46 protein-coding genes and 1 pseudogene (1 of these 47 running past the window's edge) are annotated in these 57,671 nt (G+C 64.6%); 34 read left to right on the top strand and 13 right to left on the bottom strand.

Annotation, left to right across the window (positions count from 1 at the left end):
- The 4 genes from nfrB to PSEMO_RS16925 all read left to right on the top strand — a co-directional run.
- Positions 1 to 878, top strand: the final stretch of a protein-coding gene (gene nfrB, locus PSEMO_RS16940) for a cyclic di-3',5'-guanylate-activated glycosyltransferase NfrB (RefSeq protein WP_075804146.1). 1,297 nt of this gene lie to the left of the window's left edge; only the last 878 of its 2,175 coding nucleotides appear in the window; its start codon lies beyond the left edge, outside the window; the stop codon is at positions 876 to 878.
- Positions 875 to 4,003 (top strand): NfrA family protein, encoded by a 3,129-nt coding sequence (locus PSEMO_RS16935; RefSeq protein WP_075804145.1) that lies wholly within the window; start codon positions 875 to 877, stop codon positions 4,001 to 4,003. The genes nfrB and PSEMO_RS16935 overlap by 4 nt, the downstream gene beginning before the upstream one ends.
- Positions 4,003 to 4,836 (top strand): DUF4434 domain-containing protein, encoded by an 834-nt coding sequence (locus PSEMO_RS16930; RefSeq protein WP_075804144.1) that lies wholly within the window; start codon positions 4,003 to 4,005, stop codon positions 4,834 to 4,836. The genes PSEMO_RS16935 and PSEMO_RS16930 overlap by 1 nt, the downstream gene beginning before the upstream one ends.
- A gap of 129 nt (positions 4,837 to 4,965) precedes the next feature.
- A complete protein-coding gene (locus tag PSEMO_RS16925) occupies positions 4,966 to 6,057 on the top strand; it encodes a GGDEF domain-containing protein (RefSeq protein ID WP_075804143.1) in 1,092 nt (363 codons plus the stop codon).
- A gap of 12 nt (positions 6,058 to 6,069) precedes the next feature.
- Here the strand turns inward: PSEMO_RS16925 and paaX are convergent, their stop codons facing one another.
- Both paaX and paaY read right to left on the bottom strand, forming a co-directional pair.
- Positions 6,070 to 6,993, bottom strand: a complete 924-nt coding sequence (gene paaX, locus PSEMO_RS16920; protein WP_075804142.1) for a phenylacetic acid degradation operon negative regulatory protein PaaX — start codon at positions 6,991 to 6,993, stop codon at positions 6,070 to 6,072.
- A gap of 76 nt (positions 6,994 to 7,069) precedes the next feature.
- Entirely contained in the window at positions 7,070 to 7,669 is a 600-nt protein-coding gene (gene paaY, locus PSEMO_RS16915; protein WP_075804141.1) for a phenylacetic acid degradation protein PaaY, read from the bottom strand.
- 240 nt (positions 7,670 to 7,909) lie between these two features.
- On the opposite strand from paaY, the gene paaF reads away from it, so the two are divergent.
- The 6 genes from paaF to paaK all read left to right on the top strand — a co-directional run bounded on the left by paaF (position 7,910) and on the right by paaK (position 14,054).
- Positions 7,910 to 8,680 carry a 2,3-dehydroadipyl-CoA hydratase PaaF gene (paaF, locus tag PSEMO_RS16910; RefSeq protein WP_075804140.1) on the top strand — a complete coding sequence of 257 codons (771 nt, stop codon included), beginning with the start codon at positions 7,910 to 7,912 and terminating at the stop codon, positions 8,678 to 8,680.
- Positions 8,681 to 8,706: 26 nt separating this feature from the next.
- Positions 8,707 to 9,498, top strand: a complete 792-nt coding sequence (paaG, locus tag PSEMO_RS16905) for a 2-(1,2-epoxy-1,2-dihydrophenyl)acetyl-CoA isomerase PaaG (protein WP_075804139.1) — start codon at positions 8,707 to 8,709, stop codon at positions 9,496 to 9,498.
- 4 nt (positions 9,499 to 9,502) lie between these two features.
- On the top strand, positions 9,503 to 11,020 hold the full coding sequence (gene paaH, locus PSEMO_RS16900; protein WP_075804138.1) for a 3-hydroxyacyl-CoA dehydrogenase PaaH: 1,518 nt from the start codon (positions 9,503 to 9,505) through the stop codon (positions 11,018 to 11,020).
- A complete protein-coding gene (gene paaI / locus PSEMO_RS16895; protein ID WP_075804137.1) occupies positions 11,013 to 11,453 on the top strand; it encodes a hydroxyphenylacetyl-CoA thioesterase PaaI in 441 nt (146 codons plus the stop codon). Before paaH ends, paaI begins: the two co-directional genes overlap by 8 nt.
- Positions 11,450 to 12,661, top strand: a complete 1,212-nt coding sequence (pcaF, locus tag PSEMO_RS16890; protein ID WP_075804136.1) for a 3-oxoadipyl-CoA thiolase — start codon at positions 11,450 to 11,452, stop codon at positions 12,659 to 12,661. Before paaI ends, pcaF begins: the two co-directional genes overlap by 4 nt.
- Before the next feature lie 73 nt (positions 12,662 to 12,734).
- The gene (paaK, locus tag PSEMO_RS16885) at positions 12,735 to 14,054 is read left to right on the top strand and encodes a phenylacetate--CoA ligase PaaK (RefSeq protein ID WP_075804163.1); all 1,320 of its coding nucleotides are present in this window, start codon (positions 12,735 to 12,737) and stop codon (positions 14,052 to 14,054) included.
- 132 nt (positions 14,055 to 14,186) lie between these two features.
- Here the strand turns inward: paaK and PSEMO_RS16880 are convergent, their stop codons facing one another.
- A complete protein-coding gene (locus PSEMO_RS16880; RefSeq protein ID WP_075804135.1) occupies positions 14,187 to 14,762 on the bottom strand; it encodes a TetR/AcrR family transcriptional regulator in 576 nt (191 codons plus the stop codon).
- 3 nt (positions 14,763 to 14,765) lie between these two features.
- The gene (locus PSEMO_RS16875) at positions 14,766 to 15,341 is read right to left on the bottom strand and encodes an NAD(P)H-dependent oxidoreductase (protein ID WP_075804134.1); all 576 of its coding nucleotides are present in this window, start codon (positions 15,339 to 15,341) and stop codon (positions 14,766 to 14,768) included.
- A 201-nt stretch (positions 15,342 to 15,542) separates the two neighbouring features.
- Here PSEMO_RS16875 and paaA point away from each other — a divergent pair, with 201 nt between their 5' ends.
- The 9 genes and pseudogenes from paaA (at position 15,543) to paaZ (ending at position 24,685) form a co-directional block, all read left to right on the top strand.
- On the top strand, positions 15,543 to 16,532 hold the full coding sequence (gene paaA / locus PSEMO_RS16870) for a 1,2-phenylacetyl-CoA epoxidase subunit PaaA (RefSeq protein WP_075804133.1): 990 nt from the start codon (positions 15,543 to 15,545) through the stop codon (positions 16,530 to 16,532).
- 23 nt (positions 16,533 to 16,555) lie between these two features.
- Positions 16,556 to 16,837: a 1,2-phenylacetyl-CoA epoxidase subunit PaaB gene (gene paaB / locus PSEMO_RS16865; protein ID WP_075804132.1), complete on the top strand. Its 282-nt coding sequence runs from the start codon at positions 16,556 to 16,558 to the stop codon at positions 16,835 to 16,837.
- Entirely contained in the window at positions 16,837 to 17,592 is a 756-nt protein-coding gene (paaC, locus tag PSEMO_RS16860; RefSeq protein WP_075804131.1) for a 1,2-phenylacetyl-CoA epoxidase subunit PaaC, read from the top strand. Before paaB ends, paaC begins: the two co-directional genes overlap by 1 nt.
- On the top strand, positions 17,579 to 18,112 hold the full coding sequence (gene paaD, locus PSEMO_RS16855; RefSeq protein ID WP_075804130.1) for a 1,2-phenylacetyl-CoA epoxidase subunit PaaD: 534 nt from the start codon (positions 17,579 to 17,581) through the stop codon (positions 18,110 to 18,112). Before paaC ends, paaD begins: the two co-directional genes overlap by 14 nt.
- Before the next feature lie 20 nt (positions 18,113 to 18,132).
- Positions 18,133 to 19,209, top strand: coding sequence for a 1,2-phenylacetyl-CoA epoxidase subunit PaaE (gene paaE, locus PSEMO_RS16850; protein WP_075804129.1), 1,077 nt, complete (start codon positions 18,133 to 18,135; stop codon positions 19,207 to 19,209).
- 262 nt (positions 19,210 to 19,471) lie between these two features.
- Positions 19,472 to 19,780, top strand: coding sequence for a DUF485 domain-containing protein (locus PSEMO_RS16845; RefSeq protein ID WP_075804128.1), 309 nt, complete (start codon positions 19,472 to 19,474; stop codon positions 19,778 to 19,780).
- Positions 19,771 to 21,339 (top strand): annotated as a pseudogene (locus PSEMO_RS16840) (cation acetate symporter); the annotation flags it as partial. The gene PSEMO_RS16845 and the pseudogene PSEMO_RS16840, both read left to right, overlap by 10 nt.
- Positions 21,340 to 21,370: 31 nt before the next feature.
- Positions 21,371 to 22,597, top strand: coding sequence for an OprD family porin (locus PSEMO_RS16835; protein ID WP_075804126.1), 1,227 nt, complete (start codon positions 21,371 to 21,373; stop codon positions 22,595 to 22,597).
- Between the two features lie 33 nt (positions 22,598 to 22,630).
- The gene (gene paaZ / locus PSEMO_RS16830) at positions 22,631 to 24,685 is read left to right on the top strand and encodes a phenylacetic acid degradation bifunctional protein PaaZ (protein ID WP_075804125.1); all 2,055 of its coding nucleotides are present in this window, start codon (positions 22,631 to 22,633) and stop codon (positions 24,683 to 24,685) included.
- A gap of 60 nt (positions 24,686 to 24,745) precedes the next feature.
- Here paaZ and PSEMO_RS32975 read toward each other — a convergent pair whose 3' ends face one another.
- A complete protein-coding gene (locus tag PSEMO_RS32975; protein ID WP_144443587.1) occupies positions 24,746 to 25,003 on the bottom strand; it encodes a hypothetical protein in 258 nt (85 codons plus the stop codon).
- A gap of 324 nt (positions 25,004 to 25,327) precedes the next feature.
- Between PSEMO_RS32975 and PSEMO_RS16825 the strand changes: the two genes are divergently transcribed.
- From PSEMO_RS16825 to PSEMO_RS33525, 3 genes are all read left to right on the top strand, one after another.
- Positions 25,328 to 27,571, top strand: coding sequence for a TonB-dependent receptor (locus tag PSEMO_RS16825; protein ID WP_075804124.1), 2,244 nt, complete (start codon positions 25,328 to 25,330; stop codon positions 27,569 to 27,571).
- 64 nt (positions 27,572 to 27,635) lie between these two features.
- Positions 27,636 to 30,107 (top strand): TonB-dependent receptor plug domain-containing protein, encoded by a 2,472-nt coding sequence (locus tag PSEMO_RS16820; RefSeq protein ID WP_075804123.1) that lies wholly within the window; start codon positions 27,636 to 27,638, stop codon positions 30,105 to 30,107.
- A 116-nt stretch (positions 30,108 to 30,223) separates the two neighbouring features.
- A complete protein-coding gene (locus PSEMO_RS33525; RefSeq protein WP_178392012.1) occupies positions 30,224 to 30,400 on the top strand; it encodes a hypothetical protein in 177 nt (58 codons plus the stop codon).
- A gap of 929 nt (positions 30,401 to 31,329) precedes the next feature.
- On the opposite strand, the gene PSEMO_RS16810 is transcribed toward PSEMO_RS33525, so the two are convergent.
- The 3 genes from PSEMO_RS16810 to PSEMO_RS16800 form a co-directional block, all read right to left on the bottom strand.
- Positions 31,330 to 31,782, bottom strand: a complete 453-nt coding sequence (locus PSEMO_RS16810) for a hypothetical protein (protein WP_075804121.1) — start codon at positions 31,780 to 31,782, stop codon at positions 31,330 to 31,332.
- 174 nt (positions 31,783 to 31,956) lie between these two features.
- A complete protein-coding gene (nfuA, locus tag PSEMO_RS16805) occupies positions 31,957 to 32,541 on the bottom strand; it encodes a Fe-S biogenesis protein NfuA (protein ID WP_075804120.1) in 585 nt (194 codons plus the stop codon).
- A 171-nt stretch (positions 32,542 to 32,712) separates the two neighbouring features.
- Positions 32,713 to 35,013, bottom strand: coding sequence for a fatty acid cis/trans isomerase (locus tag PSEMO_RS16800; RefSeq protein ID WP_075804119.1), 2,301 nt, complete (start codon positions 35,011 to 35,013; stop codon positions 32,713 to 32,715).
- Between the two features lie 159 nt (positions 35,014 to 35,172).
- Here PSEMO_RS16800 and metH point away from each other — a divergent pair, with 159 nt between their 5' ends.
- From metH to PSEMO_RS16780, 4 genes are all read left to right on the top strand, one after another.
- Positions 35,173 to 38,880, top strand: coding sequence for a methionine synthase (gene metH, locus PSEMO_RS16795; RefSeq protein WP_075804118.1), 3,708 nt, complete (start codon positions 35,173 to 35,175; stop codon positions 38,878 to 38,880).
- Positions 38,881 to 39,056: 176 nt separating this feature from the next.
- Positions 39,057 to 39,272, top strand: a complete 216-nt coding sequence (locus tag PSEMO_RS16790; RefSeq protein WP_075804117.1) for a DUF2970 domain-containing protein — start codon at positions 39,057 to 39,059, stop codon at positions 39,270 to 39,272.
- A 468-nt stretch (positions 39,273 to 39,740) separates the two neighbouring features.
- Complete coding sequence (locus PSEMO_RS16785) at positions 39,741 to 41,399, top strand: nitrite/sulfite reductase (protein ID WP_075804116.1); 1,659 nt, start codon at positions 39,741 to 39,743, stop codon at positions 41,397 to 41,399.
- On the top strand, positions 41,383 to 41,877 hold the full coding sequence (locus PSEMO_RS16780; protein WP_075804115.1) for a DUF934 domain-containing protein: 495 nt from the start codon (positions 41,383 to 41,385) through the stop codon (positions 41,875 to 41,877). Before PSEMO_RS16785 ends, PSEMO_RS16780 begins: the two co-directional genes overlap by 17 nt.
- A gap of 150 nt (positions 41,878 to 42,027) precedes the next feature.
- On the opposite strand, the gene sohB is transcribed toward PSEMO_RS16780, so the two are convergent.
- Positions 42,028 to 43,047 (bottom strand): protease SohB, encoded by a 1,020-nt coding sequence (gene sohB / locus PSEMO_RS16775; RefSeq protein ID WP_075804114.1) that lies wholly within the window; start codon positions 43,045 to 43,047, stop codon positions 42,028 to 42,030.
- A 198-nt stretch (positions 43,048 to 43,245) separates the two neighbouring features.
- On the opposite strand from sohB, the gene PSEMO_RS16770 reads away from it, so the two are divergent.
- The 5 genes from PSEMO_RS16770 (at position 43,246) to PSEMO_RS16750 (ending at position 47,342) form a co-directional block, all read left to right on the top strand.
- On the top strand, positions 43,246 to 43,956 hold the full coding sequence (locus tag PSEMO_RS16770; RefSeq protein WP_075804113.1) for a histidine phosphatase family protein: 711 nt from the start codon (positions 43,246 to 43,248) through the stop codon (positions 43,954 to 43,956).
- A 53-nt stretch (positions 43,957 to 44,009) separates the two neighbouring features.
- Positions 44,010 to 44,327 carry an SCP2 sterol-binding domain-containing protein gene (locus PSEMO_RS16765; RefSeq protein WP_009406999.1) on the top strand — a complete coding sequence of 106 codons (318 nt, stop codon included), beginning with the start codon at positions 44,010 to 44,012 and terminating at the stop codon, positions 44,325 to 44,327.
- Between the two features lie 186 nt (positions 44,328 to 44,513).
- A complete protein-coding gene (locus tag PSEMO_RS16760; protein ID WP_075804112.1) occupies positions 44,514 to 45,581 on the top strand; it encodes a phosphotransferase family protein in 1,068 nt (355 codons plus the stop codon).
- Between the two features lie 20 nt (positions 45,582 to 45,601).
- Positions 45,602 to 46,369, top strand: coding sequence for an SDR family oxidoreductase (locus PSEMO_RS16755; protein WP_075804111.1), 768 nt, complete (start codon positions 45,602 to 45,604; stop codon positions 46,367 to 46,369).
- 193 nt (positions 46,370 to 46,562) lie between these two features.
- On the top strand, positions 46,563 to 47,342 hold the full coding sequence (locus PSEMO_RS16750; RefSeq protein WP_075804110.1) for a TSUP family transporter: 780 nt from the start codon (positions 46,563 to 46,565) through the stop codon (positions 47,340 to 47,342).
- On the opposite strand, the gene nudC is transcribed toward PSEMO_RS16750, so the two are convergent.
- Both nudC and PSEMO_RS16740 read right to left on the bottom strand, forming a co-directional pair.
- Positions 47,310 to 48,140 (bottom strand): NAD(+) diphosphatase, encoded by an 831-nt coding sequence (nudC, locus tag PSEMO_RS16745; protein ID WP_075804109.1) that lies wholly within the window; start codon positions 48,138 to 48,140, stop codon positions 47,310 to 47,312. The two genes, PSEMO_RS16750 and nudC, sit on opposite strands and share 33 nt — an antisense overlap.
- 30 nt (positions 48,141 to 48,170) lie before the next feature.
- The gene (locus PSEMO_RS16740) at positions 48,171 to 48,983 is read right to left on the bottom strand and encodes a crotonase/enoyl-CoA hydratase family protein (protein ID WP_075804108.1); all 813 of its coding nucleotides are present in this window, start codon (positions 48,981 to 48,983) and stop codon (positions 48,171 to 48,173) included.
- 151 nt (positions 48,984 to 49,134) lie between these two features.
- On the opposite strand from PSEMO_RS16740, the gene nhaB reads away from it, so the two are divergent.
- Complete coding sequence (nhaB, locus tag PSEMO_RS16735) at positions 49,135 to 50,637, top strand: sodium/proton antiporter NhaB (protein WP_075804107.1); 1,503 nt, start codon at positions 49,135 to 49,137, stop codon at positions 50,635 to 50,637.
- Positions 50,638 to 50,730: 93 nt separating this feature from the next.
- Here nhaB and PSEMO_RS16730 read toward each other — a convergent pair whose 3' ends face one another.
- Together PSEMO_RS16730 and PSEMO_RS16725 are read right to left on the bottom strand one after the other, a co-directional pair.
- A complete protein-coding gene (locus PSEMO_RS16730) occupies positions 50,731 to 53,199 on the bottom strand; it encodes a UvrD-helicase domain-containing protein (RefSeq protein WP_075804106.1) in 2,469 nt (822 codons plus the stop codon).
- Positions 53,200 to 53,320: 121 nt separating this feature from the next.
- Positions 53,321 to 54,391 carry a sigma-54 interaction domain-containing protein gene (locus PSEMO_RS16725; protein WP_075804105.1) on the bottom strand — a complete coding sequence of 357 codons (1,071 nt, stop codon included), beginning with the start codon at positions 54,389 to 54,391 and terminating at the stop codon, positions 53,321 to 53,323.
- A 297-nt stretch (positions 54,392 to 54,688) separates the two neighbouring features.
- On the opposite strand from PSEMO_RS16725, the gene PSEMO_RS16720 reads away from it, so the two are divergent.
- Together PSEMO_RS16720 and PSEMO_RS16715 are read left to right on the top strand one after the other, a co-directional pair.
- A complete protein-coding gene (locus PSEMO_RS16720; RefSeq protein WP_075804104.1) occupies positions 54,689 to 56,947 on the top strand; it encodes a TonB-dependent receptor in 2,259 nt (752 codons plus the stop codon).
- Between the two features lie 9 nt (positions 56,948 to 56,956).
- Positions 56,957 to 57,671: alkaline phosphatase D family protein (locus PSEMO_RS16715; protein ID WP_256721150.1), on the top strand; the 715-nt coding region annotated here is incomplete at its 3' end.

Raw genomic sequence — 57,671 nt, 5'->3', positions numbered from 1 at the left:
TCTTCGAAGGGCTGCTCTCGGCGCCGCGGATGATGTGGAGCAACTTCGTCAACTTCTTCGCCAATATCCGTGCCCTGCGCCAGGTCCTGGAAATGGGCGACTCACGGCGGGTGGCCTGGGACAAGACCACCCATGAATTCCCGGCCCTCGCTGCGCCGGCACGGACCCCGCTGGGCCGGCGCCTGATCGAGAAAGGCCTGATCAGCGAAGAGCAACTGCAAGCCGCGATCACCGCCCCGGAGCGCCGCCGCCTTGGCCGCGAACTGCTGGTGCACGGCCTGATCAGCAGCGAGCAACTGGCGGAAACCCTCGCCGAACAGTTGGACCTGCCCTGGGCGCACCTGGACCCGTTCCGCATCGACCCGCACCTGATCGCCCAGTTGCCGCGCAAGATTGCCATGCACTACGGCGTACTGCCGGTGGAAGAACACGGCCAGACCCTGATCCTGGCCAGCGAGAGCCCGGTCAGCCAGGTTTCCCTCGGCGCCATCGCCCGTCAGCTGAAGCGCCCGGTCAGTTGCCGCCTGGCGCCCCAGGGGCGGGTCACCCTCGGCCTGCGCTACCACTACCCCAGCCCGTGGCAGAAGGAGGAAACCCGGCAGATGCTGGAAATCCTGGAACGGCACAAGGACGATGCCGAGCTGATCGAACGGGTCAGCCATCACCAGGTGCTGCTCGGCACCCTCCTGCAAACCCGCGGCATGGTGCCGGCCACCCTGTTCAACCAGGTGATGATTGACTTCGACCCGGAACAGGCCAGCCTCGGCGACTACCTGATCGAACGCGGGATCATCAGCGAGCAGATCCTCAAGGAAGCCCTGGCCGAACAGGCGAGCGAACAGCAAGCGGCCTTCAACATCGTCCGGGAGGTGGCATGAAGCAGCCCGTTCCATTGCTCCTGACCTGCCTGCTGGCCTGCAGCGCCAGTGTCGCCGCGCCGATGAGCGATTTCGAGCGTTTCCGCAGTTTCCCCTACATGGACCGCAGCTACCGCGAAGCGAAGAACGACAACTGGCCCGAGGTGGAGCGCCTGACCCGCTACCTGCTGGACAAGGTGCCGAACAACGACGAGGCGCGCAGCCTGCTGATCCAGGCCCTGGCCCACCAGAAGCGCTATGACGAGGCCGAACGGATGGCCGCCGCCCAGGGCAAGGACAGCGACCAGTTACTGGAACTGCGCCTGATCCGCATCGAGGAAAACCCGCCCGAGGCTGCGGTGGTCGAAGGCTGGATGAACGACAGCCAGATCAATCAGCGCATCCGCCTGCGCCAGGCCTACAGCCTGAGCCTGGGCAAGCACTATGGCCCGCAGAAGGCCCTGGACTGGCTGAACCAGCTGCGTCCGGCCGGCGACGACAATATCCTCCGTCAATCCCGGGCCAACTGGGCCGAGCAGGTCGGCGACTGGGACGAAACCGTGCAACAACTCGCCCCGATGGCGGCCAGGGGGCAACTCGAGGCCGATGACTGGCAGCGCCTGGCCAACGCCTATGTGCAGCGGCTCGACGAGGCGCCCCTGGAACAACTGCTGCAACAAGCGCCTTCGCCGCAGGCCGCGCACAAGACCCGCCTGGCCATGGTCGATCGCGCCTTCGCCGAGGGTCACGAGCAACAGGCCCGACGCTGGCTGCAAAGCCTGCCGGAGGCCGACCGCAGCCTGCCGCAGTATCGCCAGCAACTGCTCGAACTGGCCCGGCAAGGCGACGACGGTGCGCTGGTGCGCGAACTCAGCAACGACCTGAACAAACCCTGCCTGGAAACCGCCGAATGGCTGTCGCGCAACGATCCGCCCCATGCCCTGGAACAGTTGCGCCAGTGCCGTGCCGAGGACGACCCGAAAACCTGGCTGATCCTCGCCCAGCGCCTGCACGCCGATGACCTGTTGCAAAACCAGCGCCTGCCCCAGCCCTGGGACAGCCAGCGCCAGCAGCGCCTGCTGGAGGTCTGGCGCGAGCAAGGCAAGACGAAACAGGTCATGGACTGGCTCGCCGCCCAGCCGCAGACCCCGGCGATTCTCCAGCAACGCGCCGAGTTGCTCGGCAAGGGGCGTGATGCCAGCGCCGCCTGGGAAAGCCTCTATCGCCAGACCGGCAGCCTGGATGCGCTGAACCAGGCCACCTACCTGATGCTCAACGCCGGGCGCAAGCGCGAAGCGCTGGGCCTGCTGGAACAGGCTTATGAGCGCCATCAAGGCCGTCTTTCCACCCCGCTGCTGCAACGCCTGGCCGGGCTCTACAGCCAGGCCGATACACCACTGGACAGCCGCCGCGCCGTCGCCCTGATTCCCCGGGTCGATGCCGCCAGCCGTGGCCTGCTGCTGGGGCGCCTGGCCGAGAGCGGCCAGTGCGACGCCGTGCGTGCGGCGATTCCCGGCGAACCGAAGGAGCCGGGCCAACTGCGTGCCCTGGGCCGCTGCGCCATGCCCGATCATCCCGGCGAAGCAGTGGTCTACTACCAGGCCGCCGAGCGCCTTGGCGACCGCGGCAGCCGCCTGCCCCTGGCCTATGCCCTCGAAGCCGGCGGTGATGCCGCCGGCGCCCAGCGGATCTTCGACAGCCTGACGCCTGCCGAATGGACCGACAACGCCCGGCTGACCGCCGCGCAAAGCGCCCTGAACGCCGGCAACCCCGAACGTGCCGAACAGCACTGGAGCCGTGCCGCCCACCCCGCCGCCGATGACTGGGCACTGGGTGCGACCATCGCCGAACGCCGCGGCAACCTGGCGCAATCCCTCGAGCGGCGCCGCCAGGCCCTGCAGCACCAGCCCCGCGCCGAACACTACTACGACGCCTCGATCACCGCGCAGAAAGCCGGCGACATGGCCCAAAGCACCGCCTGGCTGGCCGAAGCCGTGCGCCTGGCCCCGGACCATCCGCGCTACCGCGCCGACTACGGCATGCGCCTGGCCGGCAGCGACGACAAGGCCGTGCGCCGCCAGTCCATCCCCTACCTGGAGCAGGCCACCCGCAGCTTCCCCGAGGACTATCGCCTCGGCGAGACCCTGGCCTGGCGCTACGACGAAGTGGAAAACAGCGCCGCCGCCCGCAAGGAGCTGCGCCGGGTGCTGGATGTGGAGCAGGACCTGGTAGACGGCGACGACGAATACGGCAGCCTGGAAGCGCGCAAATTCCGCCAGCGCCGCGCCCATGAGACCCTGTCGCGGCGCGACACCGTGACCCTGACCAGTACCTGGTCACCGGCCGGCGTCTCGACCAACGACAACTTCCGCAGCGGCGACACGGCACAGCGCCGGGCGCAATCGCAAAACGTGCAAATGGCCATGTGGGACCATGCCCTTGGCGACGAACCGAGCCGCAACGGCAGCACCTTCTCGGTCTACGGCCGCGTGCTGTTCGGCGGCACCGGGCGCAGCGACTACGCGCAGAGCATGGGCACCGGCGTCGGCCTGCGCTGGAAGCCGCTGGGCGACGCCAACCTCAACCTGTACAGCGAGCTGTATCACCAGCGCCAGATCGACGACAGCCACTACGACGGCCTCAGCCTCGGCCAGCTGTTCAGCCCGTCCAAGGTCGGGCGCAACTGGCGCGACCTGCGCAGCCACGCCGACAGCAGCAACGACCTGCTGCTGCGGGCCACCGCCTCGTTCTTCGACCAGGGCGACTACCGCGCCGATTGGCGGGTCGACGAGGACGACTGGAACGAACGCTTCCTCTACCTTGACGCCGCCTGGTGGACCCGCGCCGGCGATCACCAGTGGCTGTCGCGCTACCAGCAGGGCCACACCTGGAAGCTCGACACCCGTTCGCCGCAGACCGTCATGCCCTACGGCTTCCTCGAGTTCGGCAGCCAGGACCCGGGCAACGACTGGCGCCAGGACCTGCGCGCCGGTATCGGCCTGCGCTGGCAATGGTGGTTCGATGACGACAAGTACAACGCCTACCGTGGTTCGCTGAAAGTACGTACCGAGTACCAGCAGGGCCTGGGCGGCAACCTGTATGAACGCGCCAATGGCGTGTTGCTGGGCGTGGAGCTGACCTTCTGATGCGCCGGATCCTGATCCTCCTCCTGCTGGTGTGCCTGCCGGTCGTCGCCGACCAGCGGGTGATCTATCAACCCCAGAGCCGCGATGCCGTGCTCGGTGTCGGGCAATGGCGCCAGCTGTGGCAAGACACTGTGCGCAATGGCGGCAAGACGTTGATCGTGCAATGGACCCGCTATGGCGACGAACGCTTCGGCGGGGCCGAGGGCTGGCTCGCAGCCAGCCTGAAGGAGGCCCATGCCCAAGGGCTGGAGCTGGTGGTCGGCCTGTACCTGGACAGTGCCTATTACACCCGGATCAGCGAACTGGATGCTGGCGGGCTGGCGGCCTACTGGAAATCACAGCTGGGTGACTCCCTGGCCCAGCAGCGCGAAGTGCGCCGCTGGGGCCTGCCGGTGGCGGGCTGGTACCTGCCGATGGAGCTGGATGACCTGCATTTCCAGACGGCGGAGCGGCGTGATGCGCTGTTTGTCCAGTTGCAGGAATTCAATCGCAAGCTGGATGCGCCGTTGCACCTGAGTGCGTTCAGCACCGGCAAGCTGGCCCCCGGCGTGCAGGCTGCCTGGTTCGCGGGGCTGGCGGGACTGAATCTCAAGCTGTGGTGGCAGGACGGCAACGGCACCGGGCGTTTGCCGGCGCTGGTGCGCGACAGTTATGCCAAGGCCCTGCCCTGCCAAGTGGGGATCATTCGCGAGGCGTTTCGCCAGGTCAGTGCCGAGGGGCAGCCGTTTCGTGCGGTGCCGCAGCAGCCGTTGATGCAGGACGGCTGTCATGAGCAAGCGGTGTTTGCCTTGAATTACCGGCCTTGGGCCAAGATCCTGCCCAGTGCACCTTGATTTCCTTGTTGCTCTTGAGGGCCCTATCGCTGGCAAGCCTGCTCCCACAGATGCTGCGGTGCACGCGATCCCTGTGGGAGCTGGCTTGCCAGCGATAGGGCCCTGACGACCACCACAAAAAGCCAGGCCATGTACAAAACCATCGAAAACCAGATCCGCCACCACCCGCCGCCGCAATCGGTACGCGCCGAATTCCGCCAGCACGACTTCGAGCGCCTGCGGCATTTCTGCATCCTGGTGTTCTGGCTCAGCATCGGCATCTGGATCCTCTTCGACGTGCTGGTCAGCTTCATCGGCCACCAGGGTTTCTCCTGGCGCTCGGTGGCGCTGATCTGCGCCATGGGCATCCTCGCCGTGGTCCTGCTGTTCGTGCGCAAGGCCGAGCATTTCAGCTGGCTCAACCTGCTGTTCGTCAGCCTGATGGCCTTCGCCGTGCGCCTGGTGGTCGACGGCACGCCGGAGGACCATCAGCCGGCCTGGCTGATCATGGCGGCCTCGAGCACCCTTTACTCCGTGTCGATCCTGCCGGTGCGGCGCTGGTCGTTCTTTGCCTCGGCACTGATCACCTGGCTGCTGCTCAACCCCTTCCAGGCCGAGGGCACCGAACTCTTCGACCTGCGCGGCTGCATGATCATCAGCTACGCCGCCTTCATCACCGGCCTGACCTTCTACAGCTACATCGTCCTGCGCCAGGCCAAGCTGCAGAACTTCCATATGTCGCGGCTACTGCTGGACCAGGCCTACATCGATGTGCTCACCGAAATCCCCAACCGGCGCTCCTTCGTTGCCCAGGCCGAGCGGCACATGGACAAGGAGGCAGCGGATCAAGGCCGCTACCTGGCGATGATCGACGTGGACAATTTCAAGAAGGTCAACGACCAGTACGGGCATGACAGCGGCGACGTGGTGCTCAAGCGCATCGCTGCCAATATCCGCGCGAGCATGGGTGAGTTCGTGTATGCGCGGCTGGGTGGCGAGGAGTTCGTGATCTACCTGTGGGGCCTGGACCAGGCGGCGACCGAGGCGCGGGTGGCGGCGCTGTGCACGCTGGTGCGGGAGACGCCAGGAGAGCACCCGGTGACCGTGAGCATCGGCCTGACCCACATGGACGCCGGGGACAGCCTGGGCAATGCCCTGGGGCGGGCGGATGCGGCGCTGTACGAGGCCAAGCGGACGGGGAAGGATCGGTATGTGCTTTGGCAGCCGACACAGTCCGTGTAGCGGCGTGGCAACTTAACCCAGGCCACCGAACCGCTTGTAGAACCCCTCGCTGACCGCCGGCAACGGCCCGTCCGCCGTTTCCATCGCCGCCTCCAGCCATTGCTCTGCCGGCCCCTGGATGAGTCGGTAGATATTGCGGCACAACTGCCGCGCCGCGCGACCTTCCCAATCCCCTGGCAGCAATTCGTCCGGCAGTTGCGGGTCACGCAGCAGCAGCTTGCGGTATTCGTGGATCAACAGCACCCGCGCCAGGAAGCAGGCCTTGGGGTCCAGTTGCTCCTGCTCCTTGAGGTTCTGCCATAACGGCCGGAACAGCTGGATGAACTCGCTGTAGTGAGCCGCCAGCTCATCGATCTTCCAGCTTTCGCGCACCTGCATGCGCAGGGCCTTGGAAGCCAGCACGTCCTGGGCGGTGGTTTCGAAGAGGATGGTTTCCTCCAGGGCACCCAGGTCCTGCAGGGTGGCGTTGATATCGGCCCGGTCGCAGCGCGGACAACCGAGCACGCCAGGGGAGATGGCGCCGAAGCCCTGCCATTCCAGCTCTTCACGCACCTGCTTGCGCTTGTCCTGGGGCAACTGGGTCAGCACCGCCAGGCACCAGGAACCGTCCCAGGCCGGTGGGTTGGCCGCATAGACACGCTTGAACGCCTTCTCGAAACGCCGCCGGCCGGTGCCGGTCAGGCTGTAGTAGCTGCGCCGCCCGACCTTTTCCGCGGTCAGCCAGTTTTCCTTGGTCAGGCGGAAGATCGAGGTGCGGATCAGTCGCTCGTTGATGCCCATGGGCTCCAGCAACTGGATCAGGCTGCCAAGCCAGACGGTACCGCCCCGGGGTTCGATGGCGTCGCCGTAGAGGGTGATGATCAGGGAGCTGGCGCGGATCGGGGTCTGCTGCTGGAAACGCTCGATCAGGTGGTCCAGGGGAGTGAGGGACGACATAGGCGATCCGCTTGAAAAAGAAAGGAATATACCCGCGCGCCCGCAGCATGACCATGCTCCGGGCGCGCCCACAGGCTCAGGCGCCGCCGGGCAGTTTCGGGCGGACGGCATCGTCACGATAACGGCCACGACCGGCTTCGATCTCGGTCAATGGCTGGCACTCGTGCATGGTTTCCAGGCAGCGCCGGGTCAGTTGCTGGTAGGCACGGGTGCCGGTCTGCTTCCAGGAAACCTCGTCATCGCTCAGGCGCCGGGTGACTTTCGCCGGCGAGCCGAGCACCAGGGACTGTGCCTCGCACTGGAAGCCGGCCTTGACCAGGGCCCCGGCCGACACGATACAGCGCGGCGCGATCCGCGCATTGTCGAGAATCACCGCATTCATGCCGATCAGCGCATCCTCGCCGACCACGCAGCCATGCAGCACCGCACCGTGGCCGACATGGCCGTTGCGCTCGACCACCGTGTCGCTGGCGGGAAAGCCGTGCATCACGCAGGTGTCCTGCAGGTTGGCGCCCTCCTCCAGGACGATCCGCCCGAAATCACCGCGCAAGGCGGCCAAAGGCCCGACATAGCAGTGCGGGCCGATGATCACGTCGCCGATCAGAACCGCCGAGGGATGCACATAGGCGGTCGGATCAATCACCGGGGTCAGGCCATCGATACTGTAACAAGTCATGACGATTTTCCTCGAAAACGATACGCATCAGGCAAGCAGGAAGAATTCCGTATCACTGGTAAAACCCAGTAAACACGGTGCACCGGCACAAAAACACCGATTTATTAGACACATTTATTATTCGACAGTGTTGTTTTTCTGTATCGCATTATGCCTATACTTTGGCGAAAGGGCCAACGAGCCCGTCCAATAAAAAACGCCGGCCCCCGAGGCCAGGCGAGCTTTGCGAGGATCGACGTCATGCCGCACACCCTTGAGGTGCAGGCGCATCAGGCGGTAACCCTGATCACCCTGCATCGTCCGCAAGCACTGAATGCCCTGACCACCGAGCTGCTGGGCGAGCTGGCGGCAGAATTGCAGCGCTGCGCTGCGGATTCGGCCGTGCGCGCCGTGGTCATCACCGGCAGCCGCAAGGCCTTCGCCGCAGGCGCCGACCTCAACGAGATGGCCGAGCGCGACCTGGTCGGCATGCTCGACGACCCGCGCCAGCAGCACTGGCAGCGGATCACCCGCTTCCCCAAACCACTGATTGCCGCCGTCAACGGCTATGCCCTGGGCGGCGGCTGCGAACTGGCGATGCATGCCGACATCCTGATCGCCGGCAACGACGCCCAGTTCGGCCAGCCGGAAATCAACCTCGGGATCATGCCCGGCGCCGGCGGTACCCAGCGCCTGCTGCATGCCGTGGGCAAGTCGCTGGCGATGCAGATGGTCCTGGCCGGCGAAGCCATCAGCGCCCGCCGCGCCCTCGAGGCCGGGCTGGTCAGCGAAATCACCCAACCGGAATTCACCGTCGAGCGCGCTTTGCAGATTGCCCAACGCATCGCCGACAAGGCGCCGCTGGCGGTGCGCCTGGCCAAGGAAGCCGTGCTCAAGGCCCAGGACCTCGACCTTGCCAGCGGCCTGCGCTTCGAACGTCACGCTTTCACCCTGCTGGCCGGCACCGCCGACCGCAACGAAGGCATCCGCGCCTTCCAGGAAAAACGCCGCGCCGACTTCCACGGCCGCTAAGCCCTTTCGCCACCGAGGACAGCCCCATGAGCTTCCAGCACATCCTGTTTTCCATCGAGGCCGGGGTCGCCACCCTGTGCCTGAACCGTCCCGAGCAACTGAACAGCTTCAACACCCTGATGCACCAAGAGGTGCGCGAGGCGCTGAAGATCGTGCAGAACGATGCCGGTGTCCGCGTCCTGCTGCTGACCGGCGAAGGCCGCGGCTTCTGCGCCGGCCAGGACCTCAGCGACCGCAACGTCGCCCCCGGCGCCGAGAGGCCCGACCTGGGCCTGTCCATCGAGCGCTTCTACAACCCGCTGATCCGCACCCTGCGCGAGCTGCCGATCCCGGTAATCTGCGCGGTGAATGGCGTGGCCGCCGGGGCCGGAGCGAATATCCCGCTGGCCTGCGACCTGGTCCTCGCCGCCCGCTCCGCCAGCTTTATCCAGGCCTTCTGCAAGATCGGCCTGATCCCCGATTCCGCCGGCACCTGGGCATTGCCACGCCTGGTCGGCATGGCCCGGGCCAAGGCCCTGACCCTGCTGGGCGAGCGCCTGAGCGCCGAGCAGGCGCTGGAATGGGGCCTGATCTACAAGGTGGTGGACGACGCCGAACTGCGCGACCAGGCCATCGCCCTCGCCCGCCAGCTGGCGACCCAGCCCACCTATGGCCTGGGCCTGATCAAGCGCAGCCTGCACGCCAGCCTGGACAACAGCTTCGAGGAGCAACTGACCCTGGAGCGCGACCTGCAACGCCTGGCCGGGCGCAGCGAGGATTACCGCGAGGGCGTCGCCGCCTTCATGGAAAAACGCACGCCGGCGTTCAAGGGGTACTGAGGCGATGAGCGCATTGAACAAGAACATCACCGTGGCAGTGATCGGCGCCGGGGCCATGGGCGCCGGAATCGCCCAGGTCGCGGCGAGTGCCGGGCACCGGGTCTGGCTGCATGACAACCGTCCGGGCGCCGCCGCCCAGGCCATCGAAGGCATCGGCAGGCAACTGGGCAAGCGCGTCGCCAACGGCAAGCTCAGCGCCGAGGCCCGGGAGGCCTGCCTGTCCGCCCTGCTGCCGGCCGACAGCCTGGAACAACTGGCGGACGCCGGACTGGTGATCGAAGCCATCGTCGAGAACCTGGAGATCAAGCAGGCGCTGCTGACCCGGCTGGAAGCCCTGTGCGCTCCGGACTGCATTCTCGCCAGCAACACCTCGTCGCTCTCCATCACCCGCCTCGGCGCAGGGATGCAGCGACCTGAGCGGCTGGTCGGCATGCACTTCTTCAACCCGGCACCGGTGATGCAACTGGTGGAAGTGATCCAGGGCCTGGCCAGTGACGCCAATGTGGTCGCCACGGTGCTCGCCACCGCCCAGGCCTGGGGCAAGCAGCCAGTGCTGGCGCGCTCGACGCCCGGTTTCATCGTCAATCGCGTGGCCCGGCCTTTCTATGCCGAAAGCCTGCGCCTGCTGCAGGAAGGCGCCGCCGATTGCGCCAGCCTCGACGCCCTGCTGCGCGAGGCCGGCGGTTTCGCCATGGGCGCCTTCGAGCTGACCGACCTGATCGGCCATGACGTCAACTACGCGGTGACCTGCTCGGTGTTCGACGCCTATTACCAGGACATGCGCTTCCAGCCCTCGCAGATCCAGAAGGAGCTGGTGGATGCCGGGCACTTCGGGCGCAAGAGCGGGCGCGGCTTCTATGACTACCGCGAAGGCGCGCAGCGGCCGCAGCCGGTGAGCCTGGGCAGCACGTCAACTGTGCCGGAGGTGATCGTCGAAGGCGATGCCGGGTTGTTGCAGCCATTGCTGGAGCGTTTGGCCGAACACCAGGTGAAGATCCATCGGCGTGCCGGTCGTGGCCTGCTGCGCATCGGCGAGGCCACGGTGGCCTTGAGCGACGGTCGCCTGGCCAGCCAGCGCAGTGCCGACGAAGGACTGGGCCAACTGGTGCTGCTGGACCTGGCGCTGGACTATCGCACCTGCAGTCGGCTCGCCATTAGCTGGTCGGCCGGCACCTCACGCGAGGCGGTGAGCCCGATCGTCGCGCTGCTGAACAAAGCCGGCATCGCCGTCACCCCGCTGCGCGACAGCCCGGCCCTGTGCGTGCTGCGCACCGTGGCCATGCTCGCCAACGAAGCCGCCGATGCCCTGCTGCAAGGCGTGGCCTCGGCGGCGGATATCGACCTGGCGATGCGCGCCGGGGTCAATTACCCGCTGGGGCCGCTGGCCTGGGCCGACCAGCTGGGCGCCGCCACCCTGGTGCGGGTCCTCGACCACCTGCAAGCCGCCTATGGCGAAGAACGCTACCGCCCTTCCCTGCAACTGCGTCGGCAACTGGCCGAAGGAGTGCCTTTTCATGAATGACCGTCTGGATCTGGCCAGCCGCTGCGCCCAGGCCCTGTATGACCGTGACGCCGCCAGCCAGGGCCTGGGCATGCGCCTGCTGGCCAGCGGGCCGGGCAGCGCCACGGTGGGCATGAGCGTGCGCGCCGATATGCTCCAGGGCCACGCCACCTGCCACGGCGGCTTCCTGTTCGCCCTGGCCGATTCGGCCTTCGCCTTCGCCTGCAACAGCCATAACGACGCCACCGTCGCCCAGGGCTGCAGCATCGACTACCTCGCCCCGGCCTTTGCCGGCGACACCCTGACCGCCACCTGCAACGAACTGAGCCGGGGCAAGCGCACCGGGGTCTACGACGTGCGCATCGAAAACCAGCACGGCAAGCTGATCGCCGTGTTTCGCGGCAAGTCCTACCAGATACGCGGCAGCGTGCTGCCCGAGGAAACCCTGAAATGAAAGATGCCCTGATCATCGATGCCGTGCGCACGCCCATTGGCCGTTATGCCGGCGCCCTGAGCGGCGTGCGTGCCGACGACCTCGGCGCCATCCCCCTGCGCGCCTTGATGGAGCGCCATCCGCAGGTGGACTGGAGCCAGATCGACGAAGTGGTCTACGGCTGCGCCAACCAGGCCGGCGAGGACAACCGCAACGTGGCGCGCATGTCCTCGCTGCTGGCCGGGCTGCCGGTCAGCGTGCCCGGCGTCACCCTCAACCGTCTCTGCGCGTCCGGGCTGGAAGCGGTGGGTGCGGCGGCGCGGGCGATCCGTTGCGGCGAGGCCGGGCTGGTGCTGGCCGGCGGCGTCGAATCCATGTCCCGGGCGCCGCTGGTCATGGGCAAGGCCGAGACTGCGTTTTCCCGTCAGGCCGAGCTGTTCGACACCACCATCGGCTGGCGCTTCGTCAATCCGCTGATGCAGCGCGCATACGGCATCGACAGCATGCCGGAGACCGCCGAGAACGTCGCCGAGCAGTTCAACATCAGCCGCGCCGACCAGGACACCTTTGCCCTGCGCAGCCAGCAGCGTGCCGGCGCAGCCCAGGCCAATGGGCGTCTGGCCGAGGAAATCGTTGCGGTGCGGATTGCCCAGCGCAAGGGGCCGGACAAGGTGGTCGAGCAGGACGAGCACCCGCGTGGCGATACCACCCTGGAACAGTTGCAACGCCTGGGCACGCCGTTCCGTGAGGGCGGCAGCATCACCGCCGGCAATGCCTCGGGCGTCAACGACGGCGCCTGCGCCCTGCTCCTGGCCAGCCCGGAAGCCGCCAAGCGCTACGGTCTGAAAGCCCGTGGTCGGGTCGTGGGCATGGCCAGCGCCGGGGTCGAGCCGCGGATCATGGGCATCGGCCCGGTGCCGGCGACGCGCAAGGTCCTGGAACTGACCGGCCTGGCCCTGGCCGACATGGACGTGATCGAACTCAACGAAGCCTTCGCCGCCCAGGGCCTGGCCGTGCTGCGGGAACTGGGGCTGGCCGACGACGATGCGCGGGTCAACCCCAATGGCGGCGCCATCGCCCTCGGCCACCCGCTGGGCATGAGCGGCGCGCGCCTGGTCACCACCGCGCTGCACGAACTGGAACGGCGCCAGGGGCGTTACGCCCTGTGCACCCTGTGCATCGGGGTCGGCCAGGGCCTGGCGCTGATCATCGAACGACTCGACCACTGAATACAGAACGCTCAGCGGCGCCGGGTTATGCTTGGCGCCATGCACTCACAAGAACAACATGCAGAGTGAACCCATGAACATGCAGCTTGCCCCCGCCTCCGTGCTCGACCCGATGGAAACCGCTAGCATCGACCAACTCCGCGCCCATCAGCTGGAGCGTCTGCGCTGGAGCCTGGACCATGCCTATCAGAACGTGCCGATGTACCGCCAGCGCTTCGACGAGCTGGGCGTACATCCGTCCGACCTGAAGGATTTCGCCGACCTGGCGAAATTCCCCTTCACCGTGAAGAACGACCTGCGCGACAACTACCCCTTCGGCCTGTTCGCCGTGCCCCAGCACGACATCGTGCGCCTGCATGCCTCCAGCGGCACCACCGGCAAACCTACGGTGGTCGGCTACACGCAGAAGGACATCGACACCTGGGCCGACCTGGTGGCCCGCTCGATCCGCGCGGCCGGCGGGCGCAAGGGCGACAAGGTGCATGTGTCCTATGGCTACGGCCTGTTCACCGGCGGGCTGGGTGCGCACTACGGTGCCGAGCGCCTGGGCTGCACGGTGATCCCCATGTCCGGCGGGCAGACCGAGAAGCAGGTGCAACTGATCCGTGATTTCCAGCCGGACATCATCATGGTCACGCCGTCGTACATGCTCAACCTGGCCGACGAGATCGAGCGCCAGGGCATCGACCCGCACAAACTGGCCCTGCGCCTGGGCATCTTCGGTGCCGAGCCCTGGACCCCGGAGCTGCGCGCCTCCATTGAAGCCCGCATGGGCATCACCGCCCTGGACATCTATGGGCTCTCGGAGATCATGGGGCCGGGCGTGGCCATGGAGTGCGCGGAAAGCCGCGACGGGCCGACGGTGTGGGAAGACCATTTCTTCCCGGAAATCATCGATCCGGTGACGGGTGAAGTGCTGCCGGATGGCGAGCTGGGCGAACTGGTGTTCACCACCCTCAGCAAGGAAGCGCTGCCGATGGTGCGCTACCGCACCCGCGACCTGACCCGCCTGCTGCCGGGCACGGCGCGGCCGATGCGGCGCATCGACAAGATCACCGGGCGCAGCGACGACATGCTGATCATCCGCGGGGTCAACGTGTTCCCGACCCAGGTCGAGGAGCAGGTGCTCAAGGTCAAGCAGCTCGCTGAATGCTACGAGATCCACCTGTACCGCAATGGCAACCTGGACAGCATCGATATCCATGTCGAGCTACGCGGCGAGCACCAGCAGTTGGGAGAGGCGCAGCAGAAAGAGGTGTGCTCGGAGCTGAGCCGGCATATCAAGACCCATATCGGCATCAGCTCGCGGATCGTGTTGCAGCCGGCGTATTCGATCAAACGGTCGGAGGGGAAGGCTTGTCATGTGTATGACAAGAGAAAGCAGGCTGTTTGAAGACTGAGGCCTGTCTTTCGGGCCTCATCGCTGGCAAGCCAGCTCCCACAGGTACAGCGGTGTTCTCAAGAACAGTGGTGAACCTGTGGGAGCTGGCTTGCCAGCGATTGGCCCTCACTGGCGATGAAACTCTCAGCTCCTGCTCACCAGACTCACAATCACCTCGAACAACTCCCCCCGCGCCTGCTCATCCCCGATCTCCCCGGCCACCGCCGCGCCGGACAGGGCATCGGCGGCCCCGAGCATCCCCCATAACCCCGCCGTCGACAGCGCCCCGGCAAAAGGCCCGAGCACCACCCGGCATTTGCCCAGGAACTCCAGCTGGCACTCGCGCTTCAACCGCGCCAGCTCCGGCGAGCCCTCCAGCGCTGCCAGCACGCCGGGAATCTCCCGCCCCTCAGCCAACACACAATCCACATAACTCTCGGCAATCGCCCGCGCCTTGCCCTTCAGCGTGGCCTCGCCCGCCGCCATCGCGCCGTCGATCAACAGGTTCTGCCGCACCTCGAAATCCCGGTACAACGCCGTCAGTAACCCTTCCCGGGTGCCGAAATGGTCATACACCGTCGGCTTGGTGATCCCCGCCGCTTCCGCCAGGCGCCCGAGGCTCAGGGCATCGGTGCCCTCTTCGGCAATCACTCGCCGGGCCACCTCCAGCAACTGCGCCAGGCGCTGCTCGCGGGTCAGCCGCTTGCGGGTATCACTCATGCCTCAGGTCCTCTTGTCGAACAGCTCGCGACCCAGGCGCCGTGCCGTCTCGATATGCCCCTGGGGGAAATCCTCGTCGGCCTGGGTCAAAAGCACCGAGGATGCCACCCGCGCGCCGCAATAGCCAAAGATCCCGTGCTCGATCTGGGTCTGCATGGCCACCGAGTAGCCGTGCTTGTCGTAGGTGCGCGGGCCGGCGCCGGCAATTGCCACGAGGTGGACCGGCAAGCGCTGCAGCAGTCCTTGCTCGGCCTGGTCATAGGCCCAGCCGCCACTGAAGACCCGGTCGATCCAGCCCTTGAGCAGACCGGGGAACGACCACCAGTACACCGGAAACACCAGCACCAGCGCGTCGGCGCGGTCGATGCGCGCCTGCTCGGCAAGCACGTCTGCCGGGACCGGGGACTGATCGCGGAACAGCGCCAGGTCATCCGGATTGAAGCGCGGATCGAACCCTTCGGCGTGCAGATCGGCGATCTCGAAGCTATGGGGCTGGCTGATATTCGCCGCCAGTTCGGCGGCGACACGCTGGGTAAGGGACTGCGGGTCAGGGTGGGAAACCACGATCAAGGCATGCATGGATCGAACTCCTGCGAGGGCTGAATTGATGTACCAAAGGTATATACGATTGGTACATCTGACAATCCCCCACCCCTCATCGTGCAATGCGATACAAAAACCAATTACGACACGTATTTTTGTGTTTGATATTTGGTTTTGTATCACTTATAACTGTGTCCACGCCCCAAAGCCCCCACGACAAAAAGGCGGGAGACACACATGTACGCACAATTGGTCGAAACCGGCGTCAAGCGCCTGAAGACCCTGGACGAGATGTCCGAACAGGAACGCGCCTTCCAGGAACGCATCGATGCCGAGATCAAGATCGAGGCCAGGAACTGGATGCCGGAAGCCTATCGGCAAACGCTGATCCGGCAGATTTCCCAGCACGCCCACTCCGAGATCGTCGGCATGCTGCCGGAAGGCAACTGGGTCGCCCGCGCCCCGTCGCTCAAGCGCAAGCTGCAACTGATGGCGAAGATCCAGGACGAAGCTGGGCACGGTCTGTACCTGTACAGCGCCATGGAAACCCTGGGCGCTGATCGTGATACAGAAATAAACAAACTCCACAGCGGAAAAGCAAAATATTCCAGCATCTTCAACTACCCGACCCTGAGCTGGGCCGATGTCGGCGCGGTGGGCTGGCTGGTGGATGGTGCGGCAATCGTCAACCAGGTGGTGCTCCAGCGCACCAGCTACGGCCCGTACTCGCGGGCGATGATCCGCATCTGCAAGGAAGAAAGTTTTCACCAGCGCCAGGGCTACGAAATCCTCCTGACCATGATGCGCGAGGGCAACCAGGCGCAGAAGGACATGGTCCAGGACGCGATCAACCGCCTGTGGTGGCCGTCGCTGATGATGTTCGGCCCGAGCGACGAGCACTCGCCCAACAGCGCCCAGTCCATGGCCTGGAAGATCAAGCGCCAGAGCAACGACGAACTGCGCCAGCGCTTCATCGACCAGACCGTGCCGCAACTGGAACTGCTCGGCTGCACCGCCCCGGACCCTGAGCTGAAGTGGAACGCCGAGCGCGGCCACTACGACTTCGGCCAGATCCAGTGGGACGAGTTCTACGAAGTGCTCAAGGGCAATGGCCCGTGCAACCAGGAGCGCGTCGCGACTCGCCGCCAGGCCATCGAGGACGGTGCCTGGGTGCGCGCGGCCGCGGTCGCCCACGCCAAGAAAAAAGCCAATAAAAACGCCGCCTGAGCGCCGCCCGAGGAGATATCGCCATGTCCGAATGGACCCTGTTCGAAGTGTTCGTGCGCAGCAAGCACGGGCTCAACCACAAGCATGTCGGCAGCGTGCATGCCGCCGACGCCGCCATGGCCATCGAGAATGCCCGCGAGCTGTACACCCGGCGCAACGAGGGCGTGAGCCTGTGGGTGGTGCCCTCGGCGCTGATCACCGCCTCTTCGCCCGACGAGAAGGACCCGCTGTTCGCCCCGTCGGAAGACAAGATCTACCGCCACGCCAGCTTCTACGAGCTGCCGGCTGAAGTGGGGCACATGTGATGAATGCGGATCTGATCCAGTACCTGCTGCGCCTGGGCGACAGCGCCATGGTCCAGGCCCAGCGCCTGTGCCAGTGGTGCGGCCGTGCCCCGGCGCTGGAAGAAGAGCTGGCGCTGATGAACGTCGGCCTCGACCTGGTCGGCCAGGCACGCAACTGGCTGGAATACGCCGCCGAGCTGGCCGATGACGGCCGCGACGCCGATCACCTGGCCTTCCGCCGTGACGAACGCGCCTACCGCAACCTGCTGCTGGTGGAGCAACCCAACGGCGACTACGCGGTGACCATCCTCAAGCAGTTCTTCTACGACGCCTGGCATTTCGCCGTGCTGCAAGGCCTGGTCCGTTCCAGCGACGCGCGTATCCAGGGCATCGCGGCCAAGGCGCTGAAGGAAGTCACCTATCACCTGCGCCGTTCCGGCGAGTGGGTCGAGCGCCTGGGCGACGGCACCGAGGAAAGCCGCCAGCGCATGATCGCCGCCCTGCCCCTGGTCTGGCGCTACACCGTCGAGCTGGTGGATGCCGATGCCGTCGAGCAGCGCCTGTTCCAGGCCGGGGTGATCGGCAATCTGCAGCAGATCGCGCTGGACTGGCAGGCGCAGGTCGAAGCCACCTTCGAGCGCGCCACCCTGCCGGTACCGCAAGCGGCCAGCCACTTCTACCTCAGCGGACGCCAGGGCGTGCACAGCGAACACCTGGGCCTGCTGCTGGCGGAGATGCAATCCCTGCCGCGAGCCTATCCCGATGCGACCTGGTGAGCTGATCGCCAGCGACCGCGGCGCCCGCGCTTCGCGGCCCGATGACCTGCGCCAGGCCTGGACGGTGCTGGAACAGGTCATGGACCCGGAGGTGCCGGTGGTCAGCGTGGTCGACCTGGGCATCGTCCGCGGGCTGGACTGGGCCGACGGGCACCTGCAGGTGACGGTGACCCCGACCTACTCCGGCTGCCCGGCCACCGAGGTGATCGAGCAGGACATCCGCGCCGCCCTGGAGCAAGCCGGTTTCCCGGCACCGGCGCTGAACCGCCAGCTCAGCCCGGCCTGGACCACCGACTGGATCAGCGCCACCGGCCGCGAACGCCTGCGCGCCTATGGCATCGCCGCGCCGCTGGGCAGCACGAACAAGCGCAGCCTGCTGGGCGAGTCCGACGTGATCGCCTGCCCGCAATGCGGCAGCACCCACACCGAAGTGCTCAGCGAGTTCGGCTCCACTGCGTGCAAGGCCCTGTACCGCTGCTGCGACTGCCGCGAGCCCTTCGATTATTTCAAGTGCATCTGAGCGCTTGCTGGAGATTTCCCATGAGCCAGTTCCATAGCCTGACCGTCAAGCAAGTGCGCAATGAAACCCGTGATGCGGTGTCGATCCTCTTCGATGTGCCGCGGGAGCTGGGCGAGACCTTCCGTTTCACCCAGGGCCAGTACCTGGTGCTGCGCACCCATCTGGATGATGAAGAAGTGCGCCGCTCCTACTCGATCTGCACCGGGGTCAACGACGGTGAACTGCGGGTAGCGGTGAAGAAAGTCCTCGGCGGGCGTTTTTCCGCGTTCGCCAACGAGGTGCTGGCGGCCGGTGACGTGATCGACGTGATGCCGCCGTCCGGCAGCTTCCATACCGCGCTGGACCCGGCGCGTCACGCTCACTACCTGGCGGTGGCGGCCGGCAGCGGCATCACGCCGATCCTGTCCATCGTCAAGACCACCCTGGAAGCCGAGCCGAACAGCCGCTTCACCCTCCTCTACGGCAACCGCGCCAGTGGTTCGGCGCTGTTCCGCGAGCAACTGGAAGACCTGAAGAACCGCTACCTGCAGCGTCTCAACCTGATCTTCGTGTTCAGCCGCGAGCAGCAGGACATCGACCTCTACAACGGGCGCATCGATGCCGGCAAATGCGAACAGCTGTTCAGCCGCTGGCTGGAGGTGCCGCAACTGGAGGCGGCGTTTATCTGCGGGCCGCAGGCAATGACGGAGACCGTGCGCGATGCCCTGAAGGCCCGCGGGATGGCGGCGGAAAAGATCCACTTCGAACTGTTTGCCGCCGCCGGCAGCGACGAGCGCCGCCAGGCCCGGGAAGCGGCGCGCCAGGTGGATTCGGCGACCAGCCAGATCACCGTGATCAGCGATGGCCGGGCGCTGTCCTTCGAGCTGCCGCGCAATACCCGGAGCGTGCTGGATGCCGGCAATGCCATCGGCGCCGAACTGCCCTACTCGTGCAAGGCCGGGGTCTGCTCGACCTGCAAGTGCAAGGTGATCGAGGGCGAGGTGGAAATGGACAGCAATCATGCCCTGGAGGACTACGAGGTGGCGGCCGGGTATGTGCTGTCGTGCCAGAGCTATCCGCTGAGTGAGCGGGTGGTGCTCGACTTCGATCAGCTCTAAGGAATTTTTCGCCTGTACCGGCCCTATCGCTGGCAAGCCAGCTCCCACAGGGTCGGCGTCGATCAGTGGATCCAGGTTTGACACAAAAACCTGTGGGAGCTGGCTTGCCAGCGATAGGGCCCTGAATGACACCCACAGGCCCGGCGGTACACGCGATCCCTGTGGGAGCTGGCTTGCCAGCGATGAGGCCCGAAAGAACACAGCAATACCCCCAAGCGTGAACGACACAACAACTACAACAAGATCAAGAGAGCGCCCACCCATGACCCCCAGTCATATCGAATCCATCAGCAACCACCCCGACTTCCAGCAACTGGTGCGGCGCAAGCGCCGTCTCAACGGCAGCCTCACCGCCGCGATGCTGGTGATCTACTACGGCTTCGTCCTGCTCGTGGCCTTTTCCCCCAGCAACCTCGGCCAGTCCCTCAGTGGCGGGGTGACCAGCGTCGGCATGCTGGTGGGTGTGCTGATCGTGCTGCTGTCCTTCGCCCTCACCGGCATCTACGTGTACCGCGCCAACAATGTCCTCGATCCGCTCAACGACAAGGTCAAGCAGGAGTGCGCACAATGAACTGGACCGCCATCGGCATGTTCCTGCTGTTCGTCGTCTTCACCCTCGGGGTCACCCGCTGGGCCGCCCTGCGCACCCGCTCGGCCAGCGATTTCTATACCGCCGGCGGCGGCCTGACCGGGATGCAGAATGGCCTGGCGATCGCCGGCGACATGATCAGCGCCGCGTCCTTCCTCGGCATCTCGGCGATGATGTTCCTCAACGGCTACGACGGCCTGCTCTACGCCCTGGGCGTCCTGGCCGGCTGGCCGATCATCCTGTTCCTGATCGCCGAGCGCCTGCGCAACCTGGGCAAGTACACCTTCGCCGACGTGGTCTCCTACCGCCTGGCACAAACCCCGGTGCGCCTGACCTCGGCCTTCGGCACCCTGACCGTGGCCCTGCTCTACCTGGTGGCGCAGATGGTCGGCGCCGGCAAGCTGATCGAGCTGCTGTTCGGCATCAGCTACCTGTACGCAGTAATGCTGGTGGGCGTGCTGATGGTGTTCTACGTGACCTTCGGCGGCATGCTGGCCACCACCTGGGTGCAGATCATCAAGGCAGTGATGCTGCTGTCGGGCACCACCTTCATGGCCTTCATGGTGCTCAAGCACTTCGGCTTCAGCACCGAGGCGATGTTCGCCAGCGCGGCCGCCGTGCACGCCAAGGGCACGGCGATCATGGCCCCGGGCGGCCTGCTGTCGAACCCGGTGGATGCGATTTCCCTAGGCCTGGGCATGATGTTCGGCACCGCCGGCCTGCCCCATATCCTGATGCGCTTCTTCACCGTCAGCGATGCCAAGGAAGCGCGTAAATCGGTGTTCTACGCCACCGGCTTCATCGGCTACTTCTACCTGCTGCTGATCGTCATCGGCTTCGGCGCCATCGTCATGGTCGGCACCGAGCCCGCGTACCGCGATGCAAGCGGCGCGATCATCGGCGGCGGCAACATGATCGCCGTGCACCTGGCCCAGGCCGTGGGCGGCAACCTGTTCCTCGGCTTCATCTCGGCCGTGGCCTTCGCCACCATCCTTGCAGTGGTTGCCGGCCTGGCCCTGTCCGGCGCCTCGGCGGTGTCCCATGACATCTATGCCTGCGTGGTGCGCAAGGGCAAGGCGAGCGAGCAGGAGGAGATCCGCGTATCCCGCGTCGCCACCCTGGTGATCGGCGTGCTGGCGATCATCCTCGGCCTGATGTTCGAGTCGCAGAACATCGCCTTCCTCTCAGGCCTGGTGCTGGCCATCGCCGCCTCGGTCAACTTCCCGGTGCTGTTCCTTTCCATGTTCTGGAAGGGCCTGACCACTCGCGGCGCCGTGGCCGGCAGCCTGGCCGGCCTGGCCTCGGCGGTGATCCTGCTGGTGCTGAGCCCGGTGGTGTGGGTCAACGTGCTGCATCACGACAAGGCGCTGTTCCCCTACTCCAACCCGGCGCTGTTCTCCATGAGCGCGGCCTTCCTGGCGGCCTGGGCGTTCTCGGTCACCGACCGCTCGGCCCAGGCCAGCGAGGAGCGCGGCCGCTACCTGGCCCAGTTCATCCGCTCCATGACCGGAATCGGCGCTGCCGGCGCCAGCAAACACTAATCACGCAAACGACGACTCGGGAATAACAACAATGAACCCCATTCGCCTTCTGGCCGGACTCACCCTGCCCCTCGCCTGCACCCCGGCCCTGGCCGGCTTCATCGAGGACAGCCACGCCAAGATCGAACTGCGCAACCACTACATCAACCGCGATTTCCGCCAGGACAACGCGCCGCAATCCAAGGCCGAGGAATGGGCCCAGGGCTTCACCGCCAAGCTGGAGTCCGGCTTTACCGACGGCACCCTGGGCTTCGGCGTCGATGCCATGGGCCAGCTGGGCATCAAGCTGGACTCCAGCCGCGACCGCCGCAACACCGGCCTGCTGCCCTATGGCCGCAACAGCCTGGAGCCGGCGGACGACTACAGCGAACTGGGCGTGACCGCCAAGGTACGCCTGTCGAAAAGCGTGCTGCGCCTCGGCACCCTGCAACCGCTGCTGCCGGTGGTCACCTACAACGACACTCGCCTGTTGGCGTCCACCTTCAAGGGCGGCCTTCTGACCAGCCAGGACATCGACGGCCTGACCGTGAACGGCGGGCGCCTGACCAAGGCCAACCTGCGCGACTCGTCGAGCAACGACGATATCGGCTACGGCGCGGCCACCAGCGACCACTTCGATTTCGGCGGCGGCACCTACGCCTTCAACCCGCAACTGGCGGTGAGTTACTACTACGCCAAGCTCGAAGACATCTATCGCCAGCAATACGTCGGCCTGGTCCACACCCTGCCGCTGGCCGAGGGCATGAGCCTGCGCAGCGACCTGCGCTGGTTCGACAGCCGTGGCGACGGTGCCGAGCGCGCCGGACGCATCGACAACCGCAACTTCAACGGCATGTTCACCCTGGCAGTGGGCGCGCACAAGTTCAGCGGCACCTTCCAGCAGATGTCCGGCGACAGCGCCTTCCCCTTCCTCAACGGCGGCGACCCGTACACCGTCAACCTGGTCACCTACAACACCTTCACCCGCGCCGGGCTGGATTCCTGGCAGGCGCGCTACGACTACGACTTCGCCGCCCTGGGCATCCCCGGCCTGAGCTTCATGACCCGCTACACCGACGGTCGCCACGCCAAGGCGGCGGGCATCGACAACGGCCGCGAGCGTGAACGCGACACCGATATCGCCTACGTGATCCAGAGCGGCCCACTGAAAAACGTCAGCCTGCGCTGGCGCAACGTCACCTTCCGTTCCGGCAATGGCCTGACCAATGCCCTGGACGAGAACCGCCTGATCGTCGGCTACACCCTGGCGCTGTGGTAACAGCGCCTCTTACAAGAATTGGAGGACACACCGATGTCTGCTGCCCCTACCTTGCAAAGCTTTATCGCCGGTCGCTGGATCGGCCAGCACGGCGCCCAGTCCCTGCGCAGCGCCATCGACGGCCATGTGCTCGCCTACAGCCATGAAGAGCGCCCGGACTTCGCCGAGGCCCTGGCCTGGGGTCGCCAGCAGGGCCGCGCCGGCCTGATGGCCCTGGACTTCCAGCAGCGCGCCGCGCGGCTCAAGGCCCTGGCCCTGTACCTCGCCGAGCGCAAGGAGCAGCTCTATGCCCTGTCCCACCACAGCGGCGCGACCCGGGCCGACAGCTGGATCGATATCGAGGGGGGCAATGCCACGCTGTTCTCCTACGCCGGCATCGGCGCCCGGGAATTGCCCTCGGGCAACCTGGTGCACGAAGGCCCGGCGATCCCGCTGGGCAAGCAGGGCCGTTTTGCCGGCAGCCATATCCTCGTGCCCCGGGCCGGGGTCGCGGTGCATATCAACGCCTTCAACTTCCCGATCTGGGGGATGCTGGAGAAATTCGCCCCGACCTTCCTCGCCGGCATGCCGTGCATCGTCAAGCCGGCTACCGCCACCAGCTACCTGACCGAAGCCGTGGTACGCCTGATCGATGAATCCGGCCTGCTGCCGCCGGGTGCCCTGCAACTGGTGATCGGCGGTACTGGCGACCTGCTGGAGCGCCTGGATGGCCAGGACCTGGTGACCTTCACCGGCTCGGCGGACACCGCCGCGAAACTGCGGGTTACGCCGAACCTGATCCGCAACTCGGTGCCCTTCACCGCCGAGGCCGACTCGTTGAACTGCTCGATCCTCGGCCCGGACGTCAGCCCGGACAGCGAGGAGTTCGAGTTGTATATCAAGGAAGTCGCCCGGGAAATGACCACCAAGGCCGGGCAGAAATGCACGGCGATTCGCCGGGCCATCGTGCCGGCCAAGCATCTGGATGCGGTGGCAACCCGGCTGCGGGATCGCCTGAACAAGGTGGTGGTGGGTGATCCCTCGGTGGAAGGCGTGCGCATGGGCGCGTTGGCGTCCCATGCGCAGCAGGCGGATGTCGGCGAGCGGGTCGAGCAACTGCTGCAAAGCTGCGACCTGCTGTTCGGCGCCCGTGACGGTTTCGAGCCGCGTGGCGAAGGCGTTGCCAACGGTGCCTTCTTCGCCCCGACCCTGCTGCTGGCCCGGGATGCCCATGCCGAAGGCGGCGCCCACGATATCGAGGCGTTCGGGCCGGTCAGCACCTTGATGACCTATGAAGACCTGGATGAAGCGCTCGACCTGGCCGCGCGCGGCAAGGGCAGCCTGGTGGCGAGCCTGATCACCGCTGACCGCGCCGTTGCGGCCAAGGCCGTGCCGGTCGCGGCGGCCTGGCATGGCCGGCTGCTGGTGCTGGATGCTGAAGCGGCGGCCGAATCCACCGGGCATGGTTCGCCATTGCCTCAGCTCAAGCACGGCGGCCCGGGTCGGGCTGGCGGTGGCGAGGAGCTGGGTGGGCTGCGTGCCGTGAAGCACTACCTGCAACGTGCTGCGGTGCAGGGCTCGCCCAGCATGCTGATGGCGGTGACCGGCGAGTACGTGCGCGGCGCCGAGGTGATCGAAACCGAAGTGCACCCGTTCCGCCGGCATTTCGAAGAGCTGCGCATTGGCGAGTCGTTGCTGACTCATCGGCGCACGGTGACCGAAGCGGACCTGGTGAACTTCGGCTGTCTTTCCGGGGATCACTTCTATATGCACTTCGACGAGATCGCCGCGCGGGACTCGCAGTTCGGCAAGCGGATTGCCCACGGGTATTTCGTGCTGTCGGCGGCGGCGGGGTTGTTCGTCAGCCCGGCACCGGGGCCGGTGTTGGCCAACTACGGGCTGGATAATCTGCGCTTTATCAATCCGGTGGGAATTGGTGACACCATCCAGGCGCGGCTGACCTGCAAACGCAAGATCGACCAGGGCAAGAAGAGCCCGCAGGGGATTGCGCAAGGGGTGGTGGCCTGGGATGTGGAGGTGACCAACCAGCTTGGGGAGTTGGTGGCGAGTTATGACATCCTGACCCTGGTGGTCAAAAAAGAGGGCTGACGCCTTCATTGCGCTTGCCGGCCTCATCGCCGGCAACGCCGCTGACTGCTTGGCCGCCGCTCACTTGTCACGCCCCTCCAGCGCCAGCCAGCGCACCCCATACAGGTAGCCCCCGACAATCAGCGGCAGTGCCAGCACACGGTTCCAGTACCACGGCGACTCCGGTTGCATGTCCCCGCTCCAGAACAGCATCACCAGGCCGAAACCCGTGGCGAGGCACAGCAGCACTAGAAGCACCCAGCGAACCGTGCTGAGGAGCTCCGGCGAACCACGCTCAACCTGGGTGTCCGCTGCAGGCCGACCGTCGACTTTTCTCATGGTTGTTGTCCCGACGAAAATTTCCAGGCCCGCACAGTAAAACATCCGACTTGTGAAATTCGAGTCTCAAACCCACGAAAGGAAGTTTCCCCACAACTTTGCGAAACTTCCGAGCCCAAAGGTTATGCCTTGGTTAGCCGGAAGCCTCGCCACTGCTGCCTGCGCAACCATTGCTGCTGTAGCAACAGGGATTCACCAGCCCCCTGCTGCCTGCCTAGCACAGCCGCCCTGTGAAATCCGCTTTTCCAAGCAAAATCAACCACTTGAAAACATGGCACAAACCCTGCTCTAGCCCTGTATCTGCAACGCTCGGGGAGAAGCAGCATGTTCCAGATCAATCCAATCACCAGGGGCATCGGCCTCAGTCTTCTATTGGCCGGCCAGTATCAGTTGGCTCACGCCGATGACGACACCAGCACCACGCCCGCCCTGAAAACCGTGACCGTCACCGCCCAGCACCGGGAAGAAACCCTGCAAGAGGTTCCGGTGGCCGTTTCGGCGGTTCAGGGCACCAGCCTGACTGCCGACGGCGTGCGCGCCATGGGCGATATCACCACCTTCATTCCCAACGCCTCGGCGAAGAACCCGGACGGCGACGGCCGCCCGCGCTGGTATATCCGCGGCCTGGGTACCGGGGATACCGGCGCGGCTACCGTGTACCCGGTGGGCATCTATGCCGACGACGTTTACCTCAACGCCCCGGTGGCCGGCGGCGGGCCGCTGTTCGACCTGGAGCGCATCGAGATCCTGCGAGGCCCGCAAGGCACCCTGTACGGCAAGAACACCACCGCCGGCGCGGTCAACGTGATCTCGAAGAAGCCGACCTTCGATACCGACGGCTACGGCACCATCGGCTTCGGCAGCAAGAACGAACGCATCCTCAACGGCGCCATCGGAGGCTCCCTGGTGGACGATCGCCTGGCCGGCCGGGTTTCGCTATATTCCGAGGAGCGCGACGGTTTCACCCATAACCTGAGCAACGACCAGACCTACGGCGACGTGAACAAGAAGGCCGTGCGTGTGCAGTTCCTGGCCAAAATCAATGAAGACCTGGAAGCCCTGCTGAAGATCCACGGCCGCGAGTTCAAGGGCGATGGCAGCAGCGGCTCGCTGACCCTGGGACGTTATTACAACGTTGGCTACCAGCGTCCGGCCGGTCGCAAGATCGAGCTCAATACCGACGAGGACTACAAGCTGGACCACAGCGGCACCTCGCTGACCCTGAACTGGAACCTCGGCGACTACACCCTGACTTCGATCACCGCCTACGACCATATCCGCAACCAGTCGCTGACCGACGCCGACTACACGCCCTACGAGGTCAACGGCGCCAGCGACAACGACAGCCTCTACGACCAGTACTCCCAGGAGTTCCGCCTGGCCTCCTCGCCCCAGGAAACCCTGCGCTGGATGCTCGGCACCCATTACTTCCACGAGACCCTGGACAACAGCACGGTACGCAGCATCATCCCGGGCCCGACGCCCAATGGCACCGGCTCCAACCAGACCGGTGGCGCCGTGGATTATCGCAACCTCGACTACACCCACCGCACTGATAGCTACGCGCTGTTCGGCAACCTGGCCTATGACTTCACCGATAACCTGACGGTCACCGGCGGCCTGCGCTGGACCACCGAGAAGAAGGATATCGACCTCGACCTGACCCAACTGACCCGCGCCACCGCCAACGGCCCGCTGATCCCGCTGGCCGCCGCCGGCAGCAACGGCAACCGCGAGGAAAGCAAGCGCTGGGAGGCCTGGACCTACGACCTGACACCGGAATACCGGATCAACGACAACCTGCGGGTGTTCTTCCGCTATGCCCACGGCTTCCGTTCCGGCGGCTTCAACACCGGGTTGTCCACCAGCCTGGCGCAGTTGACCACGGTGGATCCGGAAGAACTGGATGCCTATGAGCTGGGCCTGAAGTCGGAGTGGTTCGACCATCGCCTGACGGTCAACGCCAACGTCTTCTACTACGACTACCAGGACATCCAGGTGAACCTGCTGACGGTCAACAGCGGTATCCTCACCACCGCCCTGACCAATGGCGCCAAGGGCAAGGTCAAGGGTGCGGAACTGGAGATCGAGGGCCAGCCCACCGATCGCCTGCACCTGCGCGGCGCGCTGTCGTTCCTCGATACCGAATACACCGACTTCAAGAACACCAACCCCAACACCGGTGCGGTCACCGCCGACTACAGCGGCAACAGCTTCGTGCGTTCGCCGCGCTACGTGGTGTCCCTCGGCGCCGACTACACCTTGCCGCTGGATATCCCCGGCAAGCTGGTGGCCGGTGGCGATGTCAGCTTCCGCGACAAGGAATATTTCCTCGCCGACCGCCAAAGCAGCGCCGACGCGCCGCTCAACCAGCCCCACTACACCCTGGCCAACAGCCGCCTGACCTGGTTCAGCGCCGACGAAAAGCTCAGCGTCACCGGCTTCGTCAACAACCTCACCGATCGCCGCTACCAGGTCCACGGCCGCCCCAACGGCACCGCCGGGCAGTACGTGATCACCTATGGCGACCCACGCACCGTCGGCCTGAGCGTTACCAGCCGGTTCTGACCCCCGTTTTCCGGCGATCCAGCGGGTCGCCGGCCCCTCTTGCGTGTTACAGGAGTAGTCCCCCATGTTCCGTCCCGATCCCTTGGCCGGCGCCATCGCGCTGGTCATCGGCAGCCTTGCCGTGCCCGTCGTCCAGGCCCAGGAGCCCGCCAGTGGCGCCGCTGCGAAGAACGACAAACTCGATACCGTGGTCGTGGTCGGCACCCGCCGCAGCGATGTCACCGCCCTGGAAAGCGCCGCGCCGGTCGATGTGCTCAGCGCCGAGAAGCTTGAGGAAACCGGAGCCAAGGACCTGTCTGGTGCCCTCACCGCCCTGTCGCCATCGTTCAGCTTCCCGCAGTCGCCCCAGGGCGCCTTCGCCGGTTCCATTGCCCAGGGCGCTTCATTGCGCGGCCTGGCATCGGACCAGGTGCTGGTGCTGGTCAATGGCAAGCGCCGCCACAGCAGCGCCAACGTCACCCGCCAGAGCCTGGCCAATGGCCGTGGCGCAGCGGCAGTGGACCTGAGCCTGATTCCGCTGAGCGCGGTGTCGCGGGTGGAAATCCTGCGTGACGGCGCCGCCGCCCAGTACGGCTCGGATGCGATTGCCGGGGTGATCAATATCGTCCTCAAGGAAAACGACGACGGCGGCAGCATCGGCTACCGCTTCGGCGGCTACGACAAGGGCGACGGCCTGCAGCGCAAGCTCAGTGGCTGGAAGGGCTTTGCCCTGCCCAACGACGGCTTCCTGACCCTGTCCTTCGATGCCGGCAACCAGGACCCGGCCAGCGATACCCGCCCGGACAACCGCATCTTCTATCCTGGCGACACCAGCGTGAACACGCCCCGCGAGCAGAACAACCGCTACCGCACCTGGCGCTGGGGCTCGGGCGGGGTCAGCGACCAATACAACCTGGTGGCCAACAGCGAGATCGGCATCGGCGAGGGCCTGACCGCCTACGGTTTCGCCACCTACTCGCACAAGAACACCGATGCCGAAGGTTTCTTCGATCCGCCCACCACCCTGCGCAGCAACTACGGCAGCGTGGCCCTGTCGCGCTACCCGGACGGACGCCTGCCGATCACCCGCTATGCCCTGGAGGACTACGCGGTTACCGGCGGCGTGCGTTACGAAGACGAGCAACTGGGCAAGTTCGACCTGGCGGCCAACTACGGCAATGACACGCTGAAATCCACCGATCGCGACGCGATCAACCCGAGTTGGGGCGTAAACAGCCCGTACAACATCTACACAGGCGAAAGGGAGAACGAGCAGACCAACCTGACCCTGGACTGGGTCCGCGACTTCCCCACCGACCTGCTGGCCAAGCCGCTGACCGTTTCGGCAGGCCTGGCCTGGCGCAAGGAAAACTACACCCTGACCGCTGGCGAAGCGGCGGGCTGGCAGAACGGTGCGCTGTTCAACACCCTTGATCCGCTCACCGGGCGTCGTCTGCCCGGCTATTACTCGGGGATCACCAACGTCGACGCCGCCTCGCTGGAGCGCAAGGTATTCGGCGCCTACCTGGACCTCGAAGGGCAGATCACCGACAAGTTCCAGGCCGGCCTGGCAGTGCGTTCCGAGCACTATTCGGACTTTGGCGACACCACCAACGGCAAACTCTCGCTGCGTTATGACTTCACCCCGCAGATCGCTGCGCGAGGCAGTATCAGCAGTGGCTACCGGGCGCCGTCGCTGGTGCAGAGCGGCTTGTCGTCGTTCAGCGTGCAGGTGGTCGAGCAACCCTCGGGCAGCGGCAACTGGGTCGAGGTGCAGCAGCGCACCCTGCGTGCCGACAGCCCGGAAGCGGCGCTGCTGGGCGGCCGGGCGCTGAAACCGGAAGAGTCGACCAACTACTCCCTGGGCCTGGTCTGGCGGCCATTGACCAATGCCTCGCTGAGCATCGACGCCTACCGCATCGATATCGACAACCGCATCACCCTCTCCGACCAGTTGCCGTCCAGCGTGGTCGGGCCGATCTTCGCCGGCACGCCCTACGCCACTATCCAGAGCGCGGCGTTCTACACCAATATCGCCGACACCCGCACCGATGGCATCGAGCTGAGCGGCCAGTATCAACTGGACCTGGCGGCCTATGGCCGGCTGGACCTGAATGCCGGTTTCGCCAAGACCCGCACGCGGATCACCGACCTGCGGGATGTCGGCGGGATCAGTGGCGAGCAGATCGTCGGGCGCGCGACCCAGGGCCTGATCGAGCACGGCACGCCGGACAACAAGCTGACCTTCAGCGCCAACTGGCTGTATGAGAACTGGGGGCTGACCGTGACCCAACGCCGCTATGGCGAATGGAAAAGCCTGAACGCCAGCAACCCGGCGCTGGACCAGACCTTCAGCCCGCAATGGGTCACCGATCTGGACCTGAGCTATCGTTTCGACCTGGGGCTGAAGCTGTCGGTGGGCGCGATCAACCTGTTCGACAGCCATCCGGACAGGCTGAAAGGCGCGCAGTTGTATGGGGTGCCGAAGTATTCGATCACTTCGCCGGAGGGGGCGCAGGGGGCGTTTTATTACACCAGTGTGAGTTACGACTTTTAAACGAGGATGATCGAGAGCCGCGCTTGCGGCTCTTCTTGGCTGTCTCTGTCACATCTGCCTCAATCCTGGGGGCTGTGGCATAAGTCGCCATGCCTCTCGAGCCAAGCAGGACATCCATGGTCACTCGCAGAACCATCATTCCCGACCCGGTCGAGAACTCCATCGAAGAGCTGCAGCCTAGGCAACTGGACGCACTACGTGCCAGCACCTTGATCGGTGTCATGCAACTCGATGCTGGGGAGTTTGATGAAGTCGACCTTGAAGACCTGGAGCACTACCTGAGAGGGCTGTGAAATCATGTATTGATGTGGCGCACCAGTTGTCACACCAATAGCATAAACGACGCGGACCCTGTGGGAGCTGGCTTGCCAGCGATGAGCATGGGTATCTACACATCTCTCAGTCTCCATGCTGAGTGCTGTTGCTCTGGCTCTGGCTCTGGCTCTGGCTCTGGCTCTGGCTCTGGCTCTGGCTCTGGCTCTGGCTCTTGATCTTGATCTTGATCTTGATCTTGATTGTCCCGGCCTTCAGGAGGCTGAGTGGAGCGCTGATGGAGGGGGTGGAGGGCCATGGATGGCCCGGAAAGCGCCATAGGGCAGGAGCCCGTATGGCGCGGCCCCCGGAATCAGTGCGGAAGGAAGGGACCCGGAGCGAAGCGTAGGGCCGGATGCGGGCCGGGAGGCCTTTTGCTTCCTTTTGGGCCTTTCCAAAAGGGAGTCGCCGTAAGGGCGAAAAGGTGACTAAATGTCACCATCATGAATGGATATGCTCGCAAAATCAGGACCTGAGCACGAAGCGACGGGTGCGGAAATCGGGGGCATATCCATTACATGCAGCGCCCCAGAATCACCCTTCCGCCGTTACGGCGGCTTACAAAAGGCCCAAAAGTAAGCAAAAGGCCTCCGCTCCTGCATCCGGCCCTACGCTTCGCTCCGGGTTCCTTCCCTCCGCACTGCTTCCTGAAGTCGCGGTAGATCAAAAGCCAGATCAAAAGCAACAGCCAGAGCCAGAGCCAGAGCCAGAGCCAGAGCCAGAGCCAGAGCGCCCAGCATGGGTCTGAGAGATGTGTAGATACCTATGCAGCGATAAGGCCAGACCTGACAACATCGTTGTCAATGCCGACCAAATCGCTGGCAAGCCAGCTCCCACAGAGTTCGCGTCGTTCTCTCGCCTGCCTGGTGACTGCCAGGGGCGTAGGGGCCATTAACCAATAAGGGGCCGCTCAGTTACGCCGTCCCGGCACAGGCCTGGCCCCTGCCCTCGAGCGCCCCGGGGCCGGGGCTGGCTCAGGTTCGCCGTATTCAGCTTCGTGGGCCCACTTGTCTTTGGGCGCGACGAACAACATATGCAACGTCGCCACCAGGTTCTTCGCGCCATAGCAACGCAAGGTGAACTCGCCATGGACATGGCGCACGACGACGATGCCGGTGAACCAGCCGAAGCGGTACTCGACCGAGACGATATCGGCCGTCGGGATATGCACTTCGCTGACATCCCCCACCGCTACCCGGTTGATCATGTTGGCGCCGAACCAGAGCAGGTCCTCGGTGACTTCAAGTGTGCCACCGACCCACTGCGCCGTGCCCATGGGCACGATGCCGTTGACCGGGCCGCCGAACGTGGAGGCGCTGTAGAGGTAGCCGTTGGCGAATTTGCGGATGCGAAGTGGCTGCATGTCGTCCCTGATAGTGCTTGAATGCGGAGATCGACATCATATTGCCATACCGCAAAAAACAAAACGACGCGGACCTTGTGGGAGCGGGTTCACCCGCGATTACGATAGTGAATGCACCATCGCAATCGCGGGTGAACCCGATCCCACAGGGTCCGCGTCGCTGCTTACACCGACTTAGTAGTAGGCGTTTTCTTTCTGGGTGTGGTCGGTCACGTCACGCACGCCCTTCAGCTCCGGGATACGCTCGAGCAAGGTGCGCTCGATACCGTCCTTCAGGGTCACGTCGGCCTGGCCGCAGCCCTGGCAGCCGCCGCCGAACTGCAGCACGGCGATGCCGTCCTCGACCACGTCGATCAGGCTGACCTGGCCGCCGTGGCTGGCGAGGCCCGGGTTGATCTCGGTTTGCAGGTAGTAGTTGATGCGCTCGTTGATCGGGCTGTCATCGTTGACCATCGGCACCTTGGCGTTCGGCGCCTTGATGGTCAGCTGGCCGCCCATGCGGTCGGTGGCGTAGTCGACGACGGCGTCATCGAGAAAGGGTTCGCTCACGGCATCGATGTAGGCGGTAAAGCTTTTCAGACCCAGCGCGGTATCTTCCGGCTTTTCTTCACCTGGCTTGCAGTAGGCAATGCAGGTCTCGGCATATTGGGTGCCGGGTTGGGTGATGAAAACGCGAATACCGATACCCGGGGTGTTCTGCTTGGAGAGCAGATCGGCCAGGTAATCGTGCGCGGCGTCGGTAATGGTTATGGCGCTCATGGAATTTCCTCACAGACTTGTCCGCAGTCTACGCCATGCGCGGCGGCGAACAAAGTCCTAGCAATTAGGTCGGGATAGAAAAGCCACAAGCTTCAAGCTTTAAGCGGCAAGAGAAAGCAGTCTGCGGCGGCCCCGCCCTTTCTTGCAGCTTGAAGCTTATGGCTTGCGGCTCTAAAGGTTCTCGTAGCGGTTCATATCCAGCACCCCAGCCTCCACCGGCTCGGTCTCCTTGATGTAGCTGTTCAGGTCATGGAAGTACTGCCAGAACTGCGGATGACTGCGCCGCACGCCCCAGCGCATGACGATGCGCTCGAAGCGCGCCTTGTCGTCCCGCGCCGCTTCCATGTCCTCGACGAACTCCGGCACATCGCTGGCCGGAACGTTGAACATGAAGTTCGGATAGCTGCTCATCACCCCCGGATAAAGGGTCAGGGTGTCCAGCCCCGGCTGGTAGCGGTACGCCTCGCCGAGCATGAAGGCGACGTTACTGTGCGCGCGGTTGCGCAGCATGCTGTAGACCTGCCGTTTGCCATCCTGCCCTTCGATGCGCAGCATGGTCGCCTCGGGCAACTGGCCGATCACCTTGAGCCCCGCCGCCGGCCGCGACGCCAGGCGGCTCAGCGACTGCTCGACATCGCGGAACTCTTCGTTCATCTGCGGCCGCGAGCAGTAGGCGCCCGTGCAGCGGTTGATCGGGTCGGGTGCTGCATTCAGGCTGCCGCTGCGCTCGATCAGCTTGAGGCCGAAATCCCGCACCGAATGATGCGGATCGAGCTTGAGCGCGCTCGGTGTGTCGGTGTCGATGTCCTCGTAGTCCATCCACATCTTCACCTTGCCGCTGTTCTGGTACCAGTTGCTGAGGATCGCGCCACGCTTGTCCGCCGGCAGCAGGCGCAGGAAGTTGACCTCGGCGCCGTTGCGGATCAGGTCGAAGTACAGGCGGGTCTGGGCCTGGTGCGAGACGTTGCCATACACGTCGAAATTGACCGCCAACTGGTAATAGGTGCGCTCCAGCAGCGGGTAGTCGAACAGCCACATGGTCAGCGGCACGTCGCCGATCAGCCCCTTGGTCACCGAGGCGCTGTCGAAGTGCCGGAAGATACTCAGCAGCGCGTTGTCATTGCCGGCCCAGAGGGTCGACCAGCTCGGCGGCGGCATTTCGGCGTAGGTGTCGCGGCGCAGGCTTTCATAATCGTTGCGCTTGTCGCGGTAGGCATGCCAGAGGCTGAGGATGCTGCCGACGTCGTCGATCTGCCCGGGCATGGCCAGCAGCGGCGTGGCTTCGGCGCGGTATTTGGCATCGGTGATATAGCGGTCGTGGGCCGGCTCCTGGAACAGCGCCCAGAAGTTGTCGCGGATCACGTCGGTGGCGATCTGGCCACGGCACACCGGGCCGCGGATAAAGGTGCGGACGAAGTATTCGGCGTTATCCAGCATGAACTGGTAGCGCGCCACCGCCGGGATCGCTTCGAAGGTCTCGAACGGGTTGGAACGGTGACGCGGACCGTAGCCCGGCAGCGAAGTGGCGTGCCAGTCACCGCTGTAGAACAGCTGCTTGACCCGCTTGAGCTTGTTGGGCCCCAACGGGTAGGTGATGTGGGTCTTGTGCACGATCACGCCCTGCACCGGCATCAGGCGGTAATAGAAGTCGGTGCCGGGCGGATCATTGGGGCGGCGGGTGGCGATCAGGTCGATCGGCTGGCCGCTTGGCGTGCGCGAACGCACCCACTGGAAGAAATGCCCCGGCTCGCCGCCGACGAAATGCACATGGGCGAGGAACAGGTGCTCGTACAGCCAGCGCCCCACCAGCGCCTCGCTGGAACCGGGACGGTTGAGCAGCGCTTCCCAGTCGGCGATCTGCGCCGCTTCGTTGGCGCTCGGCCTGATCGGGTTCTGCTCCACCGGCGCGCCCTGGGCCAGCCAGCGTTGCAGGGTCCGGTACTGGGCATCGGTCAGCCCGGTGACCGCCAGCGGCATGCCTTCCTGCGGATGGGCCTTGGCATAGGCATCGAATTCGCCGGGCAGCGGGCACATGTTCTCGCGGTTCAGACCCAGAACGATGTTGTCCGGGATCTTTTCATTGGGCACCAACGGCTTGGCGTGGCCCAGTTCCAGCATGCGCGCCATGAGCGCGGCCTGGCTGCCACGGCTGTCCAGCACCGAGCTGAAGCCCAGCTTGTTCCACGCGGCAGGGCCGCTGGCGTCATAGAACAACCGGGTCGGGGCCACCGCCTGGCTGCGGTCGCCCTGGTAGACGGGGATTTTCGAGGCGCCGCGGCTGGCGCCCTCGGCGCTGCCGAGGTTGAGCTGGCAGGCGGCGTCGTTGCAGGCGTGGCAGGCCACGCATTTCTCGGTGAAGATCGGCTGGATGTCCCGGGTATAGGAGATCGCTGCAGTGTTCTGGGGTCCCTGCCCCAACGCCGCGCCACTGGTGAACAGTGCGAAGGCGGCGGCAATCAAGCGATGCACCATGTGCCGTATATCCTGGTTTCAAAAGGCTTTTCACGATTCTACCGGTGGGCCGCGGTGCCAACATGAATGAAATTCATGCAAATGTGCCACGCATCAAAAAACCGCGCAGCTTTGTTATCATCCCGCAACTTTCGTCTTTGTCTGACCCAGGTAGTTCCAATGTCTGACCGCAGCGCTCGTTTACAAGCACTTCAGCAAGCACTCAAAGAGCGCATCCTGATTCTAGATGGCGGCATGGGTACTATGATCCAAAGCTACCGTCTGGAGGAAGGCGACTATCGTGGCACGCGCTTCGCCGACTGGCCGAGCGACGTCAAGGGCAACAACGACCTGCTCCTGCTCAGCCGTCCGGACGTGATCGCGGCCATCGAAAAGGCCTACCTGGACGCCGGCGCCGACATTCTCGAAACCAACACCTTCAACGCCACACAGATTTCCCAGGCCGACTACGGCATGGAAGAACTGGTCTACGAGCTGAACGTCGAAGGCGCACGCATCGCCCGCCAGGTGGCCGACGCCAAGACCCTGGAAACCCCGGTCAAGCCGCGCTTCGTCGCCGGCGTGCTCGGCCCTACGAGTCGGACCTGCTCGATCTCCCCGGACGTCAACGATCCCGGCTACCGCAACGTCACCTTCGACGAACTGGTGGAAAACTACATCGAGGCGACCCGCGGCCTGATCGAAGGCGGCGCCGACCTGATCCTGATCGAGACCATCTTCGACACCCTCAACGCCAAGGCGGCGATCTTCGCCGTACAGCAGGTGTTCGAGGACGACGGCATTGAACTGCCGATCATGATCTCCGGGACCATCACCGACGCCTCTGGCCGTACCCTGTCGGGCCAGACCACCGAAGCCTTCTGGAACTCGGTGCGCCACGCCAACCCGATCTCCGTCGGCCTGAACTGCGCCCTGGGTGCCAAGGACCTGCGTCCGTACCTGGAAGAGCTGTCGAACAAGGCCGGCACCCACGTGTCCGCCCACCCCAACGCCGGCCTGCCCAACGCCTTCGGCGAATACGACGAGACCCCGGCGGAAATGGCCGTGGTGGTCGAGGAGTTCGCCGCCAGCGGCTTCCTCAACATCATCGGCGGCTGCTGCGGTACCACCCCGGGGCACATCCAGGCGATCGCCGAGGCGGTGGCCAAGTACAAGCCGCGGGCGATTCCGGACATTCCGAAAGCCTGCCGCCTGTCCGGCCTCGAGCCGTTCACCATCGATCGCCAGTCGCTGTTCGTCAACGTCGGCGAGCGCACCAACATCACCGGCTCGGCCAAGTTCGCCCGGCTGATCCGCGAAGAGAACTACACCGAAGCCCTGGAAGTCGCCCTGCAGCAGGTCGAGGCCGGCGCCCAGGTGATCGACATCAACATGGACGAAGGGATGCTCGACTCCCAGGCGGCCATGGTTCGCTTCCTCAACCTGATCGCCGGTGAGCCGGACATTTCCCGGGTGCCGATCATGATCGACTCCTCCAAATGGGAAGTGATCGAGGCCGGCCTGAAGTGCATCCAGGGCAAGGGCATCGTCAACTCGATCTCGATGAAGGAAGGCGTCGAGGCCTTCAAGCATCACGCCAAGCTGTGCAAGCGCTATGGCGCCGCCGTGGTGGTGATGGCCTTCGACGAGGTCGGTCAGGCCGATACCGCCGCGCGCAAACGCGAAATCTGCCAGCGCAGCTACGACATCCTGGTCAATGAAGTGGGCTTCCCGCCGGAAGACATCATCTTCGACCCGAACATCTTCGCCGTCGCCACCGGTATCGAAGAGCACAACAACTATGCCGTGGACTTCATCGAAGCCTGCGCCTATATCCGCGACCACCTGCCCTATGCCCTGTCGAGCGGCGGCGTGTCCAACGTGTCGTTTTCCTTCCGTGGCAACAACCCGGTGCGCGAGGCGATCCACTCGGTCTTCCTTTATCACGCGATCCAGAACGGCCTGACCATGGGTATCGTCAACGCCGGCCAGCTGGAGATCTATGACGAGATCCCGGCCGCGCTGCGCGAGAAGGTCGAGGACGTGGTGCTCAACCGCACCCCGGAAGGCACCGACGCCCTCCTCGCCATCGCCGACGACTACAAGGGTGGCGGCGCGACCAAGGAAGTGGAAAACGAAGAATGGCGCTCGCTGCCGGTGGAAAAACGCCTGGAGCATGCGCTGGTCAAGGGCATCACCGCCTATATCGTCGAGGACACCGAGCTGTGCCGCCAGCAATGCGCGCGGCCGATCGAAGTCATCGAAGGCCCGCTGATGAGCGGCATGAACGTGGTCGGCGACCTGTTCGGCGCGGGCAAGATGTTCCTGCCGCAAGTGGTCAAGTCGGCCCGGGTGATGAAGCAGGCCGTGGCCCACCTGATTCCGTTCATCGAGGAAGAGAAAGGCGACAAGCCGGAAGCCAAGGGCAAGATCCTCATGGCCACGGTCAAGGGCGACGTGCACGACATCGGCAAGAACATCGTCGGCGTGGTCCTGGGCTGTAACGGCTATGACATCGTCGACCTCGGCGTGATGGTCCCGGCGGAGAAGATCCTCCAGGTCGCCCGCGACGAGAAATGCGACATCATCGGCCTGTCCGGGCTGATCACCCCGTCGCTGGATGAGATGGTCCATGTTGCGCGCGAGATGCAGCGCCAGGACTTCCACCTGCCACTGATGATCGGCGGCGCAACCACCTCCAAGGCGCACACGGCGGTGAAGATCGAGCCGCGCTACAGCAACGATGCGGTGGTCTACGTGACCGACGCCTCCCGGGCGGTGGGCGTGGCCACGCAATTGCTGTCGAAGGAGCTGAAGCCCGGCTTCGTCGAGAAGACCCGTGCCGACTACGTCGAAGTGCGTGAGCGCACTGCCAACCGCAGTGCCCGCACCGAGCGCCTGAGCTATGCCCAGGCCATCACCGCCAAGCCGCAGTACGACTGGGCGAACTATCAGGCTGCGGTACCGAGCTTCACCGGCGTGAAAGTGCTGGAGAACATCGACCTCAAGGTGCTGGCCGAGTACATCGACTGGACGCCGTTTTTCATTTCCTGGGACCTGGCCGGCAAGTTCCCGCGCATCCTCAGCGACGAAGTCGTGGGTGAAGCGGCGACCGCGCTGTACCAGGACGCCCAGGAAATGCTCGCCAAACTGATCGACGAGAAGCTGATCAGCGCCCGCGCGGTGTTCGGCTTCTGGCCGGCCAACCAGGTGGCGGACGACGATATCGAGGTCTACGGTGACGACGGTAAGCCGCTGGCGCGCCTGCATCACCTGCGCCAGCAGACCATCAAGCCGGACAACAAGCCGAACTTCTCCCTGGCCGACTTCGTCGCGCCGAAGGACAGCGGCGTCACCGACTATGTCGGCGGCTTCATCACCACCGCCGGCATCGGCGCCGAGGAAGTGGCCAAGGCCTACCAGGACAAGGGCGACGACTACAGCTCGATCATGGTCAAGGCCCTGGCCGACCGTCTGGCCGAGGCCTGTGCCGAATGGCTGCATGAGCAGGTGCGTAAAGAGCACTGGGGCTATGCCAAGGACGAGCACCTGGACAACGAGGCGCTGATCAAGGAGCAGTACGCGGGTATCCGCCCTGCCCCGGGCTATCCGGCGTGCCCGGACCACACCGAGAAGGCCACGCTGTTCCGCCTGCTCGATGGCACCGCGATCGGCGAGACCGGTCGCAGCGGCGTGTTCCTCACCGAGCACTTCGCCATGTTCCCGGCGGCGGCGGTCAGCGGCTGGTACTTCGCCCATCCGCAGGCGCAGTACTTTGCCGTGGGCAAGGTGGAGAAGGACCAGATCCAGAGCTACAGCGCGCGTAAAGAGCAGGATGTGGCGGTGAGCGAGCGGTGGTTGGCGCCTAACCTCGGGTACGAAAACTGAGATCGGCTTAGCGGCTGAAGGCCTCATCGCTGGCAAGCCAGCTCCCACAGGTACTGCACATGCCTCAAGATATGCAGTGACCCTGTGGGAGCTGGCTTGCCAGCGATAAGGCCAGTACAAGCAACCTCATAACCACAGGCTAGACTCTGGGCAAACCACCCCGGAGAGCCCAGCCCATGGAAGACCCTCAAGGCAAGCCCCCGACCTTCTGGCAGCTCCTGCACAGCGTCCTCGCCGCCGCCTTCGGCGTGCAGTCCGGGAAGAACCGCGCCCGCGACTTCACCCACGGCAAGCCCTCGCATTTCATTGCCATGGGCACCGCCTTCACCCTGGTGTTCATCCTGATCCTCTACGGACTGGTGCAACTGGCCATGCACCTCACCGCGCGCTGAAAACAAAACCGCCCGCGGGGTCCATGCCGCGGGCGGTTTCGTTGATTGCTGATCACGGTATTTTCAGCCACTGCGCTCCGTCACTGATGGCTGACCCAGTACACGGCGGTTACGACCACGAGCACGATCAGGCAGAGGATTGCCCACGCGTCGACACTGCTGTCGGTCTTGCCGGTTTTGGTCGGGTTTCCCATTGCATCGCCTCTTTTGTAGTGGTTATGGGAATGCACACCTCCAGCAGTTAAGTCGAGCAATGCCCATTGCTCAAGCAGGGACTTTTACCGCCCGGCGGATGGTCAAATCCGCTTACAAACGACAGCCAGTCTCACTTAGTCCGTTTCGTTCTTTTCATATGCAAAAACATCACTTTTTCACATAAATACAACCTGCTATCTTTCCCCGGCTCCGCATCCGGAGTGCGCGGCCGTGCGCGCGATTAGCTGCAAGCAGCTTGAGAACAGGACCCCTATGTACGTATACGACGAGTACGATCAGCGGATCATCGAGGACCGCGTCAAGCAGTTCCGGGATCAGACCCGCCGCTACCTGGCCGGCGAGCTGAGCGAAGAAGAATTCCGCCCTCTGCGCCTGCAGAACGGCCTCTATATCCAACGTTTTGCCCCGATGCTGCGTGTCGCCGTGCCCTATGGCCAGCTGACCTCGCGCCAGACCCGCATGCTGGCCAAGATCGCGCGCGACTACGACAAGGGCTACGCGCACATCAGCACCCGGCAGAACGTGCAGTACAACTGGCCGGCCCTGGAAGACATCCCGGAGATCCTCGCTGAACTGGCCACCGTGCAGATGCACGCGATCCAGACCAGCGGCAACTGCCTGCGCAACGTGACCACCGACCAGTTCGCCGGCGTCGCCGCCGATGAGCTGATCGATCCGCGCCCATGGTGCGAGATCGTCCGCCAGTGGACCACCTTCCACCCGGAATTCGCCTACCTGCCGCGCAAGTTCAAGATCGCCATCAACGGCTCGAAGAGCGACCGTGCGGCCATCGAAGTGCACGATATCGGCCTGGAGCCGGTGCACAACGAAGCCGGCGAACTGGGCTTCCGCGTCCTGGTCGGTGGCGGCCTGGGCCGCACCCCGGTGGTCGGCGCCTTCATCAACGAGTTCCTGCCCTGGCAGGACCTGCTCAGCTACCTGGACGCCATCCTGCGCGTGTACAACCGTTACGGTCGCCGTGACAACAAGTACAAGGCGCGGATCAAGATCCTGGTCAAGGCCCTGACCCCTGAAGTCTTCGCCGAGAAGGTCGAGGCCGAGATGGTCCACCTGCGCGGCGGCCAGACCACCCTGACCGACGCCGAAGTGCAGCGCGTTGCCAAGCACTTCGTCGACCCGGACTACAAGGCCCTGGACAACCTCGACGGGCAACTGGCCGAGCTCGACCAGCAGCACCCGGGCTTCGCCCGCTGGCGCGTGCGCAACACCCTGGCGCACAAGAAGCCGGGCTACGTCGCCGTGACCCTGTCGCTCAAGCCCACCGGCGTCGCCCCGGGCGACCTGACCGACAAGCAACTGGACAAGGTCGCCGACCTCGCCGAGCGCTACAGCTTCGGCCAACTGCGCACCTCCCACGAGCAGAACATCATCCTCGCCGACGTCGAGCAGAGCGAGCTACACGCGCTCTGGCTGGAACTGCGCGAGCATGGCTTCGCCACCCCGAACATCGGCCTGCTGACCGACATCATCTGCTGCCCTGGCGGTGATTTCTGCTCCCTGGCCAACGCCAAGTCGATCCCGATCGCCGAATCCATCCAGCGCCGTTTCGACGACCTGGACTACCTGTTCGACATCGGCGAACTGGACCTGAACATCTCGGGTTGCATGAACGCCTGCGGTCACCACCACGTCGGCCACATCGGCATTCTCGGCGTGGACAAGAAGGGTGAAGAGTTCTACCAGGTCTCCCTGGGTGGCAGCGCCAGCCGCGACGCCAGCCTCGGCAAGATCCTCGGCCCGTCCTTCGCCCAGGACGCCATGCCGGACGTGATCGAGAAGCTGATCTCCGTGTACGTGGAAAAGCGTACCGAAGACGAGCGTTTCATCGACACCTACCAGCGTATCGGCATCGACCCCTTCAAGGAGCGCGTCTATGCAGCGAATCATTAAGAACAACCAGATCGTTGACGAAACCTGGCACCTGCTGCCCAAGGAAGTCACCCTCGACGAGCTGACCAACTGCGACGACTACATCGTGCCGCTGCAACTCTGGCGCGAACACGCCCATGCCCTGAAAGCCCGTGATGGCGGCCTGGGCGTGTGGCTGGACAGCGACGAGGAAGCCGAGGAAATCGGTGAAGACGTCGCGCATTTCCAAGTCATCGCCCTGAACTTCCCGGCCTTCACCGACGGGCGCAACTACTCCAATGCGCGCCTGCTGCGTGACCGCTACAAGTTCACCGGCGAGCTGCGTGCCATTGGCGACGTGCTGCGCGACCAGCTGTTCTACATGGCCCGTTGCGGTTTCGACGCCTTCGCCATCCGTGCCGACAAGAGCCCGGAAGACGCGCTGGAAAGCCTGAAGGACTTCTCGGTGACGTACCAGGCGGCGACTGACGAGCCGCTGCCGTTGTTCCGTCGGCGTTGATCGTTCGACCGCTGACATGAAAAAGCCCCGTCAATCTGACGGGGCTTTTTCGTTCTTGAGGGCCCTATCGCTGGCAAGCCAGCTCCCACAGGGTTAGCGGTGCACGCGGACCTTGTGGGAGCTGGCTTGCCAGCGATGAGGCCCGATAGGTCACCGCCAACGACTGATCCTGCTCCAGATCCCCAGCACGGTATTCTCCACCGCCCCGCTGGCCGCCAGCCCCACCCGCTCCTGCAAACTCTTGCGCTCGGCAAAGTGCAGGTGGTACAGGTTCGACTCCCGGGCCCGCTCGCTCAAGTATTCATCACTGGTCTTCAGCTCATCCACCAGTTGCTTGTTCAACGCGGCCACACCCAGCCACACCTCGCCAGTCGCCACGTCATCGATATGCAATTGCGGCCGATAGCGCGAGACGAAGTCCTTGAACAGCTGGTGGGTCACATCCAGGTCTTCCTGGAACTTCTCCCGGCCCTTCTCGGTGTTTTCGCCGAACACCGTCAGGGTGCGCTTGTACTCACCGGCGGTCAGCACCTCGAAATCGATGTCGTGCTTCTTCAGCAGCCGGTTGACGTTGGGCAACTGCGCTACCACACCAATCGAACCCAGAATGGCGAACGGCGCACTGACGATGCGCTCGCCGATGCAGGCCATCATGTAGCCGCCGCTGGCCGCGACCTTGTCGATGCACACGGTCAGCGGCACACCGGCCTGGCGAATGCGCGCCAGTTGCGAGGCGGCCAGGCCATAGCTGTGGACCATGCCGCCGCCGCTTTCCAGACGCAGTACCACTTCGTCCCGCGGGGTCGCCAGGGTCAGCAGCGCAGTGATCTCGTTACGCAGGCTCTCGGTGGCAGAAGCCTTGATATCGCCGTCGAAATCCAGAACGAAGACCCGCGGCTTTTCATCGGCGGTCGCCTTCTTCAGCTTCTTCTGCTCCTTGGCCTGCTGCTTGCGCAAGGCCTTGAGCTGGTGCTTCTCCAACAGCCCGGATTCCAGGCGCTCACGCAGGTCCTTGTAGAACTCGTTGAGCCGGGTGACCTGCAACTGCCCCCCGGCCTTGCGCCGGCCCTTGCCGCGCATGCCGGCAATCGCCGACAGCACGACCAGCACGGCGATCACCAGGGTGGCGGTTTTGGCGAGAAAGCTTGCGTACTCTGCAAGAAACTCCACGATTGCTCCTTGTTGAACTGCGCATCAGGGCGCTAAAAAACGATAGTGAAGCATACCGGCGTCAATCCGCTGTCGCCAGCGTAGGAAATGTCTGGCACCACAGTTCAAACGCCCTTTTCAAACGCTTGTATGTTTTTTCGTTGACACCGAAAGAATGGCAACCTAACCTCGCCAGATCCAATTTCCCGGGCAGACGACGTGGGCAGCATCTACCTGATACGACATGGCCAGGCCTCTTTCGGTTGCGACGACTACGACGTACTTTCGTCGGTCGGCATGCGCCAGAGCGAAGCCCTCGGCGCCCACCTGGTCCAGCTCGGGCTCAAGCTCGACCGTTGCGTCGCCGGCGACCTGCGCCGCCAGCAGGACACGGCTTTCCTGACCCTCGGCGCCATGCAGGCCAGTGGCGTGAAGGTCCCGGATGTGGAAACCGACGCCGCCTTCAATGAATTCGACGCCGACGCCGTCATCCGCGCCCTGCTCCCCGCGCTGCTCCCGGAAGAACCCGAAGCCCTGAACGTGCTGCGCAATGCCCGCGAACACCGTGCCGAATTCCAGCGCCTGTTCGCCCTGCTGGTCGAGCGCTGGCACGGCGGCCAGCACGATCGCGACGGCATCGAGAGCTGGGCGGCCTTTGTCCAGCGTACCGGCGAAGGCCTGCAGCGCGTCCTGGAGCAAGCCGCCGGCGGCGACAATATCGCCATCTTCACCTCGGGCGGAACCATCGCCGCCCTGCTCCACCGCATCACCGGCGTCAGCCCCAGCCAGGCCTTCGAGCTGAACTGGCAGATCATCAACACCTCGCTCAGCCAGCTGAAATTCCGCGGCAGCGAGGTGACCCTGGCCTCCTTCAACAGCCAAGCCCATGTGCGGCTGCTGAGGGTGCCGGAACTCGTCACCTGGCGATGAATCCGGCGCATAACGACCCTGCGTAACCGAAACCACTCAATAAGGAAAACACCATGAGCGAAGTCGCCAAAGCCGTTGAAGCCATGAAAGCCAAATTCAACCCAAGCGCCGCCGCCGGCCTGGACCTGATCTTCGGTTTCAACATCACCGACGAAAACAAGCACTACGCGCTGATCGTCAAGGATGGCACCTGCGACCTGCAGGAAGGTGAAAACGCCGACGCCAACTGCACCCTGGTGATGGACAGCGAAACCCTGAAAGGCATCGTCAGCGGCGAGACCGACGGCATGCAGGCCTTCATGGGCGGCAAGCTGCGCGTCGAAGGCGACATGATGCTGTCGATGAAGCTCAGCGAGCTGTTCCCGGCGTAATTTCCGCGCCCGTGACGAAGAAACCGAAGCGTTTGTCCGCTTCGGTTTTTTTTCGCCCGCAGCCGGCATCAGGAGCGCTTATCGACCCGCAACACCCGCGCCAATAAGGCATGGCAGTGCTTGGCAGGTCTGCATGCGATCATTAGATTAGCCAATGTTCCATGGCTACCAAAATAAGGAAAAGGCATGTCGCTCACCGATCAGTCCACCCAGGTCCGCCCCGGCGAGGAGCTCGACTCCGCCCTGATCGACCCGTACCTCAAGGCGCATATCGCCGGCCTCGAGGGCACGCCGGTGATCAGCCAGTTCCCGGGCGGCGCCTCGAACCTGACCTACCTGGTCAGCTACCCGCAGCGCGAGTTCGTCCTGCGTCGCCCGCCCTTCGGCAGCAAGGCCAGGTCCGCCCATGACATGGGCCGCGAGTTCCGCATCCTCAACCAGCTGAATGCCGGCTTCCCCTACTGCCCCAAGGCCTACGTGCATTGCACCGACGAGTCGCTGATCGGCGGCGAGTTCTACGTGATGGAGCGGGTCAAGGGCATCATCCTGCGCTCCGACCTGCCACCGGAGCTGGGCTTCGACGCGGCGCGCACCGAGGCCCTGTGCAAGAGCTTCATCGACCGCCTGGTGGAACTGCACCAGGTCGACTACCACGCCGTCGGCCTGGCCGACCTGGGCAAGCCGGACGGCTACGTGCAGCGGCAGATCGAAGGCTGGGCCGGGCGCTACGAGAAAGCCCTGACCCCGGACGCGCCGCGCTGGGAAGCGGTGATCGCCTGGCTGCGCGAGAAGATGCCGGCGGACCACCCACGCCCGGGCATCATCCATAACGACTACCGCTTCGACAACGTGATCCTCGATGCGGAAAACCCGATGCGCATCATCGGCGTGCTGGACTGGGAAATGACCACCATCGGCGACCCGCTGATGGACCTGGGTAACACCCTCGCCTACTGGATCGAGGCGGCCGACCCGGCGCCGGTGCAACTGATGCGCCGGCAGCCGTCCAACGCCCCGGGCATGCTTACCCGCCGCCAGTTCGTCGACTACTACGCCGAGCGCTCCGGGATCGAGATCGCCAATTTCGACTTCTACTACACCTACGGCCTGTTCCGCCTGGCCGGGATCGTCCAGCAGATCTACTACCGCTTCTACCACGGCCAGACCCAGGACAAGCGCTTCGCCCAGTTCATCCACATGAACACGCTGCTGGAGCGCATGAGCCTCAAGGTCATCGACGCGTCCAGTCTCTGAAACTACAAAAGGAACCTGCCATGTCCAAGACCCAACTGTTCGACCTCGACGGCAAGATCGCCTTCGTTTCCGGGGCCAGCCGCGGTATCGGCGAGGCCATCGCCCACCTGCTGGCCCAGCAGGGTGCCCATGTGATCGTCTCCAGCCGCAAGCTGGACGGCTGCCAGCAGGTCGCCGACGCCATTGTCGCGGCCGGCGGCAAGGCCACGGCAGTTGCCTGCCATATTGGCGAGATGGAGCAGATCACTGCGGTCTTCGCGCGCATCCGCGAAGAGTTCGGGCGTCTGGACATCCTGGTCAACAACGCCGCGACCAACCCGCAGTTCTGCAATGTGCTGGATACCGATCTGGGCGCCTTCCAGAAGACCGTAGACGTGAATATCCGCGGCTACTTCTTCATGTCGGTGGAAGCCGGCAAGCTGATGCGCGAGCACGGTGGCGGCAGCATCATCAACGTGGCGTCGATCAACGGGGTCTCGCCGGGCGTGTTCCAAGGCATCTACTCGGTGACCAAGGCGGCGGTGATCAACATGACCAAGGTCTTCGCCAAGGAATGCGCGGCGTTCGGCATTCGCTGCAACGCGCTGTTGCCGGGGCTGACCGACACCAAGTTCGCCTCGGCGCTGGTGAAGAACGATGCGATCCTGAACACCGCCCTGCAGCAGATCCCGCTGAAGCGGGTGGCCGATCCGAAGGAAATGGCGGGGGCCGTGCTGTACCTGGCCAGTGATGCGTCCAGCTATACCACCGGGGTGGCGCTGAATGTGGACGGGGGGTTCCTGTCCTGATTCTCCGGTGAACTTGAGGGCCTCATCGCTGGCAAGCCAGCTCCCACAGGTCCGGCGGTGCACGCGATCACTGTGGGAGCTGGCTTGCCAGCGATGAGGCCCTCAAGAAACACACAAATCCCGACGACAGGCGTACCATACCCCGCTTCCGGCGAGCCCTTCTCGCCAGCCCCTGTCGCACAAGAAATCCCCCATGCCTTTCGAACTCAGCGTTGACCTCACCACCCTCGCCATTCTCGCCGCCGTGGCCTTCGTCGCCGGTTTCATCGATGCCATCGCCGGTGGCGGCGGCCTGCTGACCACCCCGGCCCTGCTCACCGCCGGGATGCCGCCCCACCTGGTCCTGGGCACCAACAAACTCAGCTCCACCTTCGGCTCGGCCACCGCCGGCTTCACCTACTACCGGCGCAAGCTGTTCCACCCGGCGCAATGGAAACACGCGCTGGTCGGCACCCTGGTCGGCGCCCTGATCGGCGCCGTCATCGCCCATTACCTGCCTGCCGAATGGCTGAACAAGATGCTCCCGGTGATCGTCTTCGCCTGCGGCGTCTACCTGCTGTTTGGCGGCACGCCCAAGGCGCCGCTGGACGCCGACGTCCCGATCAAGAAGAAATGGCAGTTCCCGCAAGGCTTCACCCTGGGCTTCTACGATGGCGTGGCCGGCCCGGGCACCGGCGCCTTCTGGACCGTCAGCACCCTGCTGATCTACCCCATCGACCTGGTCAAGGCCAGCGGCGTGGCACGCAGCATGAACTTCGTCAGCAACGCCGCAGCGCTGACGGTGTTCATCTTCTCGGGTCAGGTGGATTGGCTGGTCGGCCTGTCGATGGGTTCGGCATTGATGGTCGGCGCTTTCTTCGGCGCCCGAACCGCCATCAGCGGCGGTTCGAAGTTCATTCGCCCGGTGTTCATCACCGTGGTCCTGGCGCTGACCGTGCGCCTAGCGTGGCAGCACTGGTTCGGCCAGGCCTAAACGGCGCGCTACGTACAGGTCGATCAGGTAGCGGGCAATGGAGCGCCCGGCGGGCAGCGGTGGCAAGGCGTCGACGCGGAACCACTGGGCATCCTCGATCTCGTCCGGCTGCATGACGATCTCCCCACCCGCGTACTCGGCATGGAAGCCGAGCATCATCGAATGCGGGAACGGCCAGCACTGGCTGCCGACGTACTGGATGTTCTGCACCTCCAGGGCCACCTCCTCGCGCACCTCCCGGACCAGGCAATCCTCCGCCGACTCCCCCGGCTCGGCAAAGCCCGCCAGGGTGCTGTAGACGCCGGTGACGAAGCGCGGTGAACGGGCCAGGAGGATCTCGTCGCCACGGGTGATCAGCACGATCATGCTCGGCGAGATGCGCGGGTAGCTGCGCAGGTCGCAGGGCTGGCAGTACATCGCCCGCTCCCGCGGCACCTGGGTCATCGCCTGGCCGCAACTGCCGCAGAAACGGTGCTCGCGGGCCCAGGTGGCGATCTGCGCGGCATAGCCGAGGATCTTGTAGGTGTCGTAATCCCCTTCCAGCATGAACTGGCGCAGCCCGCGCCAGCTGCAGCCCGGCAGCGCCTGGGCGCCGTGCAGCTCGATCAGGTAGACCGGCTGCCCGTCGTAGTGACCGATGCCGTGCTCGAAGCGGATATCCGGCTCCTGGCGCTTGAACCAGTCGCGAGGGAACAGCGCGCCATTGGCGTCCACCATGAATCCTTCGGCGCTGCGCACGACCACCAGGCCGCCGCTGACATTCGTATCCAGTACCGCAGTGGTCCAACGCGCTGACATGTCCCTTTCCTTAGCGGAGCTTCGTGACGCTCAGTCGGCGAACTCCGGCTTCTGTTTGCTCATATGGGCGGCCACAGCCACCCGCAGATCGGTGGATTGCAGCATGGCGGCGTTCCAGGTGGCGATGTACTCGAGCCCGTCGTCGATCCGGTGATCGCGCATGTAGCTGAGCATCTCCTTGGTGCCGGCCACGGCAATCGGGGATTTTCCCGCAATTTCGGCTGCGATGGCAAAGACTCCGTCGAGCAGCGCGCCGTGGTCGTCGTAGCTACGGTTGACCAGGCCGATACGCTGCGCCTCTTCGGCACCGATGGTGCGCCCGGTATAGGCCAGTTCGCGCAGCACGCCGTCGCCGATGATACGCGGCAGACGTTGCAATGTGCCGACGTCGGCGGCCATGCCCATGTCGATTTCCTTGATCGAGAACTGTGCGTCGCTGGCCGCGTAGCGCATGTCACAGGCGGCGATCAGGTCGATGGCGCCGCCGATGCAGTAGCCCTGGATCGCCGCCAGTACCGGCTTGCGGCAGTTGTCCACGGCATTGAACGAGGCTTGCATCTCGAGGATCTTGCGCCGCAGCAGGCGCGCATTGCGCCCGACGTCCTTGCCCAGTTCGTTGGCCAGCGACGCCAGCATCATCAGGTCGATGCCCGAGGAGAAATGCTTGCCGGCACCGCTGATCACCACCACCCGCGCTTCGTCGGTCTCGTCGATCCACTGGAAGATCTCGACGATCTCGCGCCAGAACGCAGCGTTCATGGCGTTGATCTTTTCCGGGCGGTTGATCTGCACGTGGGCGATATGGTTCGACAGCTCGACCTTGAACGCGGTGTAGTCGGTCACGGCGACACTCCTTGAGCGGCGGATGTAGGAAGCTTCGGACTATATCCCACCCGGTACACCGTGCTTGTGCCAAAAGCGGGACTGGCGCTGTTGATCTTATGGGGCACTTGCGGCACCGTGCGCAGGCCCTTGAATCATTAGGAAACATTTCATGCCCCGCTCCCTGCCCGGCGCCCTGATTCACAACTTCCTTGGCCAGTCCCCACGCTGGTACAAGGCCACAGTCGGCCTGTTCCTTGTCCTCAACCCACTCCTCCTGGCAACCCTTGGCCCGGTGGTCACCGGCTGGGTGCTGGTGGTGCAGTTCATCTTCTTCCTCGGCATGGCCCTCAAGTGCTATCCGTTGATGCCCGGCGGCCTGCTGCTGGTCGAGGCCCTGCTGCTGGGGCTGACCACACCTCAAGCGCTTTATGAAGAACTGCAGCACAACTTCCCGGTGATCCTGCTGCTGATGTTCATGGTGGCGGGGATCTACTTCATGAAGGACCTGCTGCTGTTTTCATTCTCACGTATTTTGCTAGGAATACGCTCTAAGGCACTGTTATCGCTTGCTTTTTGCTTTCTCTCCGCATTCCTCTCGGCGTTTCTCGATGCCCTTACCGTCACTGCGGTGATCATCAGTGCGGCAGTAGGATTCTATGGTGTCTATCACCGCGTCGCCTCCGGCAGCGACCCGCGCAGCGAGACACAGATCGACACCGACCACCAGCTTCCCGACCTGGCGCGGGAAGACCTGAACCAGTTCCGCGCCTTCCTGCGCAGCCTGCTGATGCATGGCGCCGTGGGCACCGCCCTGGGCGGCGTCTGCACCCTGGTGGGCGAGCCGCAGAACCTGCTGATCGGCCATGAGATGGGCTGGCACTTCCAGGACTTCTTCCTCAAGGTCGCCCCGGTGTCGCTGCCGGTGCTGGTAGCCGGCCTGGTCACCTGCGTATTGCTGGAGAAGCTGCGCTGGTTCGGCTACGGCACCCTGCTGCCGGACAACGTGCGCCGGGTGCTGGCCGCCTACAGCGCCGAGGACGACGCCCAGCGCACTGCGCAGCAGCGTGCAGCGCTAATGGTGCAGGGCATCGCCGCGCTGATCCTGATCGTCTGCCTGGGGCTGCATGTAGCCGAGGTGGGGCTGATCGGGCTGATGGTGATCGTGCTGATCACCTCGTTCACCGGGATCACCGACGAGCACCGCCTGGGCCGGGCGTTCCAGGACGCCATGCCGTTTACCTCACTGCTGGTGGTGTTCTTCGCCGTGGTCGCGGTGATTCACCAGCAGCAGCTGTTCACCCCGCTGATCCAGTGGGTGCTGGCCCTGCCGGCGGAGCAACAGCCGGGGATGCTGTTCATCGCCAACGGGCTGCTGTCGGCGATCAGCGACAACGTGTTCGTCGCCACCATCTACATCACCGAGGTGAAGCAGGCGTTTCTCAACGGCGGAATGAGCCGCGAGCATTTCGAGACGCTGGCGGTGGCGATCAATACCGGGACCAATCTGCCGAGCGTGGCGACGCCCAATGGGCAGGCGGCGTTCCTGTTCCTGCTGACCTCGGCGATTGCGCCGTTGGTGCGGTTGTCCTATGGGCGGATGGTGTGGATGGCTTTGCCTTACACCGTGGTCATGGGTGGATTGGGGTGGTGGGCAGTGACCTACTGGCTGTGAAACCCTGATGGCCTCATCGCTGGCAAGCCAGCTCCCACAGGTCCGGCGGTGCACGCGGTCACTGTGGGAGCTGGCTTGCCAGCGATAGGGCCCTCACTGCCCCCGCAAATCCTCGAAGAACGCCTTCTTCCCATCCACCTGCACCGAAGCCCTAGGCTGCCCCGCCTGCTCCGCCCCCGGCTTCTCCACATGCCAGTAGCAGTACCGCACCGCCCGGGTGATCGCCACATAGGCCAACCGCAGGATCTCCTCCTTCTGCGCCGTATCGAACGCTTCCGGATCCCCGCTCTTGCCCAGCCCGGCCAGGCGATACACCTGGTTCTTGTACGGCGAACGGGTCACGTACTGGCAATCCCCAAGCATGAACACCGCGTCCGCCTGCAGCCCCTTGGCACTGTGATAGGTCAGTTGCTTCAGCCGCCGCTGCCCGTAAGGCAAGCTAGAATCCACATTAACAACAGACTTAATATGCTTTGAAATCAGTGACTTATCGACACTTCTTCGAAACAGAATCATGACCGAATCACCCCGGTTGTAATGCTCGATCACTTGCTGAGCCAATGCCGCCTCATCCCGCTCCTGCACCTGCACCGGCCAGCGCTCCTCGGCTACCGGCCCTATCGCCTTGGCCTTCTTCCCGGCAATCGACGGCGCCGAGCGGACGATATGCTCCGCCGCATCGATGATGTGCTGGTGGCTGCGGTAGTTGTCGGTGAGCATCACCCGGGTGGTCGACGGCGCGACGAAGGCCTTGGCGAACTCCATGAAGTACTTCGGCGAACTGCCCCGCCAGCCATAGATCGACTGCCAGTCATCGCCCACGCAGAGCAGCGAGGAATGCTGCGCCGCCCGGCCGACATGCATGTCCGATCCGCGACGGCGGATCTCCCGCAGGCTGGCGCGGATCCACGAGACGATCTGCGGCGAGACATCCTGGAACTCGTCGATCATCAGGTGCGCCATGGGCCGCAGCAGCGGGTCCGGAAGCAGGCGCAGGTTCTCCGGGTTGTTCTCGCCGAACAGGGCGAACATGCGGTTGTAGGTCATCACCGGCGGCGACTGGTCCAGCAGGTGCTCTTCCAGGGCCTTCCAGTACAGGCTCAGGGCCTCGAAGAACAGCGCGTCGGTATCGCCCTGCGGGAAGCTCATGCCCTTCACCGCGACGCTGACATCCAGCCCGAGGTTCTCGATAAAGCCCGCCGCACCGACAAAGGCATCCAGCAACGGCACTGCCGCCAGCTCGCCCTTGACCTTGTAGTCGAAGCCCGGGCCGGCCACCGCGTCGCCAGCCAGGGAAGCGGTGAGACGTCTTGCCTCTGCATAATTTCCCAGCCAGATCACAGGTTTATCGCAGAAAGCTTGAAACAGGGTGCGCTTGATCACCCACTCCGCCCACACCGGCAGCTTGGCCCCGGGGCGCTTGTAGTTCTGGTTCTCGCCCGGGTCGAAGCCAAGCACCACCCAGGCATCCAGCTCGGCGATATGGCCGTGGAAATGGAATTGGCTGCCATTGATCTCGACGGTCTCGCGGCTCGGCTCGATGCCCTTGATCGGCCAGGCGCCGGCCCTGAACCACAGGTCCTCGATGGTATCGCAGAGCTCTTCGTCCCTCGTGGCGGAGAGCTGGGTCACGACGACACGCTTCTGCACGTCGGGGTGATCCTTCTCCAGTGCCTTGAGCTGCACCGCCTCGCGGCGCAGGCCGCCGATCAGCTCGGCGAAGCGCGGACTGGCGCGCAGCAGGTCGCGGTAGCAGAGGTTGAGCTGCTGGCGCTGGGCGTCGTTGATGCGCAGGTCGAAGGGGTTGCTCTCGGCATCGGCCTCCGCCCCCGCCGGCAACTCGCTGCCCAGGGTCTCGAAGGCCCGTACCTGGCTGAAGCCCGGCAGGCTGCGCACCAGCGGCAGGATCCGCGAGTGGAAGGTGCGTACCAGATCCCGCGCCTGCACCGGGGTCAGCGGCACCTGCCACTGGCTGAACACCTGCAACAGCCGATTGATGAAGTCCTTGCGCGACTCACGGGTGAAGGTCACCACGGTCATGGCGTCCAGCTCGTAGCCCAGGTACTGGCGCAGCAGGAGGATGCGCAGCACCAGCGAGGTCGACTTGCCCGCCCCTGCACCGGCGATCACGCAGGTGGACGGGGTCTCGCTGAAGATCATCTTCCACTGTGCCGCGCTTGGCTGGGCGTGGGCCGGCAGGCGCTGGGCGACATCGGCCTTGAAGCGTTTCTTCAGCTCTGCGGTCAAGGGCAGGCGCCAATCGTCGAACAGGGCGTCGTCGAGGCCCGGTACACCGTGCTCCTCGGCACGGGTATCGCGGATCACCAGGACCTGGCGGCCAGCCTCGTAACCCAGCGCATGGCCCTCATCGAAGCCTTCGCGCAGGCCCTCGGCATGGCCGGTACGCTGGCCGGTGGCGTGGCCGAGGAACCACGAATCGCGATGCTGCGCCCGCAGGCGGTTCAGGCCACGACCGAGCAGGCGCGCGGTCAGGCGCCTGAGCCACGGAAGCTGGGCTGGGGGGGTAAGGTCCTGGGGTTGCGGGGGAAGCTTGTCTGACACACCGACTCCGGCTGAACGAACACACAAGCCGGAAGTTGTACCCCATTCGAGCCTGATGGGACAGGGCTGATTGTCTGTTGAATCAGAGGATTAGCGCACACAGCGGAGAAACCCCGACAGATCAGGCGCGGCCCTTGAGCAAGCCGTGGTTGACCAGCAGGGTACGCACGGCATTGCGCGTGATACCGAGCAGTTCGGCGGTGCGCAGCTGGTTGAAGCCACAGTGGGCAAAGGCCTCGCGCACGATCAGGTCTTCGATATCGTTGAGCAGCGAATCGCCAGGCGTTTCGAACAGCCTCAACAGCTGTTCGCGGATCACTTCCTGCGGCAGTTTGTTCACGCTGCCTGATGCAGCGGACAAGGCGCTGAGCCCCGCCGAGAACTTCAGGTGCTCGGGGCGGATCGGCTTGTCACCGGCCACCAGCAAGGCCAGGTGCACGACGTTTTCCAGCTCGCGGATGTTCCCCGGCCACGGATAGTCCAGCAGCGCCTGGGCCGCAGACTCCGAGAGCATCGGTTCGGCGATCTTCAGGCGTGCGCTATACAGGGCGCGGAAGTGCTCCACCAGCGGCAGGATGTCCAGTGGCCGCTCACGCAGCGGCAGCACCGCGACCTGGGCGACATTGATGCGGTAGAACAGGTCAAGGCGGAAATTCCCTGCCTCCACCGCCTGCTCCAGGTTGACGTTGGTGGCCGTGACCAGGCGGATATCGATCTTCACCGGCTTGCGCGAGCCGACCCGGACCACCTCCTGCTCCTGAAGCACTCGCAGCAGCTTGACCTGCAACGGCAAGGGCAGGTCGCCGATCTCGTCGAGGAACAGGGTGCCGCCGTCCGCCTCCTCGAACCAGCCAGCGCGGCGGCCCGTGGCACCGGAGAAGGACCCGGACTCGTGACCGAAGAATTCGCTTTCGGCAAGGGTTTCGCTGATGGCCCCGCAATTCACCGCGACGAAGGCGCCGCTGCGCCCGCTGGCAGCATGGATGTAGCGTGCGACCAGTTCCTTGCCGGTACCCGTCTCGCCATTGATCAACACCGGCGCCTCGCTCGGGCCGACCCGCTGCAGGTACTCCAGCAACTGGCGCGAGCGCGGGTCAGCGAAGACCAGCGCCTTGGCGCGGATCGACAGCGGGTCCTTGGCGCCATTGGGCAAGGTCAGAATCGGGTTCGGCTGTCCCTGAAAACCACTCATGGCAAATACGTCCCGGTGTCGGCAGTGAGAAAGCCATCACTCTACCGTTCGCTCGCTTATAGCCAGAAATATTAAAAAAGCATTAGAAAATAACCGTTTATCCAGAATGCTGGTTCTGCAACAACCTGCTCGGGCCACTGCTGGATATCCACCGCAACACAGGTGCAGCGCGCGCCAGCTGTCACGAAAGCGTAATAAATCCGGGCGTTTCGAGTGATGGCACAACGCTTGCTATCGCCCTGCCTGCTTACTCTTCACAGAGCGGCCCTTATTCGCATTTTCCAAGGGACACCCGCCATGCGCACAACACTTCGCAACAGCCTTCCATTCGGTCGTCACGCCTTGTTCGCCAGCGCCTCGTTGCTGGCCAGCGCCGTCGCCCAGGCCGCCGAACAACCCACCACGGCCCTGGCCTCGGTCACCGTCACCGCCCAGCGCCACGAGGAATCGGCCCAGGACATCGGTCTCGCCGTCACCGCACTCAGCGGTGAAGCCCTGCAGGAAAAAGGCGTGACCAACGTCAACCAGTTGCAGAACTACGTCCCCAACCTGGATATCGCGCCGCAGTACGGCAGCGGCAACCCGCTGTTCCGCATCCGCGGTGTGGGCCTCAAGGACTACGGCAGCAACAACACCTCCACCGTCGGCGTGTACCTCGACCAGGTGGCGCTGCCCTACCCGATCCAGACCCAGGGCCAGCTCTTCGACCTGGAGCGGGTCGAGGTGCTGCGCGGTCCGCAGGGCACCCTGTACGGGCGCAACAGCACCGCCGGAGCGATAAATTTCATCACCAACAAGCCGACCCGCGAGCTGCATGGCGGCATCACCACCAACTACGGTTCCTATGACGCCGGCAGCGTCGAAGGCTTCATCTCCGGCCCCTTCAGCGACACCCTGCGCGGGCGCCTGGCCTTCATCACCGAACAAGGCGGCGCCTGGCAGGACAACCGCGACACCGGGCAAAGCCTCGGCGACAAGGACACCACCTCGCTGCGCGGCCAGCTGGACTGGGACGCCAGCGACGCGATCAACTTCAACCTCAGCGTACATGGCGGCAAGGATCAGTCCGACAGCCGCGGCTCGTACCTGTACCAGGGCCTCAAGCCCAACGCCACCTATGGCTCGCGCTACAGCACCATCGCCCCGGAGAGCAACGGCAAGAACACCGGCTGGGGCCTGACCCAGGGCTTCGCCAACCTCACCGGCCTTTCGCTCAAGGACAAGCCGCACCGCGACAACGACAACACCGGCTTCGCCCTCACCGGCACCTTCGACCTGGATGATCACCTGAGCATCACCAGCATCACCTCATCGGACCACTTCCGCCGCCGCGAATACATCGACTGGGACGCCTCGGTGATCCCGCAATCCGACGAGTATTTCGACTCCCAGGTCGAGGTGTTCTCCCAGGAACTGCGACTGGCTTCCCACGACAACGAGCGTTTCAACTGGCAGACCGGCCTGTACTTCGCCAAGGACCGGCTCGACGAGGAGTTCTATTCCGACTTCAGTGCCAACCTCGGCTACGGCACCTACACCTCCTACCAGCAGCGTTCGCAGACCTGGGGTGTGTTCGCCCAGGGCGACTATCGCCTGACCGACGACCTCAAGCTGATCGTCGGCCTGCGCCAGGAAAAGGAAAAGCGCGAGCTGGATGACTTCAGCACCCGGCGCATCCTGGTCAACAACGGCGCCTACAGCCTTGGCGCCAGCACCTTCCCCGCTGCCGACAGCGACCTGGACAGCAATTCCACCTCCTGGAAACTGGGCCTCGAGTACCAGTTGACCCCGTCGACCCTGCTCTACTCGACGGTCAGCCGCGGTATCAAGTCAGGTGGCTTCACCGCCTACAACTCCAGCTACGTCGAGCAGATCGCCCCGGTCAAGCCGGAGAAACTGCTGGCCTACGAAGTGGGCCTCAAGAGCGACCTGAGCGACACCTTGCGCCTCAACGCGGCGGCCTTCTACTACGACTACCGCGACCAGCAGTACCAGTCCCAGGTATGGATCAGCCAGCAGGTAGGCAACGTGGGGCGCCTGGTCAACATTCCCAAATCCAAGATCTACGGTTATGAGCTGGAACTGCAATGGCAGCCGCTTGCCGGCCTGACCATCGGCCAGTACTTCGGCACCAAGAAAGGCAAGTACATCGACTACCAGGGCCTGAACAGCACCGCCACCCGCGCCGTGGGCTTCGCCTATCCGGTGTACACCGACTTTTCCGGTTCCAGCCTGACCAACTTCCCCGAGACCAGCTACGGCGGCCAGGTCGAATATGCCTGGGAGATTCCCGGCTTCGTCCTCAGTGCGCAGAGCGACTACTCCTACCACGACAGCATCGCCGGCAGTAACGGCACCACCACCGAAGCCTACTGGCTGGCCAACGCCCGTCTCGGCCTGACCCCGGTGAATGGCAACTGGTCGGTGGCGCTGTGGGCACGCAACCTGTTCGACAAGAAATACGACCTGTACCACGGCTCGTTCCTCTCCAACGCCCAGATGGCTACGCCCGGCGACCCGCGTACCGTGGGCGTCCAGGCCAGCTACAAGTTCTGAGGAGCGCCCATGACCTCCGACTTCAACCGCCGCCAGGCACTGCGCCTGCTGGCGGGTGTAGCCGCAGCGCCGCTGCTGCTGCGCTACGGCCGCGCCCTGGGCGCAATCGCCACGCCCTTCCTGCTCGGGGTCGCCAGCGGTGACCCCTGGCCGGACGGTTTCGTTATCTGGACCCGGCTCAGTGCCGGCCTGCCTTACCCGGGCAATGAGCTGGAACTGCCAGCCAGCGTGCCGGTGGACTGGGAAGTCGGCCTCGACCCGGGCTTTCGGCGTATCGCCCAGCGCGGCCGCACCCAGGCCCTGGCCGCCAATGGCCATGCCGTGCACGTGGAACTGCGGGGCCTGGCCCCCGGCCGTGAGTACTGGTACCGCTTCATCGCCCTGGGCGAGCGCAGCGAAGCCGGACGCAGCCTGACCCTGCCGGCGCTCGACGCCCGCCCGGAGCGCCTGCGCCTCGGCGTGGCGTCCTGCGCCCACTACGAGCGCGGCCTGTTCAGCGCCTACCGGCATATGGCGGACGAGCATCCGGACCTGGTGCTGTTTCTTGGCGACTACATCTACGAATACAGCAATGCCCCGGACACCCCGGGGCTGGCCCAATGTCATCAACCTAAGCTGCAGCCCTGCCCAAGGCAAGCCCCCCGAAGCAGCCAGCCGCCATGGCCGTCGGGCGATGACCAGGCCTCTGCCGCTCAATCAGGCGGTCTAGCTGGGCTGGCGGTGA

This window comes from Pseudomonas putida (assembly GCF_001941965.1).
GTDB lineage: Bacteria > Pseudomonadota > Gammaproteobacteria > Pseudomonadales > Pseudomonadaceae > Aquipseudomonas > Aquipseudomonas putida_L.
Note: the sequence above shows the minus strand (reverse complement) of the source record. Positions and strands in the feature narration are given on the sequence as shown.

What these genes read in the sequence shown, in the direction of transcription:
- PSEMO_RS16925 (WP_075804143.1), top strand. Translation starts at nt 4,966, where the DNA reads ATGTACAAAACCATCGAAAACCAGATCCGCCACCACCCGCCGCCGCAA.
- PSEMO_RS16755 (WP_075804111.1), top strand. Translation starts at nt 45,602, where the DNA reads ATGTCCAAGACCCAACTGTTCGACCTCGACGGCAAGATCGCCTTCGTT.
- PSEMO_RS16810 (WP_075804121.1), bottom strand. Translation starts at nt 31,782, where the DNA reads ATGCAGCCACTTCGCATCCGCAAATTCGCCAACGGCTACCTCTACAGC.
- paaZ (WP_075804125.1), top strand. Translation starts at nt 22,631, where the DNA reads ATGTCTGCTGCCCCTACCTTGCAAAGCTTTATCGCCGGTCGCTGGATC.
- paaY (WP_075804141.1), bottom strand. Translation starts at nt 7,669, where the DNA reads ATGACTTGTTACAGTATCGATGGCCTGACCCCGGTGATTGATCCGACC.
- paaG (WP_075804139.1), top strand. Translation starts at nt 8,707, where the DNA reads ATGAGCTTCCAGCACATCCTGTTTTCCATCGAGGCCGGGGTCGCCACC.
- paaK (WP_075804163.1), top strand. Translation starts at nt 12,735, where the DNA reads ATGAACATGCAGCTTGCCCCCGCCTCCGTGCTCGACCCGATGGAAACC.
- PSEMO_RS16790 (WP_075804117.1), top strand. Translation starts at nt 39,057, where the DNA reads ATGGAAGACCCTCAAGGCAAGCCCCCGACCTTCTGGCAGCTCCTGCAC.
- PSEMO_RS32975 (WP_144443587.1), bottom strand. Translation starts at nt 25,003, where the DNA reads ATGAGAAAAGTCGACGGTCGGCCTGCAGCGGACACCCAGGTTGAGCGT.
- PSEMO_RS16785 (WP_075804116.1), top strand. Translation starts at nt 39,741, where the DNA reads ATGTACGTATACGACGAGTACGATCAGCGGATCATCGAGGACCGCGTC.
- PSEMO_RS16930 (WP_075804144.1), top strand. Translation starts at nt 4,003, where the DNA reads ATGCGCCGGATCCTGATCCTCCTCCTGCTGGTGTGCCTGCCGGTCGTC.
- PSEMO_RS33525 (WP_178392012.1), top strand. Translation starts at nt 30,224, where the DNA reads ATGGTCACTCGCAGAACCATCATTCCCGACCCGGTCGAGAACTCCATC.
- nfuA (WP_075804120.1), bottom strand. Translation starts at nt 32,541, where the DNA reads ATGAGCGCCATAACCATTACCGACGCCGCGCACGATTACCTGGCCGAT.
- paaC (WP_075804131.1), top strand. Translation starts at nt 16,837, where the DNA reads ATGAATGCGGATCTGATCCAGTACCTGCTGCGCCTGGGCGACAGCGCC.
- PSEMO_RS16875 (WP_075804134.1), bottom strand. Translation starts at nt 15,341, where the DNA reads ATGCATGCCTTGATCGTGGTTTCCCACCCTGACCCGCAGTCCCTTACC.
- PSEMO_RS16780 (WP_075804115.1), top strand. Translation starts at nt 41,383, where the DNA reads ATGCAGCGAATCATTAAGAACAACCAGATCGTTGACGAAACCTGGCAC.
- paaD (WP_075804130.1), top strand. Translation starts at nt 17,579, where the DNA reads ATGCGACCTGGTGAGCTGATCGCCAGCGACCGCGGCGCCCGCGCTTCG.
- paaE (WP_075804129.1), top strand. Translation starts at nt 18,133, where the DNA reads ATGAGCCAGTTCCATAGCCTGACCGTCAAGCAAGTGCGCAATGAAACC.
- PSEMO_RS16765 (WP_009406999.1), top strand. Translation starts at nt 44,010, where the DNA reads ATGAGCGAAGTCGCCAAAGCCGTTGAAGCCATGAAAGCCAAATTCAAC.
- PSEMO_RS16725 (WP_075804105.1), bottom strand. Translation starts at nt 54,391, where the DNA reads ATGAGTGGTTTTCAGGGACAGCCGAACCCGATTCTGACCTTGCCCAAT.
- paaB (WP_075804132.1), top strand. Translation starts at nt 16,556, where the DNA reads ATGTCCGAATGGACCCTGTTCGAAGTGTTCGTGCGCAGCAAGCACGGG.
- PSEMO_RS16720 (WP_075804104.1), top strand. Translation starts at nt 54,689, where the DNA reads ATGCGCACAACACTTCGCAACAGCCTTCCATTCGGTCGTCACGCCTTG.
- PSEMO_RS16820 (WP_075804123.1), top strand. Translation starts at nt 27,636, where the DNA reads ATGTTCCGTCCCGATCCCTTGGCCGGCGCCATCGCGCTGGTCATCGGC.
- nhaB (WP_075804107.1), top strand. Translation starts at nt 49,135, where the DNA reads ATGCCCCGCTCCCTGCCCGGCGCCCTGATTCACAACTTCCTTGGCCAG.
- nudC (WP_075804109.1), bottom strand. Translation starts at nt 48,140, where the DNA reads ATGTCAGCGCGTTGGACCACTGCGGTACTGGATACGAATGTCAGCGGC.
- PSEMO_RS16750 (WP_075804110.1), top strand. Translation starts at nt 46,563, where the DNA reads ATGCCTTTCGAACTCAGCGTTGACCTCACCACCCTCGCCATTCTCGCC.
- PSEMO_RS16835 (WP_075804126.1), top strand. Translation starts at nt 21,371, where the DNA reads ATGAACCCCATTCGCCTTCTGGCCGGACTCACCCTGCCCCTCGCCTGC.
- PSEMO_RS16845 (WP_075804128.1), top strand. Translation starts at nt 19,472, where the DNA reads ATGACCCCCAGTCATATCGAATCCATCAGCAACCACCCCGACTTCCAG.
- paaH (WP_075804138.1), top strand. Translation starts at nt 9,503, where the DNA reads ATGAGCGCATTGAACAAGAACATCACCGTGGCAGTGATCGGCGCCGGG.
- paaI (WP_075804137.1), top strand. Translation starts at nt 11,013, where the DNA reads ATGAATGACCGTCTGGATCTGGCCAGCCGCTGCGCCCAGGCCCTGTAT.
- paaX (WP_075804142.1), bottom strand. Translation starts at nt 6,993, where the DNA reads ATGTCGTCCCTCACTCCCCTGGACCACCTGATCGAGCGTTTCCAGCAG.
- PSEMO_RS16800 (WP_075804119.1), bottom strand. Translation starts at nt 35,013, where the DNA reads ATGGTGCATCGCTTGATTGCCGCCGCCTTCGCACTGTTCACCAGTGGC.
- paaF (WP_075804140.1), top strand. Translation starts at nt 7,910, where the DNA reads ATGCCGCACACCCTTGAGGTGCAGGCGCATCAGGCGGTAACCCTGATC.
- metH (WP_075804118.1), top strand. Translation starts at nt 35,173, where the DNA reads ATGTCTGACCGCAGCGCTCGTTTACAAGCACTTCAGCAAGCACTCAAA.
- PSEMO_RS16935 (WP_075804145.1), top strand. Translation starts at nt 875, where the DNA reads ATGAAGCAGCCCGTTCCATTGCTCCTGACCTGCCTGCTGGCCTGCAGC.
- PSEMO_RS16825 (WP_075804124.1), top strand. Translation starts at nt 25,328, where the DNA reads ATGTTCCAGATCAATCCAATCACCAGGGGCATCGGCCTCAGTCTTCTA.
- PSEMO_RS16880 (WP_075804135.1), bottom strand. Translation starts at nt 14,762, where the DNA reads ATGAGTGATACCCGCAAGCGGCTGACCCGCGAGCAGCGCCTGGCGCAG.
- PSEMO_RS16760 (WP_075804112.1), top strand. Translation starts at nt 44,514, where the DNA reads ATGTCGCTCACCGATCAGTCCACCCAGGTCCGCCCCGGCGAGGAGCTC.
- pcaF (WP_075804136.1), top strand. Translation starts at nt 11,450, where the DNA reads ATGAAAGATGCCCTGATCATCGATGCCGTGCGCACGCCCATTGGCCGT.
- paaA (WP_075804133.1), top strand. Translation starts at nt 15,543, where the DNA reads ATGTACGCACAATTGGTCGAAACCGGCGTCAAGCGCCTGAAGACCCTG.